Here is a 55,856-nt window from a genome sequence, read left to right on the forward strand (position 1 = left end):
TACTTCAAGGCCGTCGGCACCGATGGCGCGCTGCTGCACGGCTTCCTCGACCATTTCGGCCGCGACGTGGTCGGTCTGCCGTCGATGTCGGTGCAGCCGCGTGGCCGCGGCGGCCTGATCTACAACTGGCACATCGACGACGGCGACGACCTGACGGCCGACACCAAGCAGCTGCTGGCCGAGACCTCGATCCTCAAGCGCGGGCCGTTCTCGCTGCACTTCACCGCCGGCCCCGACGTGATCAGCTTCGGCGACGGCAAGGGCCAGGATCTGGACAACGACAAGACCGCCCAGGACCTGGTGCGCAAGCTCGGCAATGTCGGCCCCTATGCCTCACCGCTGAACCGCGACCGGCTGCCGGCCCACGAGCTGGGCTCGCACGGCGGCTGGGTGCACGACTACTGGGGCGCCAACGCCAGCGAGGCCAACGTGCCCGACCTGAGCTGGATGCTGCAGAGGAACTTCGACGCCATCGAGCGCATCACCGGCCGGCGCATCACCGAGTACAGCTCGCCCCAGGGCAACACGCCGACCTGGGCCGTGCGCTGGCTGGAGGCGCGCGGGGTCAAGGCGATGTACATGGTCAGCGATCTGGGGGCGGCGATGATCCGGCCCTGGCGCAACGGCCAGCGTCTGACCGACAAGGCCTGGTCCTCGCCGGTGACGCCGCTGGGCAAGTACGCGACCTTCGAGGAGTTCGAGGAGTTCGGCGTCAGCGACATGGCCTCGGGCCAGTGGCTGCTGGATCTGCAGAGCTTCGCGATCAACCACCGCACCAACCGGATGTTCTACACCCATCCGCCCGGCACGCTCGGCCATCTGCAGCCCTTCGAGGCGCTGCTCAACCGGGCCGATCGCATGCAGGCCTCGGGCCGCTTCCGCTGGTACACGATGTCGCATCTGGCGGACTTCTCGCAGCGCCGGGTCGAGACCGAGTGGTCGGCGCGCATGTTCTTCGGCCTGACCACCTTCACCGCCACCAACGCCCAGGGCCTGACCGAGCAGACCTGGCTGCTGCCCAAGAGCCGCTACACGATGCCGGTGGTCGTCAGTGGCGCCGGCAGCGTGCGCGCCGACGGCAAGGACTGGCTGGTCACCGCGGAAGGGGGCACGAGCCTGAAGTTCACCACGCTGCGCTACTGACGCCGCGTGTCGTTCCTGCCACCGCGCGCCCGGCGCGGCGGTGGCTCCGGGATCCGCCGCAGTGCCTCGCGGCGGATCCGGGCCCGATGTCGTCGTCCGAGCGTTGCCGCCCCGTGCGGGGCCGCAGCGGACGGACGACCCGAGGGGTCTCGGTCGCGCCCGGTGGATGGGTTGATCCACCGGTGTCGAGGCCGTGATGCAGTGTCTGAGGCACGGTTGTGTTCGCCCGGCCCCCAGCGGCCGGGCTTTTTTTTGCCCGTGCGGTGCGGGGTGCCGGCCGTCCGTCGGGGCGACGGACGGTGGCCATCTTCACCGTGCCGGCGGGCGGCCGGTCGCCGGAACAGCGGGCCTTCAGCCGCCCACGCGCAGGCGTTCGAGCACGCCCTCGTCGATCCCGCGCAGCGCGCGGCTGGTGGTGGCACCGACCAGCGCGAGCGCCGGCGGCTGGGCCAGCGCCTGCTGCGCGGCACGGCGCACCTGGGCCGGGGTGGCGGCCTGCAGCGCGTCCATCCATTCATGGCGGCCCCGCACGCGGCCCAGCGCGTACAGATCCTGCGCCGCCGCCTCCAGGCGCTGGAACGGCCGCTCCAGCGCCGCCAGCGCGCGCACCATCAGCTGGTGGCGGGCCCGCTGCAGATCGGCCGCGCGCACCTGGGCGCAGACGGCCTGCAGCTGGCGCACCAGCTCGTCGATCAGCTGGACCACCTGCTGCGGGCTGGTCGAGGCCTCGATCACCCAGGCGCCGTGGCCGTCGAGCACGTCGGCCGAGCAGGCGGCGTAGTAGCACAGGGCCTGGCGCTCGCGGATGGCGTCGATCAGCGGCGAGCTCATGCCTTCGCCCAGCACGGCCGCGGCCAGCTGGGTGGCCGCATGCGGCTGCTGCAGCGAGGGCCCGGGCCAGCCCAGCACCAGCTGCACCTGGCTGGAGCCGCCATGGCGGCGCGTGGCCATGCCGCCCAGCCACGCGGGTTCACCCAGCACGTTCGGCGTGCCCGCCGGCATGCGGCCGAAGGCGGCCTCGGCCGCGGCCAGCACGGCCTCCGGGTCGATGCCGCCGGCCACCGCGACGATGGTGTTGCAGCCGGTGTACTGGCGCTGCACCCAGTCCAGCAGGTCGTCGCGGCTGAAGCGGCGGATGTTGGCGCGGCTGCCGATCACCGGCCGCGCCACCGGATCGCGGCCGAAGCAGCAGCGGTCGAACAGGCGGAAGGCGGTGGCCACCGGGTCGTCCTCGACCTCGGTGTACTCGTGCAGGATCACCTGGCGCTCGCGCTCCAGCTCGTCCTCGGGGAAGGTGGGGTGGCGCACGATGTCGGCCAGCTGCTTGAGCAGCGTCACCGCGTCGCGCGCCAGGCCGCGCATGTGGAAGGCGGTGTGGTCGCGGTCGGTGTGGGCGTTGACCTCGGCGCCCAGGCGCTCGGCGTCGCGGTTGATGCGCTGGCAGTCGCGGCGCGTCGTGCCCTTGAAGGCCATGTGCTCGACGACATGGCTGATGCCGCTGTCGCGGTGGCCTTCGTGGCGGCTGCCGGAGCGCACGAACACGCTCAGGCAGACGCTGGGGCTGCCCGGCTCGCGGATGGTCAGCACCCGCACGCCGTTGGACAGCGTGTGGACGCGGGTGTCCTCGTCCGGGCAGATGGACGGGACGGGGGAAGCGGAGGCAGCGGTGCGGGGCATGGGCGGCGATGTTATGCGCTGCCTGCACCGCGTGCGGCGAGCGGGGGCCGCGGCCGGCGGCCGGTCGCGGCCTGTCGCGGCCTGTCGCGGCCGGCCTTGCCGCCCCGATTCAGCGGGCGGGGGCGGCCGGCGCGGGGATCGGCGCCGATGCGGTCGCGCCGTCCGTCGACGGGCCGCGGCGGGCCAGCCAGGCGTGGGCGACGGTCGCGCCGAGGTCGATCACCCCGGCCGCGTAGTAGGCCGACCAGTTGTAGCGGGTCACGGCATAGAAGTTCTGGGTGCCGGCCAGCCAGGTCGCCGGGGCCGCGGCTTGCCCCTCGATCTGGCCGTTGTGCAGCTGTACCAGGGCCAGCAGCGCGGCCGGTGTGCCGTCGTCCGGATGGGCCGCGGCCTCCGGGCCCAGGCCGGCACCCAGTGCCTGCCACTGGGCACGCGTGAAGCTGGGCTTGATGTCGGGGGCCAGCATCGTGGCCAGTGCGGTGCCGTCGGCCGGTGGCGTGGCGGCGTAGTGCGTGGCCAGGCCGGGCTGCCAGCCGTGGTCGCGCAGGTAGGCGGCGATGCTGCCGATGGCGTCAGCCGCGCTGCCGCGCAGGTCGATGTGGCCGTCGCCGTCGAAGTCGACCGCATGGCGCATCAGGCTGCCGGGCATGAACTGGCCCAGGCCGAGGGCGCCGGCATAGGAGCCGCGCACCGACAGCGGATCGAGCTGCTCGCGCGAGGTCCAGGCCAGGAACTGGCCGAGCTCGTCCTGGAAGAAGGCGCTGCGGTCGCTGCGCCCGCTGGGAAAGTCCAGGCTGAGGGTGGCCAGCGCGTCGAGCACGCGGAAGCTGCCCATCACGCGGCCGTAGTAGGTCTCCACGCCGATGATGCCGACGATGAGCGCGGCCGGCACGCCGTAGCGGGCCTCGGCGCGCGCCAGCACGTCGGCATGGCGGGCCCAGAAGTCGACGCCGGCGGCGATGCGCTGCGGCTCGACGAAGCGGGCGCGGTAGGCGGCCCAGTTCTTGGCGGCCGGCGTGGCCGCCGGCATGATCAGCCGCTGCACCGACGCATTGGGCGTGGCCGAGGCGATGGTGCGCGTGACCCAGGCCGCATCCAGTCCGTGCTGGGCTGCCAGACGCTGGGCCAGTGCCTGCACGGCCGGGGTCTCGCCATAGGTCGGCGGCGGAGGCAGGGCCGGGCCGGCGGCCTTGGCCGATCGGGTGGCCGGGGCAGGCTGCGTGGTGGCGGTGGTGGGTGCGGTGGTGGTGGCGCGGCGGGCGCTACCGGCGTCCTGGCCGCGCTTCGCACGCCGGGCGTCCTGGACGTTCTGGGCGTCCTTGGTGTCCTTCGCCGTCCGGGCCGCGGCTTCCTGGCCGGCGGCCTGGGCCGTCCCACCCGCGCCGAGGCCGCCCAGGCCGAGCCCGGCCAGCAGGACGAGGGGCGCGAGTGGCGTGAGGGGCGACAGTGCCCGGCGCCAGGGCCGTGCCCGGTGCGCGGGCAGGGGATCGGTCGACGATGCGGTGGCCACGGTGGCAGCAGGACGCAGGGCAGGCAGGCTCATGCCGCGGCATTATCGGCAGAGCCGCAGGGCCCGCCGCAGTGCGCGCCACTCGCCGGGCGTGAGCCGGTCACGCCCACCGGGTGCATAACGCAGTCGCTGCAGGGCATCGAGCCGTGCGGCGGCCTCGGCGGCCGCTGCGCCGTGGCGTTGGCGCAGGGCGTCCGCCCAGCGGGCCGGTGCGTCGCTGGCCGTGGCCTCGATGCCGCGGTCGCGCAGGGCCTGCACCAGGGCGTCGCGCTGCCGCTCCCAGGCGTTGCCCGCCCTGCGCGGCCGGCGCAGCAGCCACAGCGCGCCCAGCAGCGCCGGGACGCTGATCACCAGCGCCAGCGCCCGCCACAGGGTGGTGGTGTCCGGCGTGTCCAGGCCCAGCCGGCGCAAGGTGTCGAGCTGTTGCTGGCGGTTCCAGCCGTCCAGCCACAACACCCAGCGGGTGTCGAGCGTCGCCCACTGGCGCTGCAGCAGGCGCCAGAGCGCCGGATCCAGGTCCAGCAGGGCCTGGCCGAGCAGGCCGGGCGTGGCCGCCGCGACGCTGTCGCGTGCCACCCGCTCGGGCGCGACGGCGGCGGTCGGGTCCAGCCGCTGCCAGCCGCGGCCGGCCTGCCAGTACTCGACCCAGGCATGGGCATTGCGCTGGCGCACCACGCGCCAGCCGTCGGCATCCGGCGCATCGCTGCCCAGATAGCCGGTGACGATGCGCGCGGGCACGTCCATCGCGCGCAGCATCAGCGCGACGGCGGCCGCATAGTGCTCGCAAAAGCCGATGCGGCGGCCGAACCACAGCTCGTCGACCATCTGCGGTCCGTAACGGCCGGGTTGCGTGCTGTAGCGGTAGCCGCCGCTGCGCAGATGCGCGACCAGGGCCAGCGCCAGACGGTCGGCATCGGCGGATGCGCCCAGCCGTGTGCGCAGGGCGCGGGCCCAGGCCTGGGCCTGCGGATTGCTGCCGGCCGGCAGCGCGCGCAGGCGGGCGGCGCTGTCGGCATCGAGCGTCGGATCGAGCCGCCAGCGCGGCCAGGCCAGCAGCTCCAGGCGCAGCCGTTCCCGGTTGGGCTGTGCCCGGTGCCAGACCGCGTCGCGGCCCAGCCAGCCCTCGGCGTCGGTGGCCGGGCCGAAGGCCGCGCCGGGCAGCGGGGGGCTGAGCTCCAGCAGCGGCAGCGCGGCCAGCCGCTGGGGCTCGAACAGCGCCTCGTAGCGCAGCGGGCGGTCCTCCAGCAGCAGGCCGGCCTGGGTGGTGCCGGGCGCGCCGGCCGCCGGGCCGGCCGGCGCGCTGCCCGGATCGCCGACCGGTGGGCCCGCCGGCGCATCGGCCGCCACCCGCAGCGCGCTGGCCGGCCGCAGGCGCGCCGACCAGGCCACACGCCAGCGCTCGCCGTCGAAGCTGCTGAGCACCGGGCCCCGGAAATACAGCGTGCCGGGCGCCGGTTGCGGCCCTGGCGCGAAGCGCAGGCGCAGCGCGACGCCATCGTCCTCGGCCAGTGCGGCGACGTCGCCGGGGGCCAGTTCCTCCGACAGCCCGGTGCGGCCGACGCCGGCCTGCGGCGTGCCCCACAGCGGACCCAGCCGCGGGAAGACCAGGAAGACGAGTGCGGCCAGCGGCAGCGCCACGGTCAGGCTGCGCAGCACGGTGCGCAGCGCCTGGCGCAGCGGCGGGCGGCCCTGCGGCCGCTGCGCCAGCACCAGCAGCACCAGCAGCGCGGTGCAGCCGGCCAGCATGCCGAGCGCGCGCGCCAGCGACTGGCCGTAGAGCGCCTGCATCTGCACGATGAAGAAACCGAGGAAGAACAGCACCATCGCGTCACGCCGCGCGCGCAGCTCCAGCAGCTTGAGCGCCAGCAGCAGCACCAGCAGCGACAGCCCGGCCTCGCGGCCCAGCAGCGTGCCGTGCTGCAGGGCGATGCCGGCGGTGGCGGCCAGCGTCAGGCCGGCGGCGGCCCAGCGCGGCGGCAGCGGCCGGTCCCGCCAGGCCCGCAGGCCGCGCCAGGCCAGCAGCACGCCGAACAGCGCACCGACCCACGGCGGCAGCTCGGGCAGCAGCGGGGCGGCGATCAGGCCGGCCACGGCCAGCTGGACCAGGGTGTCGCGGGCTTCGCGGCTGATGGGGGGCAGGCGGCGGTGCGGCGTGGTGGGTTGGGTGGCAGTGGCCGCCGGTCCGGTCCGGCTGCGGGCGTCCGGAGCCGGGGCGCCGGGGTGCGGGCTCATTGCGGGGGCTCCGTCAGCCCGTGCAGGGCGAGTGCCCGCAGGGCGGCCGCCAGGGCTTCGCGGTCGCCGGCCTCGCCCGTGCCCGTGCCACCGACGGGCAGCGCGGGCCGTCCCGGCAGCTGCAGGCGCACCGGCCGGCCCTCACGCGCGGCCTGCAGCAGCCAGGCGCAGAGCCGGGACAGGGCGGCTTCGAGCGCCGGGTCCGTCGCGGGGCCTGTCGCGGCGTCGATCACGGGGCTGCTCGCGGGGCGGGTCGTTGGGCTGATCCCGGGGGGGATGGCAGGGCCGCTTGCACGGTGGGCGCCGCCGCCGTGTGCGGTCCCCGGCGAGGCCCCGGCCGCATCGGCCAGCGTCAGCACGTCGGCCGGCGGCTGCGGTGGCGCGCGGCGCGCACGCACCAGCAGGCGCTGGCTGCGCGCGTAGTGCTTCCACAGCACCTCGCGCGGGCGGTCGCCGGGCCGCCAGTCGCGGGGCAGGTCGGGCTCCTCCGTGTCGCGGGCCGCGGCGGGGCCGTGTGGACGGTCGTGGCGCGCGTGGTCGTCGCCCGGTGCCCGGCGCTGCGGCCAGGGCGGCGCCGGTTGCTCGGGCGCCGGATGGACGATGCGCCGGCGGGCCGGCCGCATCCAGCCCCAGCAGCGGAACAGGCCGTAGGGGTAGGTGGTCGAGATCTCGATGGTCGGCAGCAGGTGATGGCCGCGCGGCCCGCTGCGGTGGTGCAGCGTCAGCGTGCGCTGCTCGCCGGGCGCGAGCTCCAGATCCAGCCGCGGTGAGGACGGGGTGTCCGCCTCGACCACGACCGGCAGCGGCGCGGCCGGCGTGGGGCGCACGGTACGCCCGGGCGGGAGGGCACCTGCGCGGTCATGCCGGCCGGCCTCTTGCGCGCCGCCCTCGCGCCAGCCCAGGCGCAGGCCGCAGCGTTGCGGGCCGTCGTTGCACAGTCGCAGGTGCAGTGCGGCGGTGGCGCCGGCCGGGGCGTCGGGCACGGCCTGCACCTCCAGCCGCAGGCCGCGCAGCGCCGCATGCGTCTGCCAGATCGAGACGGCCGCCACGCTGCCCAGCAGGAAGACCAGCGCGTGTCCGAGCTGCAGCTGGAAGTTGATCGCGCCCACCAGCATGGCCAGCAGCGTCAGCGCATACAGCCCGCCGGCGCGGGTGGGCAGCACGTAGAGGTTGGCATGGTCCCAGGTCTGGGTGTCCTGGCGCCGGGCGCGGGCGTCGCTCCAGGCGTGCAGGCGGGTGCGCACATCGGCGCGAACACGGGCCCACGGCCGGCCGCGCCGGCCGTCTGCGGCCCGGGCGCGCTGCGCGCCGGTCGGTGGCGGTGTCGCCGCCGGGTCCTTCGTCACCATGTCCGGCCGTGGTGGATGGCTCAGGGCAGCGGCACCGCGGCCAGCAGCGCCTGCACCTGAGTCTGCGTGTCTCTGCCGCTGCCGACCGGCGCGTGCAGCCGGTGCACGCAGGCCGGTGGCAGCACGCGCTGCAGGTCCTCCGGCGCCACCCAGTCGCGGCCCGACAGCAGCGCGCGCGCCCGCGCCGCCCGCAGGATGGCCAGGCCGGCGCGCGGGCTCAGCCCCTGCTGGAACCAGCGCGGCTGGCGGCTGGCCGTCAGCAGCGCCTGCAGATAGTCCAGCAGCGCGTCCGACGCATGCACGGCCGCCACCGCCGCGCGCAGCGCGCGCAGGCCCTCGGCATCGAGCTGCGCCGGCAGCCGCGCCAGCAGCGCGCGCCGGTCCTCGCCGGCCAGCAGCGCGCGCTCGGCCGCCGGATCGGGGTAGCCGAGGTGGATGCACATCAGGAAGCGGTCGAGCTGGCTTTCGGGCAGCGGATGGGTGCCCAGCTGCTCGGCCGGGTTCTGCGTCGCGATGACGAAGAAGGGCTCGGGCAGCGGGTGGGTCACGCCGTCGATCGAGACCTGGCGCTCCTCCATCGCCTCCAGCAGCGCGCTCTGCGTCTTGGGGCCGGCGCGGTTGATCTCGTCGGCCAGCAGCACCGGGCTGAACACCGGACCCGGATGGAAGACGAAGCGCTCGCCGGCGCGCTCGAACACGCTGGTGCCCAGCAGGTCGGTCGGCAGCAGGTCGGCGGTGAACTGCACCCGCTGCAGCCGCAGGCCGAGCGACTGCGCCAGCGCCTGGGCCAGCGTGGTCTTGCCCACGCCCGGCAGGTCCTCGATCAGCAGATGGCCGCCGGCCAGCAGGCAGGTCAGCGCGTCCTCGATGCGGTCTCGCTTGCCCACGATGACCGTGCTAATCTGGTCCGCGAGGAGGGCCAGACGCCGCGCAAGATTGGGGACAGACATGCGGCGCACCATAACGGAAAACACCGATTGCCGAGGAAGACAAGCCCACCATGTCCACCGCGTTCTACACCCACGCCGACTGCCGCCTGCACGACATGGGCGCCGGCCATCCCGAATGTCCGCAGCGCCTGGATGCCATCCACGACCAGCTGCTGGCCTCCGGTCTCGACATCGCGCTCGAGCACCGCGACGCCCCGCTGGCCACGCTCGAACAGATCGGGCGCGCCCACACCACCCACTACGTGCTGCAGCTCAAGGACGTGCTGGAGCAGATCGAGTCCAGCGGCGAGTCGCGCCACCTGGATCCGGACACGCTGGCCTGCCCCGGCACCTGGCGCGCCGCGCTGCGCTCGGCCGGCGCGGCGGTGGCCGCGACCGAGGCCGTGCTGCGCGGCGAGGTCGACAACGCCTTCTGCGCGGTGCGCCCGCCCGGCCACCATGCCATGCGCGACGAGGCCGGGGGCTTCTGCTTCTTCAACAACGTCGCCGTGGCCGCCCGCCATGCGCTCGACGTGGCGGGCCTGCAGCGCGTGGCCATCATCGACTTCGACGTCCACCACGGCAACGGCACCGAGGACATCATCGCCGGCGATGAGCGCATCCTGATGTGCAGCTTCTTCCAGCACCCGCTCTACCCGAACTGCGGCGCGGTGCCCAAGGGCACGAACATGGTCAACGTGCCGATCCCGGCCTACACCCGCGGCATGGAGGTGCGCGAGGTCATCGACGCGATGTGGCTGCCGGCGCTCGAGGCCTTCCGCCCCGAGCTGATCTTCATCAGCGCCGGCTTCGACGCCCACCGCGAGGACGACATGGGCCAGATGGGCCTGGTCGAGGCCGACTACGAGTGGATCACCCGCCGCCTGCAGGACGTGGCCCGGCGCCATGCCCAGGGGCGCATCGTCTCCTGCCTGGAGGGCGGCTACGCGCTGAGCGCGCTGGCGCGCAGCGTGGTGGCCCACGTGCGGGTGCTGGCCGACGTCTGAGCCGTCACGGTCCGGGCCGCCCCGGGAACGTCGCCGGGCTGTGCTCCACTAGCGGGCATGAACGTTCTCGATCGTCTGTCGCGGCTCGTCACCGAGCTGCTGAGTGTCTCGTCGCTGACCGGTCTGGCCATCCTGGCGGTCTGTCTGCTGGTCTCCGGGCTGCTGGTGCATCGCCTGTCACGGCTGCGCGCGGCCGATGTCGCGGCCCAGACCGCGGCGGACGAGGCCTCCGGTGCCGCCCCGCGCGGTCCGGCCGGTGCCCCTCATGTCGAGAGCATCCTGCTGGGCGAGCGCGGTCTGGACGGCGTGCTGTTCCCGGCGGCGGCGCTCGGTCTGGCCGCGCTGGCCCGGGTGTTCATCGGGGATCTGGTGGCGCCGGCGGTCTTTCGCCTGGCCATTCCGCTGCTGCTCAGTCTGACCGTCATCCGCGGCACGGTGCGGGTGCTGCACGCGGCCTTTCCGGCCTCTCGTCTGGTGCGTTATCTGGAGCGCACCGTCAGCTGGCTGGTGTGGGCCGCGCTGGTGCTGTGGCTGACCGAGCTGCTGGCGCCGACGCTGGAGGCGCTGGAGTCGGTCAGCTGGAAGATCGGCGGCTCGCCGGTCAGCCTGCGCAGCCTGCTCGAGGGCGCGCTGACGGCCATCGTCGTGCTGCTGGCCATGTTGTGGCTGTCGGCCTCGATCGAGTCGCGGCTGCTGCGCGCCGAGGCGGTCAACCTGAGCGTGCGCAAGATGGCCGCCAACGCGGTGCGCGCGCTGCTGCTGGTCATCGGCGTGCTGGTGGCGATGTCGGCCGCCGGCATCCCGCTGGGCGCGCTCAGCGTGCTGGGCGGCGCGATCGGCGTGGGCCTCGGTTTCGGCCTGCAGAAGCTGGCGGCCAACTACGTCAGCGGCTTCGTCATCCTGGCCGAGCGCAGCCTGCGCATCGGCGACGTGGTCAAGGTCGACGGCTTCGAGGGCCGCATCTCCGACATCACCACCCGCTACACGGTGCTGCGCGCACCCAACGGCCGCGAGTCCATCGTGCCCAACGAGCTGCTGATCACCCAGCGGGTCGAGAACTGCTCGTTCGCCGACACCAAGGTGGCGCTGACCACGGTGGTCGAGATCGCCTACGGCAGCGACCTGGAGGCGCTGACGCCGGTGCTGCAGGCCGCGATCGCCGCCGTGCCCCGCGTGCTGCAGGACCCGGGGCCGGCCGTGCTGCTGTCGGGCTTCGGCGCCAACGGCCTGCAGCTGACCTGCGCCTACTGGATCGCCGATCTCGACCGCGGCGAGGGCGGTGTCAAGGACGGCGTCAACCGCGCGATCCTGCGCACCCTCGACCGGCAGGGCATCGAGATCCCGTATCCGCAGCAGGTGGTGCGGGCGGCGCCGGGCTCCGAGGCGGCGCTCAAGCACCTGCCTTGAACGCGCGACGCCCGCGTGCCGGAGGGCCGGCAGGCGGGCGTCGCGTGGCGATCGCCGGGGCACGGCCGTTGCCGGCCGGCCCCTGGAGGCACTGGATCAGGCCACCGTGACCGGGATCTTGCCGATCTTGGCCTGCCAGGTCTTCGGCCCTTCGATGTGGGCCGAGGTGCCGCCGGCGTCCACCGCCACCGTCACCGGCATGTCGACGACGTCGAACTCGTAGATCGCTTCCATGCCCAGGTCGGCGAAGGCCAGCACCTTGGCCGCCTTGATGGCCTTGGACACCAGGTAGGCGCTGCCGCCCACGGCCATCAGGTAGGCGCTCTGGTTGTCCTTGATCGCCTCGATGGCGACCGGGCCGCGCTCGCTCTTGCCCACCATCGCGATCAGGCCGGTCTTCTCCAGCATCATGCGGGTGAAGCCATCCATGCGCGTGGCGGTGGTGGGACCGGCCGGGCCGACCACCTCGTCGCGCACCGGATCGACCGGGCCGACGTAGTAGATGACGCGGTTGGTGAAGTCCACCGGCAGCGATTCACCCTTGGACAGCATGTCCTGGATGCGCTTGTGGGCGGCGTCGCGGCCGGTCAGCAGCTTGCCGTTGAGCAGCAGCGTGTCGCCCGGCTTCCAGCTGGCCACCTCGGCCTTGGTCAGCGTGTTCAGATCGACGCGCTTGCTCTTGTTGTAGTCGGGCGCCCACTTCACGTCCGGCCACAGGTCCAGGCTCGGCGGATCGAGGTAGACCGGGCCCGAGCCGTCCATCACGAAGTGCGCATGCCGCGTCGCCGCGCAGTTGGGGATCATCGCGATCGGCTTGCTGGCGGCGTGCGTCGGGAAGGTCTTGATCTTGACGTCCAGCACCGTGGTCAGGCCGCCCAGGCCCTGGGCGCCGATGCCCAGCGCATTGACCTTCTCGTGCAGTTCCAGGCGCAGTTCTTCGAGCTTGGACAGCGACGCGCCGCTGGCCGCCTTGGCCTGCAGCTCGTACATGTCGATGTCCTCCATCAGCGCCTGCTTGGCCAGCAGCACGGCCTTCTCGGCGGTGCCGCCGACGCCGATGCCCAGCATGCCCGGCGGGCACCAGCCGGCGCCCATGGTCGGCACGGTCTTGAGCACCCACTCGACGATGTCGTCGCTCGGGTTGAGCATGTAGACCTTGGACTTGTTCTCCGAGCCGCCGCCCTTGGCCGCGACGGTCACGTCCAGCGTGTTGCCGGGCACGATCTCCATCTGCACCACGGCCGGCGTGTTGTCCTTGGTGTTCTTGCGGGCGAAGATGGGATCGTCCAGCACGCTGGCGCGCAGCGTGTTGTCGGGGTTCAGATAGCCCTGGCGCACGCCCTCGTTGACGGCGTCCTCGATCGAGCCGGTGAAGCCGTCCCACTTCACGTCCATGCCGACCTTCAGGAACACGTTGACGATGCCGGTGTCCTGGCAGATCGGGCGCCGGCCCTCGGCGCACATCTTGGAATTGGTCAGGATCTGCGCGATGGCGTCCTTGGCCGCTTCCGATTCCTCGCGCTCGTAGGCGCGGGCCAGATGGGCGATGTAGTCGGCCGGGTGGTAGTAGCTGATGTACTGCAGCGCGGCGGCGATGCTGTCGATCAGGTCTTGCTGGCGGATCGTGGTGGTGCTCATGGCGGGCAAGGACGGGGAGGGGGAGAGGATCGGGTCAGGCCGCGGAGTGTCCCGCATCCGCTTGGCGCGGGACTGACGGCAGGGCTCGGTCGGCGGAGCTCAGTGCTTGGCCGGGCCGTGCGAATGCGACATCAGCCGGTCGGCCATCGCGATGGCCATGGCCGAGAACAGGAAGGCGACGTGGATCACCGTCTGCCAGATCAGCACCTTCTCGTCGTAGTTGCCGGCGTTGATGAAGGTCTTGAGCAGATGGATCGAGCTGATGCCGATGATGGCCGTGGCCAGCTTGACCTTGAGCACCGAGGCGTTGACGTGGTCCAGCCATTCCGGCTGGTCCGGATGGCCTTCGAGCCCCAGGCGCGAGACGAAGGTCTCGTAGCCGCCGACGATCACCATGATCAGCAGGTTGCTGATCATCACCACGTCGATCAGTGCCAGCACGACCAGCATGATGATGGTCTCGTTCAGGCCTGACGGCGCGACATCGCTCTTGTAGCCGATGCTCGAGACCAGCTTCTGCAGCGCGGCCTGGTTGCCGAAGGCCGCCTCGATCAGGTGGACCAGTTCGACCCAGAAGTGGAAGACATAGACCGCCTGCGCCAGGATCAGGCCCAGGTACAGCGGCAGTTGCAGCCAGCGGCTGGCGAAGATCAGCGCCGGCAGCGGGGGCAGCCGTTTCTGGACATCGGGACTCGGAGGGTGTGCCATGGTGTAGCGTCAGACTGCGGGAAAACCCCGGGTGCGACCCCGGGATCGGCGGCGGATTCTAGGTGGATGGGCCTTCACACGGCCCCCCTCGGACTTGGCCCGCTCCTTGCGCTCCGACCGAGTAAGCACATCGTAAGAGCCCCTGCCTAACGTGGAGGGGACCTGTTGACATCCACCCAGGAGACAAGCATGAGCGCTTCCGAATCGTCCACCGAACTCAAGATCTACACGCCGGACGCGGCGACGGTGGCGACCGCCCACGTGCAGGGCATGGCCGGCTACGAGGCCCTGGTCCAGGAGGCCGAGGCCGACTACGAGGGCTACTGGGCCCGCCACGCGCGCGAGCTGCTGAGCTGGAAGACCCCGTTCACCCAGGTGCTCGACGAGAGCGAGCGGCCGTTCTTCAAGTGGTTCGCCGACGGCACGCTGAACGCGTCCTACAACTGCCTGGACCGCAACATCGAGAAGGGCCTGGGCGACAAGACCGCGCTGATCTTCGAAGCCGACGGCGGTGAGGTCACCAAGGTCAGCTACAGCCAGCTGCTGGCCAAGACCTGCCAGATCGCCAACGGCCTGAAGAGCCTGGGCGTGACCAAGGGCGACCGGGTCATCATCTACATCAGCATGTCGGTCGACGGCGTGGCCGCGATGCAGGCCTGCGCCCGCATCGGCGCCACCCACTCGGTGGTCTTCGGCGGCTTCTCGGCGCAATCGCTGCGCGACCGCATCCAGGACACCGGCGCCAAGGTCGTCATCACCGCCGACCAGCAGGTGCGCGGTGGCAAGCACCTGCCGCTGAAGTCCATCGTCGACGAGGCCATCGCGCTCGGCGGCTGCGAGAGCGTGCACAACGTGCTGGTCGTCAAGCGCACCGGCGCCGACATCGCCATGGCCGCCGGGCGTGACCTGTGGATGGCCGACGTCGTCGACACCCAGGCGACCACCTGCGAGCCCGAGTGGGTCAGCGCCGAGCATCCGCTGTTCCTGCTGTACACCAGCGGCTCGACCGGCAAGCCCAAGGGCGTCCAGCACTCGACCGGCGGCTACCTGCTGCATGCCGCGCTGACCACCAAGCTGACTTTCGACCTGAAGGGCGACGACGTCTTCTGGTGCACGGCCGACATCGGCTGGGTGACCGGCCACACCTACATCACCTACGGCCCGCTGGCCCTCGGCGGCACCGAGATCGTGTTCGAGGGCGTGCCCACCTACCCGGACGCCGGCCGCTTCTGGAAGATGATCCAGGACCACAAGGTCTCGATCTTCTACACCGCGCCCACCGCCATCCGCAGCCTGATCAAGGCCGCCGAGGCCAATGACGCCGTCCACCCCAAGAGCTACGACCTGAGCTCGCTGCGCATCCTGGGTTCGGTGGGCGAGCCCATCAACCCGGCCGCCTGGGAGTGGTACCACAAGCACGTCGGCGGCAGCCGCTGCCCGATCGTCGACACCTTCTGGCAGACCGAGACCGGCGGCCACATGATCACCCCGCTGCCGGGCGCCACGCCGCTGGTGCCGGGCTCGTGCACGCTGCCCTTCCCGGGCATCCAGGCCGCCGTGGTGGATGAAACGGGCAAGGACGTGCCCTGGGGCCAGGGCGGCATCCTGGTGGTGAAGAAGCCGTGGCCGTCGATGATCCGCACGATCTGGGGCGACCCCGAGCGCTTCAAGAAGAGCTACTACCCGGACGATTTCCAGGGCAAGTACTACCTGGCCGGTGACGGCGCCATCCGCGACGCCAAGACCGGTTACTTCACCATCACCGGCCGCATCGACGACGTGCTGAACGTCTCCGGCCACCGCATGGGCACGATGGAGATCGAGTCGGCGCTGGTCAGCTGCACCGAGCTGGTGGCCGAGGCCGCCGTGGTCGGCCGCCCCGACGACACCACCGGCGAGGCGATCTGCGCCTTCGTCGTCCTGAAGCGTCCGCGTCCGGTCGGCGACGAGGCCCGTGCCATCGCCAAGCAGCTGCGCGACCATGTGGCCAAGGAGATCGGCCCGATCGCCAAGCCCAAGGACATCCGCTTCGGCGACAACCTGCCCAAGACCCGCAGCGGCAAGATCATGCGCCGCCTGCTGCGCAGCCTGGCCAAGGGCGAGGCCATCACCCAGGACACCAGCACGCTGGAGAACCCGGCCATCCTGGACCAGCTGGGCGACAACCACTGATGCACATCGGGTGCGGCGCCGGGCAGGCGGCCGCACCGTGTCGACCCGGGGCCCGTCGAGCGCATGGGCCCCGCACCGGTTGCAGGCCGCCTTCGGGCGGCCTTTTTTCTGTCTCGACGACAGGCCCGGTGACGGACGGGTCCGTTGCGGCGGGGGCAGGTCCGCCGGGTGTGTGCGTCAGCCGCCGGCTGTCGGATTGCCGGGGCCGTCCCGGGTGGGGCGCTCGGCGGTGGCGGCGCTCGGGCGGCTTTCCGGGTCCGTGCCGGCCTGTTGCTGCACCTGCAGCAGGGCCCATTGCAGTGCGCGGGCGTCACTGCTGGCACGGTGGCGCCGCACCTGCAGGGTATCGAAGGCGCTGCGGCGGTGGTCGGCCAGCGCCGGCAGCTGGTCCGCGTCGATCAGGCGATGGATCGATTCCAGGCGGAAGCGGGGGGCCAGGCCGGCGGCATCGAAGAGCTGGGCCAGCCAGGCGTAGTCGTGGGCCCAGGCGTCGCTGTAGGCGGTCCGGCCGGCCAGATCGGTGTTCAGCCGCTGTGCGATCTCGCGCGCCGGGCGACCCTGCGATTCGACCTGGACACGGGTGATGCCGTGCACCTGCTGGGCCGAGGCGTCCCAGCGTGTCCATTCCGGTTCAGGCCGGATCAGCGAGCACCAGCTGCAGCCGTCGTCGCGGACATAGCCGATCTCGATCGGATAGCCGCCAGCGCCGAATCCGGAGGCCTCGATGTCGAGGATCGTCACGGCTGCCGTGGCCGATCGGGCCGCCGGTGACGGGCCGTCAGTCAGCTCCGTTGCGGAAGGCGGGGGCAGGCGGCTCGGCGACATGGGTTGCACAGCATAACCCGTGTCATCGGCGTGTCATGCCGCGGATCTCGTCCTTGCGCTCGCCGATCGGGGGTCGGGGATGTCCTGGAATGACACGAGCCCGCCAGGGCGGGCTCGTGGGGGAGCGGACGCGGCGGCGGCAGGGCCGTCGCCGGGGACCGGGCCGATGCACCGGGCATCGGCGCCGCGGTCACTTCAGTGCCAGGATCCAGGTCACCAGCGCCTTGGCCTGCTCGGCATTGACCTGCGGGTTGGCCGGCATCGGAACCTGGCCGAACGAGCCTGCACCACCCTTCATGACCTTGTCGGTCAGCTTGGCCACGGCATCCTTCTGGCCGGCGTACTTGGCAGCGACTTCCTTGAAGCCCGGGCCGATCAGCTTCTTGTCGACCGCGTGGCAGGCCAAGCAGCTCTTTTCCTGGGCCATCTTGGTCATGTCTTCGGCGGCGAAGGCCGGAGCGGCGGCGGCGACGGCCAGGGCGGCAACGAGCACGTACTTGTTCATCTCGGATAACCTCAGTCGAGGAAGTGGCAGCGAAAATCAGCGGCCGGCCAGAAGGGCCTGCGCGCCCGGGAGTGACCGCCGCTGCGGTGTGCGGCCACATGGCAATCAACGGATGTTATCCCCCCACGTTGACGGCCACCAGCTACGGGAAACCGCGGGGATGACGACTCAGGGATGGAACATGGCTTTTTTCTGGATGGGGGTGGCGCTCATCGCGCTGAAGTGGCTGGGCTTTCCCGGCATCGGCACGATGGCCTGGGGCTGGGTGCTGGCCCCGTTCGGTCTGGCGGCGGCCTGGTGGGCCTTCGCGGATGCGACCGGGCTGACGCAACGCCAGATCATGGACCGCATGCAGCGCCAGGCGGCCGAACGCCGGCGCGCGCAGTACGAGCGCCTGGGCATGCGCATCGGCCGTGACATGCCGCTGCGCGGCCAGCGTGCCACCGACGCGCCCAAGCCCGGCGATCGGCGCGGATGAGGGCCGGAAGCCCGCGTTGACGGGATGAGGTGCCGGCCGCCCCTCCCGCCCCTCCCGCCCCTCCCGAACCTTCCGCGCCGGTCATCCGCCCGGGCGCGCCTCGGGTCGCGCGTGGCGGTCGCGGCCGGCCCGGCGTGCGGAGCGGCGACAATCCGGCCCCAGCGGCCCGCCCGGCCAGCACCCCGGGTGCACCGGTCGGCCGCCAGGCGGGCGCGCTGCGGCGGCGCCCTGGTCCCGAGTCCGGAGTCGTGTCGATGCTGGTGCATCCCCAGTTCAACCCGGTGGCGCTGGCCATCGGTCCCCTGCAGGTCCACTGGTACGGGCTGAGCTATCTGCTGGCCTTCACGCTGTTCATGCTGCTGGCGCGTGCGCGGGTGCGCCAGCCCATGTGGCGGGCCGCCGGCTGGAGCGCCCCTCAGGTCGAGGACCTGCTGTTCTGGGGCGTGCTCGGCGTGATCCTGGGAGGGCGCCTGGGCTATGTGCTGTTCTACAAGCCCGAACACTATCTGGCCCATCCGATGGAGATCCTGTCGGTCTGGCAGGGCGGCATGGCCTTCCACGGCGGCATGCTGGGCGTCATCGTCGCGCTGGCCTTGTATGCGCGTCGCCACGGCCGCGCCTGGCTGGAAGTCACCGACCTGATCGCGCCCTGCGTGCCCACCGGCCTGGCCAGCGGCCGCATCGGCAACTTCATCAACGGTGAGCTCTGGGGCCGGCCGGCCAGCGCGGATCTGCCCTGGGCGATGGTGTTCCCGCAGAGCGGCTCGCTGCTGCCGCGCCACCCTTCGCAGCTCTACCAGTTCGCGCTCGAAGGCCTGTTGCTGGCCGCGCTGCTGTGGCTCTATGCGCGCCGGCCGCGCGCCATCGGCCAGGTCTCGGGCGCCTTCCTGGGCGGCTATGGCCTGCTGCGCTTCATCGCCGAATACTTCCGTGAGCCCGATGCCTTCCTCGGCCTGCAGGCGCTCGGCCTGTCGCGCGGCCAGTGGCTGTGCGTGCCGATGATCGTCGGCGGCGTGCTGCTGTGGGCCTGGGCCACGCGGCGCGGCCGGCTGCCGGTCGCGCGGCCGGCCTGACCCGTCTTCCCCCGTCCTTTCCTGTCCCCACGCACCATGCGTCAAGTCTTCTTCGACACCGAGACCACCGGCCTGAGCCCCGAGCAGGGCGACCGCATCGTCGAGATCGGCTGCGTCGAGATGGTCAACCGTCGGCTGACCGGCCGCACCCTGCACCTCTACCTGAACCCCGAGCGCAAGGGCAGCGAGGAGGCGATCCGCATCCACGGCCTGACCGACGCCTTCCTGGCCGACAAGCCGGTGTTCGCCCAGGTCGCCGACGAGTTCCTGGCCTTCATCGAGGGCGCCGAGGTCATCGCCCACAACGCGGGCTTCGACGTCGGCTTCTTCAATGCCGAACTGCGCCGCCTGGGCAAGCCGCCGTTCCACACCTGCGTGGCCAAGGTCACCGACAGCCTGTTGATGGCGCGCGAGCAGTTCCCGGGCAAGGCGAACTCGCTGGATGCGCTGTGCCGCCGGCTGGAGGTCGACAACACCAAGCGCACCTTCCACGGCGCGCTGCTGGACTCGGAGCTGCTGGCCGAGGTCTACATCCGCCTGACGCGCGGCCAGGACTCGCTGGTCATGCATGCCGGCGAGGAGGGGGGCAGCGGCCCGGCCGACGCGGCCCTGGCCGCCGATGCGCTGGATCTGACGCAGTTCTCGCTGCCCGTCATCGAGCCGGCCGACGACGAGTGCACGGCCCACGCCCGCGTGCTCACCGAGCTCGACAAGAGCAGCGGCGGCAAGACCGTGTGGCGGCGTTGGGAGACGGCGGCCGAAGGGGCGCCGTCGGCCTGAGGTCGGCCTTGATCCTTTCCCGATAAAAAAGATCGGATTAAGGCTTGCGTTGAACTGCAGAGTGCACGCATAATCTGAGCTTCGCTGCAGCGGCGTAGCAATACGAAGCAAGTCAGCAGAGCAAGCGCCAGAAGCGCAGATCTGCCGAAGCAGCATCGGGAAGTCCCGGACAGGTTCCGGGCGGTTAGCTCAGCGGTAGAGCACTGCCTTCACACGGCAGGGGTCGCAGGTTCGAACCCTGCACCGCCCACCAAAACGCAAAAGCCTTGCAGGTCGTTGATCTGCAAGGCTTTTTGCTTTGTGTCACGGTCTTCCCGACCGCTCCCGGAACCCCCCGGATTTGCCCGTCCGGCTGGCCTGTTGGTGCGTTTGCGCCAATTTTGCGCCACTCGCTCCCGAGTCACCTGCTCAACGACTCGTAGGAGATATCCAGCTGCAAGTCGGCTGCAACACTTTCTCGATCGCACGCTGCTGGCGCAGTCACTCCGGCTGGCTCAGACACCGTTGAAGCTGATCGAGTACCGATCGGAGCCTTCCGCCTGTGACGGCCCAGTCCGGTGGGCCTCAGAGTCCTCGTCTCGGGTTGATTGAAAATCGCATCACTTGAAAAAATGTGATGCGTATATCAAACTCGCCCATTCATGAACCAGTCTGACCTCATCCTCGAACTGGCCCGACGCCAGCGCGTGGTGCGGGCGGCTGACGTGCGCGCGCACGGCTGGTCCCCGCAGTTGCTGATCCGGCTGAACCAGCTCGGCAAGCTGCAAAGGCTTGCCCGCGGCCTGTATGGCCTGCCCGACGCCGAAGTCACCGAACATCAGACCCTGATGGAGGTCTGCCAGCGTGTGCCCAGGGGTGTGCTGTGCCTGCTGAGTGCGCTGCAGTTCCATGAGATCGGCACGCAACTGCCGCACGAGGTGTGGGTCGCGCTGCCCGAAGGCAGCCAGACGCCGGCGCTGGGCTACCCCACGCTGCGCATCACACGCCTGCGCGGCGCCGCTTACAGCGACGGCATCCAGACCGTGACGGACCATGGGGCTCCGATCCGCGTGTACAGCCCCGCCAAGACGGTGACCGACTGCTTCAAGTTCCGCCACAAGATCGGCCTGGACGTGGCGCTGGAGGCCCTCAAGGACGCGTGGCGCAGCCGCAAGGTCACCATGGCCGAGCTGGGCCACTTCGCCAGGATCAACCGGGTCGAGCGGGTCATGCAGCCCTACCTGGAGGCTTGGGTCCAATGAGCGCAGCGCAGGATCGCCCGCTGCAGCCTCCCGCGGTAGCTGGGGAGGGTGCTGGCGCCAGGTCTTCTGGCAATCTCGCCGCGTCGATCCTGGCTCGGTTGCTGACCCTCGCCAAGCAGCGCGGCGACGACTACAACCTGCTGCTCAGCCGCTTCGGCATGGAGCGCCTGCTGGCGCGCGTGAGCGCTTCACCGCATGCCGACCGGTTCCTCCTCAAGGGTGCGCTGCTCTTTGCACTCTGGTACGACACCCCGCATCGACCGACCCGGGACGCCGACTTGCTGGGCTTCGGCCCCGATGATGAAGCGAGCTTGGTCGCCACCTTCCGCGATATCGCCGCCATGGACCTGGGCGATGCCATCGTGTTCGCCTCCGACTCCGTCAAGGCCGAGGCCATTCGCGAGGACAACACCTACGGTGGCACCCGTATCACCCTGGTGGGGCGCCTCGGCTCGGCACGCTGCGCCTTGCAGATCGATGTGGGTTTCGGTGACGCCGTGACACCGGGGCCACAGACGGTGGCCTACCCGACCTTGCTGGGCGACTTCCCCGCCCCCACGCTGCGCGTCTATCCGGTCTACACCGTGATCGCCGAGAAGTACCAGGCCATGGTGATGCTGGGGCAAGCGAACAGCCGCATGAAGGACTTCTTCGACCTTGCCGTGATTGCCCGACGGACGGAACTGGACGGTGCCACGCTGGCAGCAGCCATCGCCGCCACCTTTGCCCGGCGCCAGACCGCGCTGCCCGCTGAGCGCCCCTTGGCGCTGACCAGGGAGTTCAGCGACGACGCTGCGAAGCAGCGCCAGTGGCAAGCCTTCTTGAACAAGAGCCGCATCGAAGCCGGCAGCCTGGGTGACACCGTGGCGCTGCTGTATGACCTGCTATGGCCACCGACGCAGGTCGCCGCGGCGGGCGGTCAGGCAACGTCCACATGGCGTCCTGAAGGCCTGTGCTGGGTCTGAACGTTGGCGCACCTCACACCGTTTCCGAGCGCCAAGATTCGCGCCAAATTTACGCCACTCGCGCACGGGAGGCGCCGTTTTCGAGGCGGTGCGAGCGGGTGGCTCGATCACACTTGGAAATAGCCTAACATATTGATTTGATTGGAAATTCTGGATTTACCGGGCACGTCCGGGGAGCTCCGGGGCATGACCGAAAAGGCCAGGAACCCGCGCTCATACGGCAGGGGCCGCAGGTTCGAACCCTGCACTGGCCCACCAGAAGCTGAAGCCTCGCAAGTCCTTGACCTGCGAGGCTTTCTGCTTTTCCGACGCGCCGCGCGCCGGGTTGGCGCCACCGTCCGTGGCCCCGTCGGGCAGCCCGCCGTCGCGGGTGGTGCCTTCGTCACCCGCCCGCCCGCCCGCTCGCCCGCGGGCGTGCGGCTCAGCGCGGCAAGGCCCGCGGTCGTCCGTCGGCGTCGATGACCACCGGCTGCAGCGACCAGTCCTGCACGCCCTGCGCATCGACCGTCATCCACAGGATCGAGCCGGTGCGCTGCTCGGCCTTGTCGAAGCCGTCGAAGACGAAGTTGCCCAGGCTGTAGATCACCGGCTTGCCGTCGATGATCTCGCTGTCCTGGCGCACGTGCGGGTGGGTGCCGACGACGGCGTCGGCGCCGGCCTCGATCATGCGGCGGGCCAGTGCGCGCTGGCGGGCGTGGGCCACCGTCTCCTGCTCCTGCCCCCAGTGCAGGTAGGGGATGACGATGTCGGCCTGGCGGCGCGCGGCGCGGATGGCGGCGACGATGCGCTCCTCATCGGCCCAGGCCGCACCGGCGCTGCGCTCGGTGGCCTCGAACTGGCGCGGGAACATCTCGTTGTAGGCCAGCAGCGCGATGCGCAGGCCCTGGCGTTCGATGATGCGCGGCTGATGGGCCTCGCGCGCGGTGCGGCCGCCGCCGAACCAGGGCAGGCCGGCGCGCTCCAGCCGCCCCAGCATCTCGTCGAAGGCGGCCGCGCCGAAGTCGCCGGAATGGTTGTTGGCCAGCGAGACCACGTCCACATGGCGCTGCAGCACCGGCAGCGTGCGCGGGTGGGCGCGGAAGGCCCAGGGTTTGGGCACGCGCTGGCCGCCGGTGGCGATCACGCATTCGAGGTTGGCGATGCGCAGGTCGGCGCTGCGCAGCAGCTCGCCGACGTGGGCGAAGGGATCGCCGCCGCGGGCGATCACGCGGCCGGGGCCGTCGGCCAGCATCACGTCGCCCATCCAGGCCAGACGCAGCCGGGCCTGGCGTCCGGCGGCCGTGGGCTGAGGCCGCGCCGGGGCGCTCTCGCGCAGGGCCGGCCCGGTGGCGTCGACCTGGTGCCAGCCGGCGGGCTCGGCGCCGGAGCGCACCAGCGCGCAGCCCCAGGCCAGCTCGCGGCCCAGATAGGGGGAGTAGACGCGCTGCCAGCCGCTCAGGTTCGGCGCCCAGGCCTGGCCCTCGCCGAGGGCCGTGGGCAGGCCGTGCTGCCAGCGGCTGTGCACCAGCACCTGGGGCAGATCGCCCGATTCGGTGTCGATCACGCGCACGATGACCTCGTCGACCGTCTGTGGCGCATCGGCGCGCGCCAGGGCCACCGCCTGCAGCAGGAAGCGGCCGCCGAGTCCGGCCTCGGTCGCGGCCAGCGGATCGCGCGTCGGGCGGGCCCGCAGCGTGGTGTGGCGGTCGCCGGTGCGCAGGCCGCACTGCAGCTCGGTGGCCGGTGCGGGCTCGCCGGGTGCGGTGCCCGTCCGATCGGCCGCGCCGGGGTTCGTCGGGCGGGGCGCGGTGTCCGCATCGTGGGCCGTGGCCGCCGCGGCGATGCCGCAGCCCAGCAGGAAGGCCAGGAGCGTGGGACGCCCCTGCAGGCGGTGTCGGGGAGCGGTCATCGTGCGGGCCCTGCGGGAGGTGGTGCCGTGTGCGTCGTGTGCCGGCGCGGCCGGTGCGCACCCGCGGGCGCCAGAAACGACACGGCCGCCCGGGACGGTGTCCGGGGCGGCCGATGGGCATGCCGGGCCGTGCCGGTCATGGCGGGGTCGACGGCCGGACGCGGCCGGTGAGGCGGCGTCCGGTGTCGGACATCACTGCTCGACGAAGGCGCGCTCGACGACGAAGTCGCCCGGCGTCGTGGTGTTGCCTTCCTTGAAGCCGCGCACTTCCAGGATGTGCTTGAGGTCCTTCAGCAGGCCCGGGCTGCCGCAGATCATCACGCGGTCCTCGGCCGGGTTCAGCGCCGGCACGCCCAGATCGGTGAACAGCTTGCCGTTCTCGATCAGGTCGGTGGTGCGGCCCTGGTTGCGGAACGGCTCACGGGTGACCGTCGGGTAGTACTTCAGCTGCTGGCTGACCATCTCGCCGAGGAACTCGTGCGCGGGCAGTTCCTTGGTGATGTAGTCGTGGTAGGCCAGCTCGGCGACCTCGCGCACGCCGTGGATCAGGATGACCTCCTCGAACTTCTCGTAGGTCTCCGGGTCGCGGATGACCGACATGAAGGGCGCCAGGCCGGTGCCGCTGCTGATCATGTACAGGCGCTTGGCCGGCAGCAGGTAGTCGATCAGCAGCGTGCCGGTGGGCTTGCGGCCGACGACGATCTTGTCGCCCACCTGGATGTGCTGCAGGCGGCTGGTCAGGGGGCCGTCGGGCACCTTGATGCTCAGGAACTCGAGGTGTTCCTCGTAGTTCGCCGACACGATGCTGTAGGCGCGCAGCAGGTTCTTGCCGTTCACCTTCAGGCCGATCATCGTGAAGTGGCCGTTGGAGAAACGCAGCGACGTGTCGCGCGTCGTGGTGAAGGAGAACAGGCGGTCCGTCCAGTGGTGTACGGACAGGACGGTTTCTTCGTTGAAGGCGCTCATGGGGCTCGGCGGGACTGCGACCGGGGCTCGGGGCGGGGGCCGCTGTGACGGCAAGGCGTCGGGATTCGGGACAAACCCGCGATTGTGCCCGAGGACGGCACGGGACCGTCGTGCTCGGGCTTGGACCTGTGTCAAGGGCGCGCCCGTTCCAGGGCGTGTCCGTGACGCGGGCTTCAGGGTTTGCGGCGGCCGGTCCTGGCGGGCGGGCGACCGCCGGGGCCTCCTGCGCCACGGGCGCCGGTGCCCGCGCGCGGCGGCAGACCGGTGTGCTGGGTCAGGATCACGCCACGGCGCGGGGTGACGGCCGACGGGCCCCCGTCGTCGCCGCGCGGTGCGGCCTGGCCGGCCTTGCGCTTGGAGGCGATGCCGCGTGGGTCGTGGCTGGTCAGCGGCTGTTCCGGATCGGGCCGGCCGCTGCGCGGGCGGCCTTCGCCGGTGTACGGGCCGCGGGCGCCACGGTCGGCGCCGCGGCCGCTGCCGGCGGCATGGCCGCGCGGGCCGTCGCGGCCGCCGTAGGTCGGCGGCGTGCGGCGGGCGTCCGCCGGGCCGCGGGCGGCGCCCGACGGGGCATCGGCACCCTCGGTGCCGGCCGGCTGCCAGGTCGGGATCAGGTGGTGCTTGCCATTGCCGATCAGGTCGGCGCGGCCCATGCGCTGCAGCGCCTCGCGCAGCAGCGGCCAGTTCTTGGCGTCGTGCCAGCGCAGGAAGGCCTTGTGCAGGCGGCGGCGCTTCTCGCTGCGCACGACGTCGACGATCTCCTGGCCGCCGGCCTTGGCCGGATCCCGGCTCAGGCCCTTCAGCGGGTTGCGGCCGGTGTGGTACATCGCGGTGGCGGTGGCCATCGGGCTGGGCGTGAAGGTCTGCACCTGGTCGGCGCGAAAGCCGTTCTTCTTCAGCCACAGCGCGAGGTTCATCATGTCCTCGTCGGTGGTGCCCGGGTGCGCGGCGATGAAGTAGGGGATCAGGTACTGCTGCTTGCCCGCCTCGGCGCTGAAGCGCTCGAACATCTCCTTGAAGCGGTCGTAGGTGCCGATGCCCGGCTTCATCATCTTCGACAGCGGGCCGCCCTCGGTGTGCTCGGGCGCGATCTTCAGGTAGCCGCCGACGTGGTGGGTGACCAGCTCCTTGACGTACTCGGGGCTCTGCACGGCCAGGTCGTAGCGCAGGCCCGAGCCGATCAGGATGCGCTTGACGCCCGGCAGCGCGCGCGCCTTGCGGTAGAGCCGCACCAGCGGCGCATGGTCGGTGCGCAGGTTGGCGCAGATGCCGGGGTAGACGCACGAGGGCTTGCGGCAGGCGGCCTCGATCTCCGGGCTGCGGCAGCCCAGGCGGTACATGTTGGCCGTCGGCCCGCCCAGGTCGCTGACGGTGCCGGTGAAGCCCGGCACCTTGTCGCGCACCTCCTCGACCTCCTTGAGGATCGAGGCCTCGCTGCGGCTCTGGATGATGCGGCCCTCGTGCTCGGTGATCGAGCAGAAGGTGCAGCCGCCGAAGCAGCCGCGCATGATGTTCACGCTGAAGCGGATCATCTCCCAGGCCGGGATCTTGGTCTCGCCGTCGTGGCGGCCCTGCGCATCGGCGTAGACCGGATGCGGGCCACGGCCGTAGGGCAGGCCGAAGACGTGGTCCATCTCGACCATGCTCAGCGGGATCGGCGGCGGGTTGATCCAGACGTCGCGCTGCTGGCCGTGGACCTCGTGCGCCTGCACCAGCGCGCGGGCGTTGCCGGGGTTGGTCTCCAGGTGCAGCACGCGGCTGGCGTGGGCGTAGAGCACCGGGTCCGAGCGCACCGCCTCGAAGGCCGGCATGCGGATGACGGTGCGCTCGCGCGCGGGCAGCGCCAGCCTGCCGCTGGTGCGCGAGGGCGGCGGCACGAAGACCAGCGGGCGCACGTCGGCAGTGGTGCCCGAGGCGGGGCCGGCGGCGTTGATCGTGGCCGCGGCGGCGGCCCCGGCATCGGCGGCGGGCTCACCGGCCGGGCCCTGCGGCGCGCTGCCGCCGGCGTCCTCGCGGGCGCAGCTGGCGCCGCGCTCGGCCGCCTGCTCGCCCATCGTCTGGTACGGGTTGACGTGGCTGTCGACGCGGCCGGGCAGATCGACCTCGCTGGAGTCGAGCTCGAACCAGCCGGCGGCCGACGGGTCGTCGAGCCGGCGCAGGAAGGCCGTGCCGCGCACGTCGGTGATCTGGGCCACCGGCTCGCGGCGCGCCAGCCGGTGCACGACCTCGACCACCGCGCGCTCGGCGTTGCCGTAGAGGATCAGGTCGGCCTGGCTGTCGACGACGATGCTGCGGCGCACCTTGTCCTGCCAGTAGTCGTAGTGGGCGATGCGGCGCAGGCTGGCCTCGATCCCGCCGAGCAGGATGGGCACGTCGCCGAAGGCCTGGCGGATGCGCTGGCAGTAGACGATGCTGGCGCGGTCGGGCCGCTTGCCGGAGACGCCGCCGGGGGTGTAGGCGTCGTCGCTGCGCGGCTTGCGATCGGCCGTGTAGCGGTTGATCATCGAATCCATGTTGCCGGCGGCCACGCCGAAGCACAGGTTCGGCCGGCCGAGCGCCTCGAAGGCCTTGGCGTCCTGCCAGTCGGGCTGGGCGATGATGCCGACCCGGAAGCCCTGCGACTCCAGCACCCGGCCGATGACGGCCATGCCGAAGCTCGGGTGATCGACGTAGGCGTCGCCGCTGACGATGATGACGTCGCAGCTGTCCCAGCCCAGCTGGTCCATCTCGGCGCGCGACATCGGCAGGAAGGGGGCGACGCCGAAGCGCTTGGCCCAGAACGGGCGCCAGCTGGTCAGCGGCTTGGCCTCGGGCATGCCGGCAGGCGCGGCGCGGCGGGGCTCGGCGACCGGGCGGTCGGCGGTGGGGGAGAGGGTCGGGGGCAGGGCGGCAGCGGTCACGGCGATGGCTCGGGCGTCGGGTTCGCCCGCGTCAGGGCAACCCGCGATTGTCGCCGCTCGCGACCAACCTGCTGGCGTCAGGGTCGATGCCGGTCCGGCATCAGGCGCCGGAGATCACGCCGTGCAGGGCCAGCGCGATCGGCAGGCCCGGCATCGCCAGCAGCGTGCTGAGGGTGACCAGACCGGCCGCATACGCGCCGTTGCCCCCCATGCGCGCGGCCAGCACATAGGCGCTGCTGGCGGTGGGCAGCGCACCGAAGATCACCAGCACCAGCTGCTGCTGGGCGTCCAGCCGGCCCCAGGGGCCGAGCACGGCGGCCGCCAGCGTGCCCAAGGCCAGGGCCCACAGCGGCAGCAGCGCGTGACGGATGGCCAGCAGCGCGCCGGCCAGGCGCGGCGCCTCGCGCAGTGCCCCCATCTGCAGCCCGGCACCGACCGCCATCAGGCCCAGCGGCAGCGCGGCCGCGCCGATGCGGCTGAGCGTGGTGGTGGCCAGCTCGGGCAGGCGCAGGCCCGAGAGGTTGAAGGCCAGGCCGGCGACGGTCGAGACGATCAGCGGGTTGCGCGCCAGCTCGCGCAGCAGGCCCTGGCCGCCGGCGCGTGCGAGCGGCCAGACGGCGGCCACGTTGCACACCGGCACGCACAGCGCGATCAGCAGCGCCATCCAGGCCAGGCCGGCACTGCCGGCCAGACGCTCGCACAGCGCCAGCCCGACGAAGCTGTTGAAGCGGAACGCGCACTGCGCGCCCGAGGCGTGCAGCAGCCGGTCGACGCCCGGCCAGCGCCCGCAGGCCAGCGCCATCAGCACGCCGAGGCCGACGATCGACAGCCCGGCCAGGCCGAAGCCGGCGGCCGGTCCGGGGTCGATCGGGCTGCGCGCGATCGCCTGGAACAGCAGGGCCGGGAACAGCAGGTAATACACCAGTTGCTCGGCACCGTTCCAGACCTTGCGGTCGAGCGCCGTGTGACGGCACAGCAGGTAGCCGAGGGCGATCAGCGCGAAATCGGGCAGCAGCAGCAAGGGGTCGGCACGCACGGCGCGCAGTGTGCCAGCCTCAGGGTTGATCCTGAGCCGTCATGCGTGCCCACGGCCTGTGCGGGCCTGCTGGCCAGCCCCTGGCTTTGGGCACAATGGTCCGCGACCCGGCCCCGTCGACCGGCCACGCCCTGCGGTGGGGTGGTGCACCACGATGGGCGCCGTTCGATGCCCTCGTCGGAGACCCGCGCATGATCCGTCCGCTGATGACCCGTCCGTCCCCTCTCGCGCGCCGCCGCTGGCTGGCGCTGTCGTGCGCCCTGCTGGGTGTGGCCGCGCCGCTGGCCGTGCAGGCCCAGGCCTGGCCGGTCAAGCCGGTGAAGCTGCAGGTGCCGTTCGCGCCCGGTGGCACGACGGACATCATCGCCCGCGTGGTGGCCGAGAGGCTGGGCGGCCCGCTGGGCCAGACGGTGGTGGTCGAGAACAAGGCCGGCGGTGGCGGCTCGGTCGGCGCCACCGAGACGGCGCGGGCCACGCCCGACGGCTACAGCCTGGGCATGGCCACCGTCAGCACCACCGCGGCCAACCCGGCGATCAACCCGAAGATCACCTACGACCCGCTGACCGACTTCACGCCCATCATCAACATCGCGGCCACGCCCAACGTGATCGTCGTGCACCCGAGCTTCCCGGCGCGCGACTACAAGGGCTTCGTGGCCGAGCTGAAGAAGAACCCTGGTCGCTACAGTTATGCCTCGTCGGGCACCGGCGGCATCGGCCACCTGCAGATGGAGCTCTACAAGAGCCTGTCCGGCGTCTTCGTCACCCACATTCCGTATCGCGGCGCGGGCCCTGCGCTCAACGACACGGTGGCCGGCCAGGTGCCGATCATGTTCGACAACCTGCCCTCGGCGCTGCCCTTCATCAAGGACGGCCGGCTGGTGCCCATCGTCGTCGCGTCGGCCGAGCGGGTCGCGGTCCTGCCGCAGGTGCCGACCTTCAAGGAGGTCGGTCTGGCGCCGGTCAACCGCATGGCCTACTACGGCATCATCGGCCCCAAGGGCCTGCCGCGCGAGGTGGTCGACAAGGTGTCGTCGGCGGTGCGCACCGCGGTCGCCCTGCCGGAGGTGAAGAAGCGCATCGAGGACACCGGCTCGGTGCTGGTGCTCAACAGCCCGGAGGCCTTCGCCGCGCAGATCAAGGCCGAGTACGCCGTCTACAAGGACGTCGTGGCGCGCAGGAAACTGTCGCTCGACTGACGGATCAGGAGCCTCCCGCCGATGCCGCGCCGCCCGCTGCTGCCCCTGGATGCGCCCGTGCTCAGTGCCGCGGACGGCGCGGGCCCCGGCCTGGCGCCGCGCAGCCGCTCGCTGATCGACCGTTTCGTCGATGCCCTGTGGATCGAGGATGGCCTGGCCAAGCTCACGCTGCAGGCCTACCGGCGGGATCTGACGCTGCTGGCGCACTGGCTGTCGGACCACGGCGGCCACACGCTGGACGAGGCCCGCGAGAGCGAGCTGCTGGCCTACATCGCCGCCCGCCATGCCGACAGCCGGGCCAGCAGCGCCAACCGGCGTCTGGCGGTGTTCAAGCGCTTCTACCGCTGGGCGCTGCGCGAGCATCTGGTGGCCGAGGATCCGACGCTGCGGCTGGAGAACGCGCGCATGCCGATGCGCGTGCCGCGCACGCTGTCCGAGGCCCAGGTCGAGGCGCTGCTGGCCGCGCCCGCCGTCGATGAGCCGCTGGGCCTGCGTGACCGCGCGATGCTGGAGCTGCTGTACGCCAGCGGCCTGCGGGTCAGCGAGCTGGTCGAGCTCGCCAGCGTGCGCCTGAGCCTGGACGAGGGCGTGGTGCGCGTGATCGGCAAGGGCGCCAAGGAGCGGCTGGTGCCCTTCGGCGGTGAGGCGTCGCAGTGGTTGCAGCGTTATCTGGCCGATGCCCGCAGCGTGATCCTCAAGGGCCGGCACAGCGATGCGCTGTTCGTCACCGCCCGCGGCAGCGCGATGACGCGGCAGATGTTCTGGACGCTGATCAAGCGCCATGCGCAGAAGGCCGGCATCCACGCGCCGCTGTCACCGCACACGCTGCGCCATGCCTTCGCCACCCATCTGCTGAACCACGGCGCGGACCTGCGGGCCGTCCAGCTGCTGCTGGGCCATGCCGACATCTCGACGACGACGATCTACACCCACGTCGCCCGCGAGCGCCTGCGGCAGTTGCACGAACGCCACCATCCGCGGGCCTGAGACCGCGGCTGGCCGGAAGCGGCCTGTCCGGCGCAGGGTGGATCAGGTCCTGATGCGCCCTCGGCCCTATACTGATCCATGAGCCGGAGGCCGGCGGCCACGGGGCGGTGTGGGTGGGCGCGGGTGGGTGGCTCTGCAGCCGGAGTCGCGATGCCCGACACCTTGATGTCCGGATCCCTGCCGCGGATCCTCGTCGTCGATGACGATGCCGTGATGTTGCGCACCTTGGCCGGCGTGCTGGCCGGTCACTACGACGTGGCGCTGGCGCGCAGCGCCGAACAGGCCTTGCCGCTGATCGCGGGCCATCCGCCCGATCTGCTGCTGCTGGATCTGCAGATGCCCGGCCTCGGTGGCGTCGGCCTGTGCCGCCTGCTGAAGTCCGATCCGGTGCTGCACGACCTGCCGGTGGTCTTCCTCACCGCCCATGCCGACGAGGCCACCGAGCTCGCGGGCCTGCAGGCCGGTGCGGCCGATTTCATCGCCAAGCCGCCGAGTGCGCCCGTGATGCTGGCGCGGCTGGGCAATCTGGTGCGCCTGCGCCGCCTGTCCGAGCGGCTGCAGGCCGAGGCCCGTTTCGACGGCCTGACGGGCCTGCGCAACCGCGCCCAGTTCGACCGTCTGCTGCGCACGGAATGGCTGCGCGCGCAGCGCGAGGGCCGGCCGCTGTCGCTGCTGCTGGCCGACATCGACCACTTCAAGGCCTACAACGACCATTGCGGCCATCCGGCCGGCGACCACGCCTTGCGTGAGGTCGCGCAGGTGCTGCGGCGTGCCGGCCGCCGGCCTGCCGATCAGGCCTGTCGTTATGGGGGTGAGGAATTCGCGCTGCTGCTGCCGCTGACCGATGCCGCCGGCGCGCGGCATGTCGGCCACGCGCTGCTGCAGGCGCTGCGCCAGCGTGCGCTGGCGCATCCAGCCTCGTCGGTCGGGCCGTGGATGACCCTGAGCATCGGCCTGGCCACCGTGCAGCCGCTGGGCCTGCCGGCCTTGCCGGCGGGCAGCGCGCCGGAGCTGCCGGTGGGCGCTGATCCTGCTGCCGTGGCCGCCGATCCCGCGGCCTCCGGCGGCCTCCTGCCCGATGCGGTCGAGCGCGGCGCGCTGGCGCTCGTCGAGGCCGCCGACCGGGCCTTGTACGCGGCCAAGCAGGCCGGCCGTGCGCAGGTCTGGCGGGTCGGGCTGGACGGGCAGCCCGAGCGGATCGAGGCCCTGCCGCCGTCTGCCGCACCGTCCGCCGCGCCGGCCCCCGCCGCGTCTGCAAACCCTGCGCCGCCGGCACCGAGCGACCGGGCCGGTGTGGCCGATGCCGCGGCGTGAAACACGCCTGGGCGCGGTCTCCGGGGCCGTGCTGGTGTCGGGTCTGCTGGTCAGTGGCGTGCTCGCGTGGCAGCAGCAACGCGACAACGAGGCCCGCATCGCCGCCGCCACCGCCGAGCGGGCCGCCCGCGTGGCCGCGCGCGTGCAGGCCCAGATCGAGCGCACGGTGCTCGGTCTGCGCGGCGCCCGGGGCTTTCTGCTCGGACGCGGGCTGACGCAGGTGCGGCCGGAGGACTTCGCGGCCTACATGCGCGGCCGTGACCTGTCCGGCGAGTTCCCTGGCGTGCTCGGCTTCGGCTACATCGCGCGGGTGCCCGCCGGCGGCGAGCGTGCGCTGGAGCAGCACATGCGCACCCATGGCGCGCCAGCGTTCACGATCACCGACTACCGGCCGCTGGAGGCCGGTCGGACGGAAGGCCCGCGGGAGCGCCATGTCGTGCTCTGGGCCGAGCCGGCGGCCGATGCCGGACGCGCGGTCGGCTGGGATCTGGCCACCGATGTGCTGCGTCAGGCCACGCTGCGGCGGGCGACCGATGTCCGGCGCGCGGTGCTGAGCCCGCCGCTGGAGCTGCGTCAGGCGCAACTGGAAGCCCCGCGCACGCTGCTGGTGCTGCTGCCGGTCGATGCGGCGGGCCTGGGCCACGGTCCGCCGCGGACGACCACCGAGGGGCCTGACATCGTCGGTTGGGTGTTCGCGCCGTTGCGCCTGCCCCAGCTCTTGACGGCGGTCGAGCTCGATGCCCAGCGCGTGCATCTGCAGCTCGAGGACGTGACCGACGCCGTTGTGCCGCAGGCGCCGCAGAGCGACGGCCTGTCCACCCAGCCCGTGGCCTTCCGCCTGCCGCCACCGCCGTCGGACACCCGGCTCGATGCCCGGCTGCAGGCCCGGCTGGAGCGCGAGGTGCTCGGCCGCCGCTGGCGGTTCACGCTGCATCCGCGTGCGGCGCTGGTGCAGTCGCTGAACCTGGTCGCGCCCTGGCAGGTCGGTGCCGCGGGCGCCGCGCTGTCGCTGCTGCTGGCCCTGCTGGCAGGGCTGCGCGCGGACCTGCGCCGGCGTGAGCAGCAGCTGCTGGACCAGCGCACGCGCCAGGCCCGTGAGGCCCGGGCCGATCTGCGGGCCGTGCTCGATGCGATCCCGTCGATGATCGGATCCTGGGATGCCCGCCTGCGCAACCGGTTCGCCAACCAGGCCTATGCCCGCTACTTCGACCGTACGCCCGAACAGATCGCCAGCATGACCTTGCCCGAGCTGCTGGGGCCGCGGCTGGCCGCGCTGAACCGGCCGTACATCGATGCCGTGCTGGCCGGCCAGGAGCAGCGCTTCGAGCGGGACATTCCGGTGCCCGGTGAGGTGGGGGTGGTGCGCCACACGCTGGCCCACTATCTGCCGCAGCGCGAGGGCGGCCAGGTGGTCGGCTTCTACGTGCTGGTGCATGACATCTCCGAGGTCAAGCGTGCGGCCCAGCGCCTGAGCGACATCCTGGAGGCGACCCAGGCCGGCACCTGGGAATGGAATCTGCAGACCGGGGCGGCCGTCTGCAACGAGCGCTGGGCCAGCCTGGCCGGGCGCTGTCTGGCCGACTTTCCGCTGCTGACCGTCGGGGTCGTGCGGGCCCTCGTGCATCCGGACGATCTGCCGCGCATGGACGCTCAACTGGCCCGTCATCTGGGCGGTATCCAGCCGAACTACGAATGCGATCTGCGGGTGCGTGAGGCCTCCGGCGGCTGGCGCTGGATGCACGACCGCGGCCGGGTCACCGCGCGCACGCCGGATGGCCAGCCGCTGTGGCTCAGCGGGACCCGTCGCGACATCACCGACCGCAAGCGCCAGGAAGAGGAGCTGCGGCGCAGCGAGGCCATGCTGGCGCGCACCGGGGCCATGGCCCAGGTCGGTGGCTGGGACATCGATCTGGACAGCGGGCTGATCATCTGGAGCGACGAGACCTGCCGCATCCACGGCCGCCCGCCCGGACACCGGCCGTCGATGGCCGAGGCCGTGGCCTACTACCCGGGCGAGGCCCGTCGCACCATCACCGAGGCGGTCGAGCGTGGCATCCGCGACGGCCGGGGCTGGGATCTGGTGCTGCCGCTCGATCGGGTCGACGGGCGCCGCATCTGGGTGCGGGCGATGGGCGAGCCGCTGCGGACCTCCGAGGCGCCGGATGCCCCGGTGCGTCGCCTGGTCGGCGCGTTCCAGGACGTGACGGCCAGCCAGGACACGGCCCGTGCGCTCGCGCAGGCCCGTGACGAGGCCGAGCGTTCGCGGGCCGTGCTGCATGCGGCCATCGACACCGTCGACGAGGCCTTCGTGCTGTTCGACCCCGCCGGCCGGCTGTTGCTGTGCAACGACCGCTATCGCGTCCTGCACGCGGACATCGCCGACCTGCTGCAGCCCGGCGTGCAGCGCGAGACGCTGTGGCGTGCGGCCGCCGAACGCGGCCTGCATCCGCAGGCCGTCGGCCGCATCGACGACTGGCTCGCGCACCGCCCGCTGCCGCGGCCGCAGGCGCCGGTGGTCGAGACGCTGGCCCTGTCCGATGGCCGGGTGCTGCGGGTGGTCGAGCGCCAGCTGCCCGATGGCCACAGCGGTGGCTTCAGCTTCGACATCACCGAGCTGACCCGGGCCCGCGAGGCCGCCGAAGCCGCGTCACGGGCCAAGAGTGCCTTCCTGGCCAACACCAGCCACGAGATCCGCACCCCGCTCAATGCCATCCTGGGCCTGGCCTGGCTGCTGGAAGGCGACGCCTTGCCGGCGGCCGCGCTCGAGCGGGCGCACAGCATCGGCCAGGCCGGCCGAGCCCTGCTGGCGCTGCTCGATGACGTGCTGGATCTCTCGCGCATCGAGTCCGGGCGCCTGGAGCTGGAGTCGCGCGCCTTCGATCTGCACCAGTTGCTGCGCGAGCTGATCACCCTGTTCGGTGGCGCGCAGCCGCGTGACGGGCTGCAGCTGCGCCTGGGCCCGCTGGACGCCGTGCCGCGCCGGGTGGTTGGCGATCCGCTGCGCTTGCGCCAGGTGCTGGCCAACCTGCTGGGCAACGCGCTGAAGTTCACCGCCGAGGGGGAGGTGGCACTGTCGGTGCAGTGCGAGCCGGTGCCGTGCGAGCTGGCGGCGGTGGAGGTGGAGGTGGAGGTGGAGGAGGCGGAGGCGGAGGGCCGCGCGGCGGCCGTCGCGCGCCTGGACTTCCGGGTGCGTGACACCGGCCCCGGCATCGATCCGGCGCTGCAGAGTCGCCTGTTCCAGCCCTTCGAGCAAGGGGACGTCAGCACCACCCGGCGCCATGGTGGCAGCGGGCTCGGTCTGGCCATCTGCGCGCAGCTGGTGGAGCTGATGGGCGGCGAGCTGCGGGTGGACAGCGTGCCGGGGCAGGGCGCGTGTTTCGGCTTCGCGCTGCGCTTGCCGGTCGATGCCGGGCCGGCGCTGTCGGCCGATGAGGCGGCGGGGCCGTCGGATGGGCCGGGGACGGCGGGGGGGCTGGTGGCGGGGCTGGTGGCGGAGGGGCCGGTGATCCAGGAGGCCCGGTCGCTGCCGGTGCGTCCGCCCGGTACCCGGCTGGCGGGCCTGCGGGTGCTGGTGACCGACGACCATGCGCTGAACCTGCGTGTGGCGGGCGAGGTGCTGCTGCGCGAGGGCGCGCAGGTGCTGACCGCCCGCAGTGGCGCGCAGACGCTGGCCCTGCTGGAGAGCGATCCGCTGCCGGTCGACGCGCTGCTGCTGGACCTGCAGATGCCGGATCTGGACGGCCCGGACGTCGCCCGCGCGCTGCGCCAGCGCCCGGCCTGCGCGACGCTGCCCATCATCGCCCTCAGCGCCGGCGTGCTGCCGGCCCAGCGCGAGGCCGCCCACGCGGCCGGCATGGACGCCTTCCTGCCCAAGCCGCTGGAGCCGGAACGCCTGATCCGTGAGCTGCTGCGCCGCACGCGCCGGTCCGGCGTGGCCGTCGCGGAGACCGGACACGAGGCCGATGCCGGGGGCGCAGCCGGAACCGACACCGACACCGACACGATCCGCCGCCTGCTGTGCGGTCTGCAGGGGCTGGATCCCCAGCAGGCGGCGGCGCCGCTGCGGGCGGACCCGGGGTTGCATCTGGAGATGGTGCGCCGTCTGGCCGACGACAGTCACGGCCTGTGCGACATGTCCGTGGCCGCGCTGCCGGCCCGGCTCCATGCCTTGCGTGGTGGCGCGGCCACGGTCGGGGCGTTCGGGCTGGCCGAGGCCGCTGCGGCGCTGGAACAGCGCCTGCGGTCGGCGGCAGCGGACCGGGCGGCGGCGCAGCGCGATCCGTCGGCTGCGGCCGGATCGGTCACCGGGGATGCGACCGGGGAGGCCACCCGGGAGGCCACCCGGGAGGCCGCCCGGGTGGCCTCCCAGGAAGCCATCGGCGAGGCCGCCGGGGCGATCTCCGATGCATCCCCCCGGGACACCCCCCGCGAGGCCACGGCGCCGTCCACCGGGCGGCCCGCCCCGCCAGCCTCCCCGCCGACCTCCCCGCCGGTGCCCGATCCCGCCACGCAGTCGGCCCTGCTGGCGCTGGACCACTGGCTGGCCGGCTGGCTCGCCGCCACGGCCCCTGCCGCGCAGGCCCGCTCCCGGGCGCGGGACGACGGTCTGCACCGGGCGATGCAGGCCGCGCGGGCCGAGGGCCGCGTGGCGGACCCCGCCCAGCTGCAGACGCTGATCGCGGCCTGCCGGGCGCACAACGCCCAGGCCGTGACGCTGTGTGCGGCGATGGCCGGCCCGCTGGGCCTGCATCTGGGCGAGGCGGGCATGCGGCGCCTGCAGCAGGCGCTCGACGATGTCGACTTTCCCCTGGCGGTGGCGGTGCTGGAGGCCGGGGGGGATCCGTCGGCGGCGGTGTCTGCACCGGCGTCCCCGTCCGCCGCCTGAATGCGACGCGACCCTGGCGCCCAGGAAGCGAGGCCCCGGGCCTAGTCCGGCCCGGCGGCCGCTGGCCGATCGTCATGCCGTGCGGTCTTGGATTCGACCCAGGCCACCAGGGGGCGGTCCTCGGCGTGGACGGTCAGCACGGCCCGCACGGCCGCCGCGCGGGAGGCATCGCCCACGTCGCGGGCCTGCAGCCAGTCCTGCCAGCGGTCGAGGCGCACGGCGGCGGCCGCCGCGGCGGCGGGGTCGGTGCTCGCGGGCAGCGGATGCCAGACCGGCAGCCAGGCCCCGCGCCCGCGCAGCTGCACCCGGCCCAGCGGCAGGCAGATGCGGTCCGGATCCAGGCCGTGGCGCGTCGCGTCGCCGATCAGCAGGCCGATGCGGTGCTCGCCGGCCAGGCCCTGCAGGCGGGCCGCACGGTTGACCGTGTCGCCCAGCACCGTGTAGGCCAGCCGATGGCGGCTGCCCATGTCGCCGACGATCACCGGCCCGCTGTCCACGCCGATGCTCAGGTCCAGCCGGGGCCAGCCGCGGGCCGCCAGCTCCTCCTGCAGCGCCGGCAGCGCCGCGCGCATCGCCAGCGCCGCATCGACGGCGTGCCGCGCGTGGCGGGGGTCGTCCAGCGGGGCGCCCCAGAAGGCCATCACCGCATCACCGATGTACTTGTCCAGCGTGCCGCCGTGCTGCCGGATGATGTCGGTCAGGCGCGAGAACAGCAGATGCATCATCGCGCCCAGCTCGCCCGGGGGCATGCGCTCGGCCAGACCGGTGAAGCCGCGCACGTCGGCGAACAGCACGCTGAGCTCGACCTGGCGGCTGCTCATCGTGTGGCGCTCCGGGTGCAGGCTCATGCGCTGCACGTGCTCGGGCGGCACGTACTGGCCGAACAAGGCCTGCAGCCGCTGGCGCGCGTGCTGCAGCGCCCGCAGCGACAGCGTCAGCCACAGCAGCAGCAGCAGCCCGGGCAGCAGCAACGCATCGACCACGGGCAGGACCCGATGCAGCTGCGCCCAGGCCCAGGCATGGACACCGACCCCGAGGCCGCAGACCGCCAGCGCCAGCGCACAGGAGCCGACGATGCCGACCCGCGGCAGCCACACCAGCAGCACCAGCCCGCCCAGCAGCAGCAGGCCGGCCTGTGCCAGGGGCGCCCAGGCCGGGGTGCTCAGGGTGCGGCCGTCCAGCAGCGCGGACAGCAGATGGGCGTGGATCAGCGTGCCGGGCAGGGCCGGCGCGATCACGGTCAGCCGTTGATCCAGCAGGCCGGGCGCCGTCACGCCCACCAGCACCAGGCGGCCGTGCAGGCTGCCTGCCGGCAAGCGGCCCTCCAGCACGTCGGCGGCGGAGATGCGGGTGAAGGCGGCGTCGGCGGCGCGGTAGGGGATCCAGACCCGCGCCTGGGGATCGACCGGCCATCGCCCGGTGGCCGCCGGGCGGCCCTGCAGGGCGAGGGCGGCGGGCTGCTGCTCGGCGTCCAGCGTCAGGGTCAGGCCGGGACGCTCCGGCCGTGCCGCGTCCGGGGGCGTGGTTGCCGTGGCTGCCGTGGTGCTCGTCGATGCCGGGGCGGCCGGGTCGTCGAGCGGGCGGTCGAGGGCCTCCAGCATGGCCAGCGCCAGCGTCGGATGGACCTGGCGGCCACTGCGCCACAGCAGCGCCATGCGGCGCAGCATGCCGTCCTCGTCGAGCTCGCCGTTGAGCACACCCACGCCGCGGCCGGCGGACTGCGCCAGGCGCGGCGCGAGGCCGCCGTGACCCGGCCAGTCCGGCAGGGCCGCGTGCAGGCCGGCCGACGAGCCGCCCGGCACGTGCAGCCGCACGCCCGGCGGCAGCTGGCCGATGCGCTCCGCGCCCGGTCCTGCGCTCAGATGGACCCCGGCGACCACCGGCCCGTCGCGCAGCGCGGCCGCCAGCCGCACATCGCCCTCGAAGGCCTGGCGCAGGGGCTCCAGCCGCTTCAGCTCATCGGGCGCCAGCGACCGCGGGCCGTGGGTGAGGGCCTGCCACAGCGGGGCCAACGGCGCGTGCTCGGCCTCGGCCAGCACCACGTCGAGCCCGATCAGGGCCGCCTGCTGCGGGCCGCCCAGGTGCTCGATCAGCTCGGCCAGGCGGGTGCGTGGCCACGGCCATCGACCCTGGCTGGCCAGCGCCCGCTCGTCGATCTCGACCAGCACGATGCGCGGGTCGGGCTCGCGTGGCGCGTGCGCCAGCAGATGCCGGTCCTGCCAGGCATGCTCCAGCCGGTCCAGCAGCGGCGAGTGCCAGCGCTGCAGCGCGTGGGCCATCAGCAGCAGCAGCAGGGCGCCGCCGATCAGCCGCAGCATCCAGGCCGGACTCAGCGGCCTGCGCCGCCGGGGCGGATCGGCCTCCTGCAGGTCGGGCGGGCCGGAGGTGGGCGCGTCAGCCGGGCCCATGGGCCGGTTCAGCGCAACTTGATCTCGACGCGGCGGTTGCGCGGCTCCGCCACCCCGTCGGCGGTGGGATACGCCAGCGCCCGCTTGCCGCGGCCGAGGGTCGTGATCAGGCGGGCATCGACGCCCGCCTCGATCAGGATGCCGCGCACGCGCTCGGCGCGCTGCAGCGACAGCCGGTCGTTGTCCTCGACCGTGCCCACCGCATCGGTGTGGCCGGTGACGATGATCTCGGGCGCCGGCAAGGTGGCCAGCCAGGCCCGCATGCCCTGCAGCTCGATCAGCGACTCCGGCGTCAGATCGGTGCCCGCGCCGCTGAACTGCACCGTGAACTCCCGCGGCCGGGCCGGCAGCACCGGTTCCAGGTCCGGATAGTCGCGGAGCACGCTCTGCGCCGAGGTGGCCTGCGGGTGCAGGCCGCGCAGGTGCTGGTTCTCGACCGTCGCGTAGGCGCGGTCCAGCCGCACCCGGTCTTCCGGCGCGTCGATGCGCGAGACCTCGACGACGCCGACGCGGCCTTGCCCGTCGGGCAACAGCACCACGCGGTCCTGTACGGCACAGGCGCTGGCCAGGATGCTGGCCAGGATCAGGATGACGCCACGCGTCAGACGGGGCAGGACGGTCGGGTTCATGGCGTGAGCACGCGGGAGTCGATGATGAAGTCCGTGCCGCGCACGCCGAGCACGACGCTGCGGGTCTGGATCTGCACGGCCTCGGGCCGTCGCTTGGCCACCAGGCCGCTGACCACCCGCAGCGTGCCGTGCCACAGCCGCAGCAGGATGCTGCCCTCGTGCGTGGTGGCATCGAACACCACCTGGTCGAGCACCAGCAGGCTGTTCGGTCCGGCGGCCAGCAGCGTGTCGTCGGTCAGGGTGATGCCGATCAGGCCGTCGTCGTGCGTGCGCAGCACGTCGCCGGGATACAGGACCAGCCCGGGCGCGAGGCCGCTTAGGGTCTGTCCGTCACGGACGAGGCTGACGCCGCCCTTGAGCGACTTCAGGATGCCGGCCGGACGCAGGGCCGGGGCTTCGGCCGACGCCGCCACCGTGGCGGACGCGGCGGCGTCGGCCGGTGGGGCCGCACGGGCCGGCAGGACAGCGCACAGGGCGACGCACACGGCGACGGCCCGCAGCGCAGGATTCCAGGAGCGGACGGCAGATCTCATGACCGGACGCGACCGTGGCGGAACGGCCGCAAGCGAGGTTGGGGGGCGGAGCACGGTGAGGTGGCGGCGGGCGCGGCGCTGGACGCCGGGGGATCTCCGGCCGGGCGCGGCAGGCGCCAGAGCCCCTCGGTCGGGGGTTGCGTCCTGCGGCCCGCATGTTATCGCCGTGACGCTGATGATGGCCGTCAGCGTGCATCGGTGGCGACGCCGCAGCCGTCGAGCACCGGCCCGTGGCCGCTTTCAGCCACCGTCGACCGGGCAGGGCGCCGCCGGCTTGATCTCCTCCAGACAGATCATCGAGCGCACGTCCTGCACGCCCTCGGTCTGCATCAGCTGGTCGGTCAGGAAGGTCGACAGCGCCTTCAGGTCGCTGGCGACGACCTTCAGCAGGTAGTCGTTGTCGCCCGACACCGCATGGCATTCGAGCACCTGGGCGAAGCTGCGCAGCACCGCCTCCAGCTCCCGCACCCGGGCGAAGGCGTGGGCGGCGATGTTCAGGCTGACATAGGCCCGCACGCCGTAGCCCAGCCGCTCGGGCGGCACCAGCGCGCGGTAGCCGGTGATCACGCCGCGTTCCTCCAGCGCGCGCACCCGCCGCAGGCACTGCGGCGCCGACAGGTGCACGCGCGCGGCCAGCTCCACGTTGCTGAGGCGGCCCTCGGCCTGCAGGGCCTGCAGGATCTTGCGATCGATGGCGTCAAGTGTGCTGGTCACGATGATTTTCGGGGATGTGATGCAGGATTGTTGCGCTGATCGCGCCAGGATCGCATCAAGTGGACATCCGATTTCGTGCCGGCAGGCCTAGCATCGGACCCAGGCCCGGCCCCCACGAGGCGAGCCCTTGTGCCCGAGTCCGCCGACCGCGGCATCCCGCGGCGGGTCCCCACCGGAGAGTCCTCATGAATGTCCGTCCCGACACCGCGCCGTCCTCCTCCGTGCGTCCGCTGCCGGTCCCGTCCGACCGGCCCGCACCGTCCGGCCTGCCGGCGGTCGCGCCGATGACCGATCCCGTCGCCCAGGAGCGGCGTTGGGGGGCACGCAACTACCACCCGCTGCCCGCGGTGATGAGCCGCGGCGAGGGCTGCTGGCTCTGGGATACCGCCGGCCGGCGCTACCTCGACATGATGTCGGCCTACTCGGCGGTGAGCTTCGGCCATGGCCATCCGGTGCTGGTGGCCGCACTGACCCGGCAGGCCCAGACCCTGGCCGTGACGTCGCGCGCGGTCCACACCGATGGCCTGGGGCCCTTCCTGGAGCGGCTGTGCACGCTCACCGGCATGGACCGCGCACTGCCGATGAACAGCGGCGCCGAGGCCGTCGAGACCGCGTTGAAGGCCGCCCGCAAGTGGGGCTACCGGGTCAAGGGCATCGCCGAGGGGCGCGCGCGCATCCTGGTGGCCGCCGGCAACTTCGCCGGCCGCACGACCACCATCATCAGTTTCTCCTCGGAGGCCCAGTACCGCGACGGCTTCGGCCCCTACACGCCGGGCTTCGATGCCGTGCCCTATGGCGACGCCGCCGCGCTGGAGGCCGCGATCACGCCCGAGACCTGCGCCTTCGTCGTCGAGCCGGTGCAGGGCGAGGCCGGCATCATCGTGCCGCCGCGCGGCTATCTGGCGGCCGTGCGCGAGATCTGCACCCGCCGCGGCGTGCTGCTGATCTGCGACGAGGTGCAGACCGGGCTCGGCCGCACCGGCGCCCGCCTGGCCTGCGACCACGAAGGCGTCAAGCCCGACGGGCTGACGCTGGGCAAGGCGCTCGGCGGCGGCCTGCTGCCGGTCAGCGCCTTCCTGGCCAGCGAGCGCCTGATGGCCCAGTTCGAGCCGGGCGACCATGGCAGCACCTTCGGCGGCAACCCGCTGGCCGCGGCGGTGGGGCTGGCCGCGCTGGATCTGCTGGAGCACGAGCAACTGGCCGCCCGTGCGGCCGTCAGCGGCGCGCACCTGATGGCCCGCCTGCGCGCGCTGGCGGCGCGGCAGCCGGCGATCACGTCCGTGCGCGGTCTGGGCCTGCTGGTGGGCGTCGAGCTCGATGCGGCGCGGGTGGACGCACGCACCGCCTGCGAAGCCCTGCTCGACGAGGGCGTGCTGAGCAAGGACACCCATCGCACCGTGCTGCGTTTCGCGCCGCCGCTGACCATCACGATCGAGCAGATCGACCAGGCGGTCGAGGCGCTGGAGCGCGCGCTGCTGCGGGTCGTGCGGCACTGACGATCCGGCCCCGGTCGGGGTGTGCGGGCCTGCGGACCGTCGTCCGGCGCAGGGCTCTTCAGGGCGGGGTCGGGTCCGTCGCGCTGGGCATGGCATGCCGATTGCTGTAGCGTCGGACCTCCGGCCACGCGCCCCTTGCGGGCGCCGTGGCGCTCCGGCGGCGCCGTCGCCGCCCACCCCGCCAGGATGCCCTGCCCATGAAGACCGTCCCGCTGCTGAAGTCCGCTGCCCTTGCCGTCGCCGCCACGCTGGCCTTCGTGTCCGCCGCCCAGGCCCGCACCGTCGAGGCGATCAAGAAGGACGGCAAGATCGTCATCGCCACCGAGGGCCAGTTCGCCCCGTTCAACTTCTACCAGGGCAAGCAGCTGACCGGCTTCGAGGTCGAGGTGGCCGAGGCCATCGCCGCCAGGATGGGCCTCAAGGTCGAATGGAAGGCGATGGGCTTCGACGCCCTGCTGGCCGGCCTGAAGGGCGACCGCTGGGACATGGTCATCGCCTCGCACGGCATCACCGAGGAGCGGGCCAAGGCGGTGACCTTCGCCGATCCGCACTACTGCACCGGCGGTGTCGTCGTCAGCAAGGGCGGGGCGCTGAAGTCGGCGGCCGACCTGAAGGACAAGGTGGTCTCGGTGCAGACCGGCACGACCTACCTGGAAAACGTCAAGAAGGTGGCCGGCGTCAAGCAGGTCAAGAACTTCCCGCAGGACACCGATGCCCGCGCCGCACTGGCCAGCGGCCGCGTCGACGCCTGGGTCAGCGACAAGTTCGTCGCGCTGGAGGCCCTCGGCAAGAACCCGGGCGATGGCCTGAAGATCGGCGACTTCCTGTTCGTCGAGCGCATCGCCTCGGCCGTGGCCAAGGGCAACACCGGTCTGGCCGGCGAGATCAACAAGGCGCTGGCCGCCATCCAGGCCGACGGCAGCTACGCCAGGATCAGCGAGAAGTACTTCAAGCAGGACATCCGCTGCGCGAAGTGAGCCACCGGTGATGTGCAGTGCTGAGAGCGGCCGCGCGGCGGCCGTGTGGGTGGCGGCGTGGGCGGTCGTCCGTCCGTGTGCCGGGGGTGACGGGCGGATTTCCGTCCGCCGCGTGACATCCACCGAGCGGAGCCGGCCATGCAGGCGCTGATGGCGGTCTGGCCGGCGGGCTGGAACCGCCAGCAGCGCAGCAGCGCCACGATGGCGCTGGCGGTGGTGCTGATGCTGGCCGTGCTGTGGTGGTTGCCCGTGCCGCTGGCCTGGGCGCCGGCACCGATCGGCGAGCATGCCGAGCTGTTCGCCGAAGGCACGCGGGTGACGGTCGAGCTGACGGTGGTGGCCGGCCTGGTCGGCATCGTGCTGGGGCTGCTGGCCGCGCTCGGCAAGCTCTCGCGTTTCGGCCTGCTGCGCGCGCTGTGCGGGTTCTACATCTGGGTGATGCGCGGCACGCCGCTGCTGGTGCAGGTGCTGTTCGTCTACTTCGCGCTGCCTGAACTGGTGCCCGGGCTGAGCCTGTCGGAGTTCTCGGCCGCGGTGGTGGCGCTGGCGCTCAACGTCGGGGCCTACAACGCCGAGGCGATCCGCGCCGGCCTGCTGGCGGTGCCGCGCGGGCAGCTGGAGGCGGCCACCGCCCTCGGCCTGTCGAAGTGGCACACCTTCATCGACGTCAGCTTTCCGCAGGCCTTCAAGATCGCGCTGCCGCCGCTGGTCAACAACATCGTCGCGCTGCTCAAGGACTCGTCGCTGGCCTTCACCATCGGCGTGGTCGAGCTCACCAATGCCGGCTCGCAGGTCAAGAGCACCTCGTTCCAGGCGGTGCCGGTGTTCATCACCACCGCCATCCTCTATCTGCTGCTGACGACCGTGATGACGCTGTTCTCCGACGCCGTCGAGCGCCGCTACGACATCGAGGGCAAGCTGAAGTGAACCGCGACCGTCCCGCCGCAGCGGCTGCGGCCGCACCGCTGATCCGTGTCGAGGGCGTGCACAAGCGCTTCGGCGCCCACCACGTGCTCAAGGGCGTCAGCGTCGATGTCCAGGCCGGCCAGGTGGCCGTCATCCTGGGCGCCTCCGGCTCGGGCAAGAGCACGCTGCTGCGCATGCTCAACCGGCTGGAGACGCACGACGAGGGCCGCATCACCGTCGACGGCATCGAGGTCGGCGACGAACCGCGGGCGCTCGAACGTCTGCGGGCCGAGGTCGGCATGGTGTTCCAGCAGTTCAACCTGTTTCCGCACCTGACGGTGCTGGAGAACGTGATGCTGGCGCCGCGCCGCGTGCGCCGGCTCGACCGGCCGGCGGCCGAGACGCGTGCCAAGGAGCTGCTGGAGCGCGTCGGCCTGTCCGCCCATCTTCACAAGCATCCGTTCCAGCTCTCGGGCGGCCAGCAGCAGCGCGTGGCCATCGCGCGCAGCCTGGCCATGCAGCCCAAGGTCATGTTGTTCGACGAGCCGACCTCGGCCCTCGATCCCGAGATGGTCAAGGAGGTGCTCGACGTGATGAAGGGCCTGGCGCGCAGCGGCATGACCATGCTGGTGGTGACTCACGAGATGGGCTTCGCCCGCGAGGTCGCCGACCGGGTGCTGTTCATCGACCAGGGCCGGCTGGCGGCCGATGCCCCGCCGGCCGATTTCTTCGGTGCACCGGCCAATGAGCGGATCCGCCTCTTCCTCGGCCTGATGGCTCACTGACTGCGCCACGCCGCCCGGACGCTGCCGGCCGGCGGCGTGATGGCTTGCGCACTGACCCACCCTGAACATGGGGGGTGGCCGCGGACGCGGGCTGCGGCGCTGACATCGATTCAAGGTAACGTCCGCGCATTGCCTCGGGGCGTACCGGCAGGGAGACCGGACAGGCGCGCCCCGCGAACCGCCGCAGTAGAAAGCTCGTCATGAACGATCACCAGCCTTCCCCTTCCGTCGCCGACACCGCCGAGGGCGTCGATGCCCGCAGGGCCGCGCTGTTGGCCCGCCGTCGCGTGCTGCTCAAGGGCCTCGGTCGCAGCGCTGCCGTGGCCGCTGCCGGCGTGTCGGTCAGCAGTTTCGCCGTGCCGTCGGGCACGCTGCTGGTGACCAGCCCGAACAACACCATGTGCAGCCAGTCGGGCCAGCAGTCGCTGGTCCATTCGGGCGCGCCGGGTTCGCGCACCACCTGCCAGGGCCATCGCCCGGCCTACTACATCGACGGCAGCGGCAACCCGGCCAACTGGCCGGCCAGCTACAACGCCAGCCTGACCGTCGGCGCGCTGCTGGGGGCCTCGGGCAACTCGACCACCGACGCCAAGCTGGTCACCACCGTGCTGGCCACCGAAGGCACCACTGATCTGGCCTACTGGATCGCCGCCGCCTTCAACAGCATCGTCGACACCGGCGTCTTCCCGTACACGCTGGCCCAGGTGCAGACCCAGTACGCGCAGTACCGCGCTGGCCAGACCGGTCTGATCGGCCTGTACCGCACCTTCCTGTCCTCGCTGGGCTGAGCCCGATGACGGCCGCTGCGGCCGCCGGATCGCTGGACACCGCCACACCGGCCTGGGGCCTGGCGCCACGGGTGTCCCTGCAGTGGCGTCAGCTCGACGAGGTCGACTGGGTCGTCTTCGAGCCCGGGGCCGGTCAGATGCATGCGCTCGATCCTCTGGCCGCGGCCGTGCTGACGCTGGTCGAGGCCGGCTCCGGCGACGAGCCTCAGCTGCTGGCCGAGCTGCAGAGCCACTGGCCGGGCCAGGACCGGGTCCCCGATGCCGCCGCGCTGCAGCCGCTGCTGGACCAGACGCTGCAGGCGCTGGCCGCCGCCGGTCTGATCGCACCTGGTCCGGGCCCCGTCGCTGCGCCGCTGGCCGCTGTCGTGGCCACCGGTGCCGTACCGGCCGCCGGGCCTGACCCCTCTGCCGTGGCACTGCCGCCCGGATCTCCATGACCGTTCCCGATCCGCGGCCTGCTGGCGCACCGGTGGCCGGCAGCGTCGCCACGCTCGGCCTCGACGGCGTGCGTGGCCGGCTGCAGGGCCAGGGCCTGCGCCTGCGCACCGGCCCCTTCGTCTTCCATCTGCGCTCGCCACATCCGGGCGTTGCGGCCGGCGTGGCCCGGCTCTACGCCGACAACCCGCTGGCCGACACGGCCGACTACGCCGACTTCGACGTCACCATCGATCACGGCCGCGGCTGGCGCCGCTGGATCAGGCCGCAGGCGCGCTTCCTGCAGGATGGCGCGCCGGTCTACGAGCCGCTGCCGTCCACCCATGCACTGCCGATGCTGGAGTGGGCGATGAACGCCAGCATCTCGACCCGTGCGCACCACTACCTGGTGCTGCATGCGGCCGTGATCGAGCGCGAGGGCCTGTGCGCGATCCTGCCGGCCCCTCCGGGCTCGGGCAAAAGCACGCTGTGTGCAGGGCTCATCCACGCCGGCTGGCGCCTGCTGTCCGACGAGCTGACGCTGCTGTCGCTCGACGGTGAGCTGACGGTCACACCGCTGTGTCGCCCGGTGAGCCTGAAGAACGCGTCGATCGACATCATCAAGGCCTGGGCGCCGCAGGCGGTGTTCAGCGCCACCGCCCAGGGCACGGCCAAGGGCGATGTCGCCCACATGAAGGCGCCGCGCGAGGCGCTGGCCCGCGTGGCGGAGCCGGCGCGCCCGCGCTGGGTGGTGTTCCCGCGCTGGCAGGCCGGTGCGGCCCCCGAGCTCAGCGTGCGACCCCGTGGTACCAGCATGCTGGAGCTGGCGCGCAATGCCTTCAACTACATGATGCTGGGCGAGACCGGCTACCAGCGTCTGGCCGATCTGGTGAGCCAGTGCGATTGCGTGGATTTCCGCTACGCCCGGCTGGACGATGCGGTCGACACCTTTGACGCGATGCTGCGGCGGGCCCGTGGCTGATGCCGCCGTGCCGGCCGGTGCACCGATCCCGGGCAGAATGCGGCGCCGATGAGTCTGGACCTTACCGTCGGCGTGGCCGACCGCCGCGGCGATCTGCTCAGCGGGCTGTGGCAGCCCGCGGCCCGTTTCCCGCACGCGCTGGATGCCGATGGCTGGCATGCGCTGCTCGCCCAGGCGCGGGCGGCCCAGCTGCTGCCCCGGCTGGCGCAGCGGCTGGGCGAGCTGGCACGCCAGGAGGCCGGCGAGGGCCTACCGCCAGCCGCCGTGGCCGCGGCGCCCACCCGGGCGGCGGTCGATGCTCCGGGCGCCGCTGCGCGGGTGGCGGGTCAGGCCGTCGCCGATCTGCAGGCCGTGCCGCCGGGCCCGCGTGCCTACCTGCTGAGCGCCAGCTTCCTGGTGCGCCGCCAGGAGCAGGGCGTGATGTGGGAGCTGGTGCAGCTGCAGCAGGCACTGGCCGGCCTGGGCACGCGGCTGGTGCTGCTCAAGGGGGCGGCCTACCTGGCCGCCGGTCTGGCGGCGGCACGCGACCGCACCTTCGGCGACATCGACATCCTGCTGGCGGCCGAAGGTCTGACCGAGGCCGAGACCGCGCTGGCAGCCGCCGGCTGGATCGCCGCCGAGCGCGATCCGTACAACCAGCGCTACTACCGCCAGTGGATGCACGAGCTGCCGCCGCTGGAGCACATCCAGCGCGGCACCGCGCTCGACGTGCACCACACCATCACGCCGCCGACCTCGGCCTGGCGGGTCGACGGCCGCCGGCTGCTGGAGGCCGCGGTGCCCTTGCCGCCACTGGCCCCGGGCCTGCCGCCGCTGTACATGCTGCAGCCGGTGGACATGGTGCTGCACAGCGCGACCCATCTGTTCGGCGAGGGCGAGTTCGACCACGGTCTGCGCGACCTGCTGGACCTGCGCGCCCTGATCGGCCATTTCGAGACCGTCGACAGCGGCTTCTGGCCGCAGCTGCTGCAGCGTGCGCGCGCGCTCGGCCTGGGCGTGCCGCTGTGGCATGCGCTGGATCAGCTGCAGCGGCTGTTCGGGCGCGAGGTCCCGGCCGCACAGCGTGCGGCGGTGCACGCGCTGCGCCCGCCGGCCTGGCGCCGGCTGCCCTTGCGCGCGCTGCTGGCCGTCGGCCTGCGGCCGCACCATCCGAGCGCACGCGGCCAGGGCGAGGGCCTGGCCCGCTGGCTGCTGTACGTGCGCTCGCACGCGCTGCGCATGCCGCTGCGGCTGCTGCTGCCGCACCTGCTGCGCAAGGCCTGGATGCAGCGCTTCGGCGAGACGGCGGCCGAGACCGGACAGCCCGCGGCGGACGCGCACGAGACCGCGCGGGACCGCCAGGTCTGACTCGGACGGGCGAGCGGGCAGGCGGGCGCTGCGCCGGTCCCGCTGCCGGCGTCGTGCCGTGACCGCTGGCGTGGTCCGCGGCCCGCGGCGCCTCAGCCCAGCGCGTCGAGCTCCTGCGCGCTGAAGCCGGCGCGCCGACGCGCCTCCAGGTTGAACGGCGGCTTGGCCCGCGGGGCGCGGTAGCGTTCGACCAGTTGCGGATAGAGCGTCACCGGGTCCAGTCCGGCGCGCTCGCAGGCCCAGCGGTACCAGTGGTTGCCGATGGCCACATGGCCGACCTCGTCGCGCAGGATGATGTCGAGAATGGCGACGGCGGCCAGATCGCCGGCCTGGCGCAGCCGGGCCTGCATCGGCGGCGTGGCGTCCAGGCCGCGCGCCTCCAGCGTGCGCGGCACCAGCGCCATGCGGGCGATGAAGTCCTCGCGCGTGGCCTCGGTCATGCGCCACAGGCCGTCGTGGGCCTCGTGGTCGCCGTAGTCGCAGCCGAGCGTGCGCAGATGGGCGCGCAGCAGGCGGAAGTGGGTCGCCTCCTCGGCGGCCACCTGCAGCCAGTCGCGGTAGTAGTCGGCCGGCAGATCGGGGAAACGCCAGACGGCGTCGAGGGCCAGGTTGATCGCGTTGAACTCGATGTGGCAGACCGCGTGCAGCAGCGCGGCGCGGCCGGCCGCACTGAACGGTGAACGCCGCGGCACCTCGGCCGGTTCGACCAGGCGCGGGCGCTCGGGGCGGCCGGGCAGGCGCTGCGGCGGTGCCGGTTCGGTCAGGCGCTCGGCCGGATCGATGGCCAGCGCGCCGGCCGTCAGGCGCGCGTGCAGATCGAGCGCGGCATCGGCCTTGGCCTCGGGGTCGGCCAGACACAGGGCTTGCAGGGCGAGGGGGCGCAGGCTCATCCGTAGAATCGGGTCTTTTCTCGACGTCGGGGCCGGCGTCGGTCGGCCCGTCGCCGGGGTCGGACGCCGGTGGTCACCGGGCAGGGCGCCGATTGTCGGTCAGCCCCGCCGCCCGGGCGGCGGTCGTGCGGCGCCGTACGGGGCGGCGACCGCCGGCCTCGTGCCGTCGACCGGCGCCCCTCCCTGTGCCTCCTGCGCCTCCTGCGCTTCCTGCACCCGGTGCGCCCGGTACCCCCCCTGCGGACATTCCCATGGACGAACTCCACAAATTCCTGTTCGAAGGCCTGCCGGTGCGCGGCATGCTGGTGCGGCTGGACGACAGCTGGCGCGCGCTGCTGCAGCGCCGCCGCACGCCCGACGACGGCGGCTACACGCTGGCCACGCCGGTGCGCCGCCTGCTCGGCGAGATGGCCGCGGCCGGTGTGCTGCTGCAGGCCAACCTGAAGTTCAACGGCGCCATCGTGCTGCAGGTGCATGGCGACGGCCCGGTCAAGCTGGCCGTGGTCGAGACCCAGAGCGACCTGTCGTTCCGCGCCACCGCCACCGTGCAGGGCACGGTGGTCGAGGCGCCGGAGGCCGATCTGGCCCAGCTGGTCAATCTGCAGGGCCAGGGCCGCTGCGCGATCACGCTGGACCCGCGCGACCGCCAGCCCGGCCAGCAGCCCTACCAGGGCATCGTGCCGCTGCACGGCGACCGGCGCGAGAAGCTGCACCGCCTGTCCGAGGTGATCGAGCACTACATGCTGCAGAGCGAGCAGCTCGACACGCGCCTGATCCTGGCCGCCGACGACGAGCGCGCGGCCGGTCTGCTGATCCAGCGGCTGCCGCTGGCCGGCGCGGCCAACCTGGCCGGCAGCGCCGCCGTGGCACGCGACGAGGACCAGATCGGGCTGAACGAGGACTACAACCGCATCGCGACGCTGGCCGGCTCGGTCACGCCGCAGGAGCTGCTGCAGCTGCCGGTCGAGCAGCTGCTGCATCGGCTGTTCTGGGAGGAGACGGTGCGGGTCTACGAGCCGCAGGCGCCGCGCTTCGCCTGCCGCTGCTCGCGCGAGCGCGTGGCCGGCATGCTGCGCGGCCTGGGGCCCGACGACGTCGCGTCGCTGCTGGCCGAGCAGGGGGCGGCCGAGGTCGGCTGCGAGTTCTGCGGGGCGCTCTACCGCTTCGACCCAGTCGATGCGGCGGGCCTGTTCACGGCGCCGGGTGATGCGCCGCCGGCCAGCTCGGCCGTGCAGTGAGCGGCGTCCGGTGACGCCCTGCCGGGGCCCTGGGCCCCGTCAGGCGCTCAGGCCCTGAAGCCGCCGCCGCGCGGCGACGGCCGGGCCAGGCCCTGGGCGTCGTAGAGCCGCGTCAGCGGCGTGTCGTCGGGCAGCAGCAGATCGATCGCGCGGTCGAGCGCCGCGGTCGCGCGGGCCAGCATCTCGCGCTGTTGGGCGACCTGGGCGCCGGCACGGGCCAGCCGCAGGCGCAATTCGGTGGGCACGCCGCCGTGGCGTGCGGCCGTGCGCATCTGTCGCACGGCGGTCTCGAGGGCCTGCAGCAGCTCGTCGGCCTGCTGGCTGACGGCGGGCGCGTCGCGTTCGCGCAGCGCTTCGTGCAAGGCGCGCAGACCGGCCTCGACGGCGCCGACCGACGCGTCGAGCTCGACCAGACGCGCGACGGCCTCATGCTCGGCCCGATGGCTCAGCACGGTGGGGCTCCGACGACCTGGGCGACGGCGGGCGGGACGCCGGCCGTCAGCCCTGACGGCCGCCGACGTTGCTCAGCAGCTCCTGCGCGTTGCTGATGAGCTTGTCGGCGATCGCGTCGGCATTGATCTGGAACTTGCCGTCGCGGATCGCGTTCGAGATGCGCTCGACCTTCTCCGCGTCGAACACGCCCTCGGTGCCGCCGGCGCTGAGCTGGCTGACCGTCTCCGACAGCTGGACCTGCGCACTGGCCTCGTTCGAGGCCGTGGTGCCGGCAGCCGCCGCCGTCGAGGCGGACTTGCGTTCGCCTGCGGCCGGTTGGATGGCCTTGTTCTCGAGTTGACCGATCTTCATGATGGACTCCAGCAGTGGGGGTGACCCGCCTGACCCTGATACATGGACGGGGTATCGGCCCCGTATCCGCGGACTTTAGGGCCTCGTCCGTCGATTGTCGAAAGCGCTCGTGACAGCGTCCGACCAGCCGCCACAGTGTGGCATGCCCGTCGCTGGACGATCCGCCCGGTCCCGCTCAGGTTCCGTCGGATCGGCCACACGGATGCGGTCCGCTTGCTCACAGTGCCAGCTCCACCAGCTGCGCGGCACGCGCCGTGCCCCGCACGATGCGGCCGTTGTCCAGCTTGACCTGGACCGGTTGATCTTCCACGCCCGGTCCGAGCGCCCGGGCCTGGGCGCTGATCTCATAACCTCCACCGTGTGCGCGTACGCGCACGGTCTCGCCGGCCTCGAACCAGCGGCGTGCGCGCAGTGCGCTGCGGTGCAGCGGCGTGCCGGCGGCCAGCGCCTGGCCGAGCACACGGCCTTCCAATGCGGTGGCATCGACCAGCGCGGCGTCCTGCGGTCGTGCGGCCCAGTCGACTTCGGCCACCCGCAGGTGGGCGGCCTGCAGCACCGTGCCGGCCGGCAGGTCGGCGGTGGCCGCCAGGCCCGGGCCCCACAGCCGCACCGTCACGGGCAGATGGACGTTCCAGCGCACCGGGCCATCGACGCAGCGCAGGCCGATGCGCAGGGGGGCACCGGTCAGGCGCAGCTCGCGCGGCAGCCAGGGTTCGACGCGCCGGCAGGGCGCCAGCCGCAGCCGCGGGTCGATGCGGCCGGGTTCGACCTCGACCCGCAGTGCGGGCCGCGGGCCCTCGGCGGCCACGGGCAGTGCGGTCAGGCGCTCGCGCATCGCGTGCAGCGCATCGACGAAGACGGGCGCCATCGCCAGCGGAGCGGCCACGCCGTCGGTCGTGGCCGGGGCCGTGGGCCGGGCGGTGTCGGCATCGACCGCGGCCTGGGCGGGCCAGGACAGCAGCGCCGCACTGGCCGCGGCCAGCACCGCGGTGCCGAGCAGCAGCCGCAGGCCGTCGCGGGAGGCGGCGGACGCCATGGGGGTGGAGCGTGGGTTCACGGGCGACATCATGCGGGCGCGCCGTGCGGGCCCGTGGCCGGAACAGGCCGCCCATCGCGGTGCTGATCCGGCTCATGGCCGGGCGGGCGCTGTCGAGAATCGGCCGCATCCTGCCCCTGATGCCGGTCGTCTGCGGCCACCGGCCGGACCGCACCGCCCGGTGCCGGGTCGGTGCCCGTGGGGGACCCGATGCCACGGCGACGGGATCCTCGCCGCCCGTCGCTCCTGACCGCCGTCCTGAAGGCCTTGCCATGAACCGTCTGACCCAGGCGCTCGAGTTCCAGTCCCAGGCCCTGCTGCTGCGGGCCGACCGGCAGGGGCTGCTGGCCTCGAACATCGCCAACGCCGACACGCCCGGCTACGAGGCGCGCGAGATGGACTTCGCCCGTGCGCTGCGCGAGGCCACCGGCACCGCCAGTGAACCCCCGTCGCCGCCGCTGGCCGTCACCGATGCCGCCCATGTCGCGCAGCCGGTGTTCAGCGACGAGACCACCAGCACGCTGATCTGGGCCCGTCACAGCCAGGATGCGGTCGACCGCAACACCGTCGACCTCGACCGCGAGCGCGCCAGCATGGCCGAGAACACGGTCAAGTACGAGGCCGCGCTGCGCTTCATCAACGGCAGCCTGCGCACCCTCGGCGATGCGATGAAGAGCCACAACCAGGGCTGAGGTCCGGATCCGTGATCCGCCCGGGCCGTTCCGCCACCGCCGTCCGCCGCCCCGCCTGAAACGCACTCCCGAGGAGCCCCGTCATGAGCATGCTGAAGATCTTCGACGTCTCGGGCAGCGCGGTCAGCGCCCAGACCCAGCGCCTGAACGTCGTGGCCAGCAACCTGGCCAACGTCGACACCGTGGCCGGCCCCGACGGCTCGGTCTACCGCAACCGCCAGGTGGTCTTCGAGACCACCTACATGGACGAGCTGACCTCGGCCGGTGTGCGCGTGTCGAACGTGCGCGAGGACGACACCCCCGGCCGGCGCGTGTTCGATCCCAAGCACCCGGCCGCCGATCAGCAGGGTTATGTGACCTATGCCAACGTCAATGCGGTCGAGGAGGTGGTCAACATGATCTCGGCCTCGCGCTCCTACCAGAACAACATCGAGGTCATGAACACGGCCAAGAGCCTGGCCTTGAAGACCTTGCAGATGGGCCAGGGCTGAGGCCGTCGTCGGCCGCCCTGCACACGCCTGCGCCGTGAGCCATCGATCGCGTCGCCCGCCCGGCGCCGCACGCCTGCCTTCCCCCCGTCCGTGAGCCCGTGATGAGCACCACCTCCGCCACCAGCAGCACCAGCAGCAATCCCTACGCCTATCTCAACGGCAGCAGCACCAGCGCCAGCAGCACCAGCAGTTCGAGCAGCAGCACCTCGGCCACCAGCGCGCAGGAGCAGAACGAGCGCTTCCTGACGCTGCTGACGGCCCAGCTGCAGAACCAGGATCCGATGAACCCGATGGACAACGCCCAGATGACCTCGCAGATGGCGCAGATCAGCACCGTCAGCAGCCTGGAGACGGTCAACCAGTCGCTGCAGTCGCTGGGCTCGCAGTTCGTGCAGATGCAGGCGCTGCAGGGGGCGTCGATGGTCGGCCGCGAGGTGATGCTCGAGGGCGACCGCATGAGCGTCGACGACGCGGCAGGCACCGGCAGCGGCGCCTATGAGCTGGCCTCGGCGGCCAGCAAGGTCGAGCTGCAGGTGCTCAACGCGTCGGGCCGGGTGGTCGACACCGTCAACCTGGGCGCGCAGTCGGCCGGGCGCCAGAGCTTCGAATGGGACGGTGGCGACCTGGCGCCCACGGATGCGGCCGGCTACCGCTTCAACATCGTGGCCACCTCCAGCAGCGGATCCACCGTGACGGCCACCGAGCTGATGTACGACCAGGTCACCTCGGTCAACACCAGTGGCAGCGCGCTGGCGCTGCAGACCACCCACAGCGGCTCGGTCGGCTACAGCGCGATCAAGGGCCTGCACTGAATCCGCGCGGCACCGGCCGCGCCAAGGGGGCTGCGGCAGCGTCGGGGGGCGCGGCCGAACAGCCCGGGGCAGGGCCCTCAGTTCACCATTTGGGTGAAGCTCACGGGCACTAGAGTGCCTGCCACACCACACCAGTCTCACAGGAGTCACGCACATGGGTTTCCAGCAGGGTGTCAGCGGTCTGAACGCGTCGGCCAAGAACCTGTCGGTGATCGGCAACAACGTCGCCAATGCCAGCACGGTCGGTGCCAAGGCCTCGCGTGCCGAGTTCGCCGACGTGTATGCACGTTCGTCCGGCGCCGACGGGACCAACATCGGTCTGGGCACGCAGGTCGCCACGGTGGCCCAGCAGTTCCGCCAGGGCAACGTCAGCATGACGGACAACCCGCTCGATGTCGCGATCAACGGCAACGGCTTCTTCCAGATGCAGGACTCCAACGGCACCACGCTGTACTCGCGCAACGGCCAGTTCCAGGTCGATCGCAGCGGCTACGTGGTCAACGCCAGTGGCGAGAAGCTGCTGGGCCGCGCGGTCAACGCCGAAGGCAGCCTGCTGGCCGGCCCGGCCACGCCGGTGCAGGTGCCCACCGCCGGCATCGCGCCCAGCCAGACCACCGAGGTCTCGCTGGAGATCAACCTCGATGCGCGCGACGAGGCCACCTACAGCGAGACCGCCGACGTCTCGATCGACTTCACCGACGACAAGACCTACAACGACGCGACCTCGCAGACCCTCTACGACTCCAAGGGGCAGGCCGTCTCGGTCACCTACTACTTCCAGAAGACCGACAGCAACGTCTGGAACATGTACGCCACCATCGACGGCTCGCCGGTGGAGGTCGACGGTGACAACCCGGTGCCGCAGGCCGTGCTGCGCTTTCCGGACGACGGCACCTCGCCGACCATCTACAACCTCGATGGCTCGGAGACGACGCTGCCGCTGAAGATCACCTTCCCGGCGCCGACCGACGAGACGGTGTCCGACGCCTGGAACGAGATCACCGATGTCGAGTTCGACCTCGGCAACATGACCCAGTTCGGCTCGGTCTTCGGTCCGACCGACGTCTCGCAGGACGGCTTCCCGCCGGGGCGGCTGACGTCGG

General features: G+C 72.4%; 47 protein-coding genes and 1 tRNA gene (2 of these 48 running past the window's edge). 27 read left to right on the plus strand and 21 right to left on the minus strand.

The window, feature by feature from the left end:
* A protein-coding gene (locus AACH11_RS05765) for a polysaccharide deacetylase family protein (protein WP_341373239.1) crosses the window boundary here: on the plus strand, positions 1–1,143 show its 3' portion. Its footprint begins 1,140 nt before the window's first position; only the last 1,143 of its 2,283 coding nucleotides appear in the window; its start codon lies off the left edge, out of view; its stop codon occupies positions 1,141–1,143.
* A gap of 351 nt (positions 1,144–1,494) precedes the next feature.
* On the opposite strand, the gene AACH11_RS05770 is transcribed toward AACH11_RS05765, so the two are convergent.
* The 5 genes from AACH11_RS05770 to AACH11_RS05790 all read right to left on the minus strand — a co-directional run bounded on the left by AACH11_RS05770 (position 1,495) and on the right by AACH11_RS05790 (position 8,873).
* On the minus strand, positions 1,495–2,820 hold the full coding sequence (locus AACH11_RS05770) for a M16 family metallopeptidase (RefSeq protein WP_341373240.1): 1,326 nt from the start codon (positions 2,818–2,820) through the stop codon (positions 1,495–1,497).
* Positions 2,821–2,929: 109 nt separating this feature from the next.
* The gene (gene mltB / locus AACH11_RS05775; protein WP_341373241.1) at positions 2,930–4,363 is read right to left on the minus strand and encodes a lytic murein transglycosylase B; all 1,434 of its coding nucleotides are present in this window, start codon (positions 4,361–4,363) and stop codon (positions 2,930–2,932) included.
* Between the two features lie 9 nt (positions 4,364–4,372).
* A complete protein-coding gene (locus tag AACH11_RS05780) occupies positions 4,373–6,562 on the minus strand; it encodes a transglutaminaseTgpA domain-containing protein (protein ID WP_341373242.1) in 2,190 nt (729 codons plus the stop codon).
* Entirely contained in the window at positions 6,559–7,806 is a 1,248-nt protein-coding gene (locus tag AACH11_RS05785; protein ID WP_341373243.1) for a DUF58 domain-containing protein, read from the minus strand. The genes AACH11_RS05780 and AACH11_RS05785 overlap by 4 nt, the downstream gene beginning before the upstream one ends.
* A 125-nt stretch (positions 7,807–7,931) precedes the next feature.
* Entirely contained in the window at positions 7,932–8,873 is a 942-nt protein-coding gene (locus tag AACH11_RS05790) for an AAA family ATPase (protein ID WP_341373244.1), read from the minus strand.
* Between the two features lie 38 nt (positions 8,874–8,911).
* Between AACH11_RS05790 and AACH11_RS05795 the strand changes: the two genes are divergently transcribed.
* Both AACH11_RS05795 and AACH11_RS05800 read left to right on the plus strand, forming a co-directional pair.
* The gene (locus AACH11_RS05795; RefSeq protein WP_341373245.1) at positions 8,912–9,847 is read left to right on the plus strand and encodes a histone deacetylase family protein; all 936 of its coding nucleotides are present in this window, start codon (positions 8,912–8,914) and stop codon (positions 9,845–9,847) included.
* Positions 9,848–9,904: 57 nt separating this feature from the next.
* Complete coding sequence (locus AACH11_RS05800; RefSeq protein ID WP_341373246.1) at positions 9,905–11,254, plus strand: mechanosensitive ion channel family protein; 1,350 nt, start codon at positions 9,905–9,907, stop codon at positions 11,252–11,254.
* Between the two features lie 96 nt (positions 11,255–11,350).
* On the opposite strand, the gene AACH11_RS05805 is transcribed toward AACH11_RS05800, so the two are convergent.
* Positions 11,351–12,892 carry a fumarate hydratase gene (locus AACH11_RS05805; protein WP_341373247.1) on the minus strand — a complete coding sequence of 514 codons (1,542 nt, stop codon included), beginning with the start codon at positions 12,890–12,892 and terminating at the stop codon, positions 11,351–11,353.
* A 99-nt stretch (positions 12,893–12,991) separates the two neighbouring features.
* Positions 12,992–13,600 carry a YqhA family protein gene (locus AACH11_RS05810; protein ID WP_341373248.1) on the minus strand — a complete coding sequence of 203 codons (609 nt, stop codon included), beginning with the start codon at positions 13,598–13,600 and terminating at the stop codon, positions 12,992–12,994.
* A 189-nt stretch (positions 13,601–13,789) separates the two neighbouring features.
* Here AACH11_RS05810 and acs point away from each other — a divergent pair, with 189 nt between their 5' ends.
* Positions 13,790–15,772, plus strand: a complete 1,983-nt coding sequence (gene acs, locus AACH11_RS05815) for an acetate--CoA ligase (RefSeq protein WP_341373249.1) — start codon at positions 13,790–13,792, stop codon at positions 15,770–15,772.
* 177 nt (positions 15,773–15,949) lie between these two features.
* Here the strand turns inward: acs and AACH11_RS05820 are convergent, their stop codons facing one another.
* Positions 15,950–16,513, minus strand: a complete 564-nt coding sequence (locus AACH11_RS05820; protein ID WP_341373250.1) for a 3'-5' exonuclease — start codon at positions 16,511–16,513, stop codon at positions 15,950–15,952.
* 274 nt (positions 16,514–16,787) lie between these two features.
* Positions 16,788–17,102, minus strand: coding sequence for a c-type cytochrome (locus tag AACH11_RS05825; RefSeq protein ID WP_341373251.1), 315 nt, complete (start codon positions 17,100–17,102; stop codon positions 16,788–16,790).
* 181 nt (positions 17,103–17,283) lie between these two features.
* Here AACH11_RS05825 and AACH11_RS05830 point away from each other — a divergent pair, with 181 nt between their 5' ends.
* From AACH11_RS05830 to AACH11_RS05855, 6 genes are all read left to right on the plus strand, one after another.
* The gene (locus tag AACH11_RS05830) at positions 17,284–17,580 is read left to right on the plus strand and encodes a TIGR04438 family Trp-rich protein (RefSeq protein WP_341373252.1); all 297 of its coding nucleotides are present in this window, start codon (positions 17,284–17,286) and stop codon (positions 17,578–17,580) included.
* A 254-nt stretch (positions 17,581–17,834) separates the two neighbouring features.
* Positions 17,835–18,653 carry a prolipoprotein diacylglyceryl transferase gene (gene lgt, locus AACH11_RS05835; RefSeq protein ID WP_341373253.1) on the plus strand — a complete coding sequence of 273 codons (819 nt, stop codon included), beginning with the start codon at positions 17,835–17,837 and terminating at the stop codon, positions 18,651–18,653.
* Between the two features lie 36 nt (positions 18,654–18,689).
* Complete coding sequence (gene dnaQ, locus AACH11_RS05840) at positions 18,690–19,433, plus strand: DNA polymerase III subunit epsilon (RefSeq protein WP_341373254.1); 744 nt, start codon at positions 18,690–18,692, stop codon at positions 19,431–19,433.
* 178 nt (positions 19,434–19,611) lie between these two features.
* Positions 19,612–19,686, plus strand: a tRNA-Val gene (locus AACH11_RS05845).
* Between the two features lie 388 nt (positions 19,687–20,074).
* Positions 20,075–20,674 (plus strand): type IV toxin-antitoxin system AbiEi family antitoxin domain-containing protein, encoded by a 600-nt coding sequence (locus AACH11_RS05850; RefSeq protein WP_341373255.1) that lies wholly within the window; start codon positions 20,075–20,077, stop codon positions 20,672–20,674.
* On the plus strand, positions 20,671–21,639 hold the full coding sequence (locus AACH11_RS05855) for a nucleotidyl transferase AbiEii/AbiGii toxin family protein (RefSeq protein WP_341373256.1): 969 nt from the start codon (positions 20,671–20,673) through the stop codon (positions 21,637–21,639). Before AACH11_RS05850 ends, AACH11_RS05855 begins: the two co-directional genes overlap by 4 nt.
* 421 nt (positions 21,640–22,060) lie before the next feature.
* Here the strand turns inward: AACH11_RS05855 and AACH11_RS05860 are convergent, their stop codons facing one another.
* The 4 genes from AACH11_RS05860 to AACH11_RS05875 form a co-directional block, all read right to left on the minus strand.
* A complete protein-coding gene (locus AACH11_RS05860; RefSeq protein ID WP_341373257.1) occupies positions 22,061–23,527 on the minus strand; it encodes a CapA family protein in 1,467 nt (488 codons plus the stop codon).
* Positions 23,528–23,719: 192 nt separating this feature from the next.
* On the minus strand, positions 23,720–24,493 hold the full coding sequence (locus AACH11_RS05865; RefSeq protein ID WP_341373258.1) for a ferredoxin--NADP reductase: 774 nt from the start codon (positions 24,491–24,493) through the stop codon (positions 23,720–23,722).
* Positions 24,494–24,666: 173 nt separating this feature from the next.
* Positions 24,667–27,306 carry a YgiQ family radical SAM protein gene (locus AACH11_RS05870; RefSeq protein WP_341373299.1) on the minus strand — a complete coding sequence of 880 codons (2,640 nt, stop codon included), beginning with the start codon at positions 27,304–27,306 and terminating at the stop codon, positions 24,667–24,669.
* 184 nt (positions 27,307–27,490) lie between these two features.
* Complete coding sequence (locus AACH11_RS05875; RefSeq protein WP_341373259.1) at positions 27,491–28,426, minus strand: AEC family transporter; 936 nt, start codon at positions 28,424–28,426, stop codon at positions 27,491–27,493.
* Between the two features lie 191 nt (positions 28,427–28,617).
* Here AACH11_RS05875 and AACH11_RS05880 point away from each other — a divergent pair, with 191 nt between their 5' ends.
* The 4 genes from AACH11_RS05880 (at position 28,618) to AACH11_RS05895 (ending at position 36,811) form a co-directional block, all read left to right on the plus strand.
* Positions 28,618–29,625 carry a tripartite tricarboxylate transporter substrate binding protein BugE gene (locus AACH11_RS05880; protein ID WP_341373260.1) on the plus strand — a complete coding sequence of 336 codons (1,008 nt, stop codon included), beginning with the start codon at positions 28,618–28,620 and terminating at the stop codon, positions 29,623–29,625.
* A gap of 21 nt (positions 29,626–29,646) precedes the next feature.
* Positions 29,647–30,612: a site-specific tyrosine recombinase XerD gene (gene xerD / locus AACH11_RS05885; protein ID WP_341373261.1), complete on the plus strand. Its 966-nt coding sequence runs from the start codon at positions 29,647–29,649 to the stop codon at positions 30,610–30,612.
* Between the two features lie 150 nt (positions 30,613–30,762).
* A complete protein-coding gene (locus tag AACH11_RS05890; RefSeq protein ID WP_341373262.1) occupies positions 30,763–31,926 on the plus strand; it encodes a GGDEF domain-containing protein in 1,164 nt (387 codons plus the stop codon).
* Positions 31,913–36,811 (plus strand): CHASE domain-containing protein, encoded by a 4,899-nt coding sequence (locus AACH11_RS05895; RefSeq protein ID WP_341373263.1) that lies wholly within the window; start codon positions 31,913–31,915, stop codon positions 36,809–36,811. Before AACH11_RS05890 ends, AACH11_RS05895 begins: the two co-directional genes overlap by 14 nt.
* A 41-nt stretch (positions 36,812–36,852) precedes the next feature.
* On the opposite strand, the gene AACH11_RS05900 is transcribed toward AACH11_RS05895, so the two are convergent.
* From AACH11_RS05900 to AACH11_RS05915, 4 genes are all read right to left on the minus strand, one after another.
* Positions 36,853–39,219 carry a CHASE2 domain-containing protein gene (locus AACH11_RS05900; protein ID WP_341373264.1) on the minus strand — a complete coding sequence of 789 codons (2,367 nt, stop codon included), beginning with the start codon at positions 39,217–39,219 and terminating at the stop codon, positions 36,853–36,855.
* Positions 39,220–39,227: 8 nt separating this feature from the next.
* A complete protein-coding gene (locus tag AACH11_RS05905) occupies positions 39,228–39,848 on the minus strand; it encodes an OmpA family protein (protein ID WP_341373265.1) in 621 nt (206 codons plus the stop codon).
* Complete coding sequence (locus AACH11_RS05910; RefSeq protein ID WP_341373266.1) at positions 39,845–40,381, minus strand: FecR family protein; 537 nt, start codon at positions 40,379–40,381, stop codon at positions 39,845–39,847. The genes AACH11_RS05905 and AACH11_RS05910 overlap by 4 nt, the downstream gene beginning before the upstream one ends.
* A gap of 240 nt (positions 40,382–40,621) precedes the next feature.
* Positions 40,622–41,095 (minus strand): Lrp/AsnC family transcriptional regulator, encoded by a 474-nt coding sequence (locus AACH11_RS05915; RefSeq protein ID WP_341373267.1) that lies wholly within the window; start codon positions 41,093–41,095, stop codon positions 40,622–40,624.
* A 284-nt stretch (positions 41,096–41,379) separates the two neighbouring features.
* On the opposite strand from AACH11_RS05915, the gene rocD reads away from it, so the two are divergent.
* From rocD to AACH11_RS05955, 8 genes are all read left to right on the plus strand, one after another.
* Positions 41,380–42,591: an ornithine--oxo-acid transaminase gene (rocD, locus tag AACH11_RS05920; RefSeq protein WP_341373300.1), complete on the plus strand. Its 1,212-nt coding sequence runs from the start codon at positions 41,380–41,382 to the stop codon at positions 42,589–42,591.
* A 197-nt stretch (positions 42,592–42,788) separates the two neighbouring features.
* Positions 42,789–43,568: an ABC transporter substrate-binding protein gene (locus tag AACH11_RS05925; RefSeq protein WP_341373268.1), complete on the plus strand. Its 780-nt coding sequence runs from the start codon at positions 42,789–42,791 to the stop codon at positions 43,566–43,568.
* 138 nt (positions 43,569–43,706) lie between these two features.
* The gene (locus tag AACH11_RS05930; RefSeq protein ID WP_341373269.1) at positions 43,707–44,495 is read left to right on the plus strand and encodes an amino acid ABC transporter permease; all 789 of its coding nucleotides are present in this window, start codon (positions 43,707–43,709) and stop codon (positions 44,493–44,495) included.
* On the plus strand, positions 44,492–45,259 hold the full coding sequence (locus AACH11_RS05935; RefSeq protein ID WP_341373270.1) for an amino acid ABC transporter ATP-binding protein: 768 nt from the start codon (positions 44,492–44,494) through the stop codon (positions 45,257–45,259). Before AACH11_RS05930 ends, AACH11_RS05935 begins: the two co-directional genes overlap by 4 nt.
* Positions 45,260–45,459: 200 nt before the next feature.
* Positions 45,460–46,047 carry a hypothetical protein gene (locus AACH11_RS05940; RefSeq protein WP_341373271.1) on the plus strand — a complete coding sequence of 196 codons (588 nt, stop codon included), beginning with the start codon at positions 45,460–45,462 and terminating at the stop codon, positions 46,045–46,047.
* 5 nt (positions 46,048–46,052) lie between these two features.
* Complete coding sequence (locus AACH11_RS05945) at positions 46,053–46,484, plus strand: HPr-rel-A system PqqD family peptide chaperone (RefSeq protein ID WP_341373272.1); 432 nt, start codon at positions 46,053–46,055, stop codon at positions 46,482–46,484.
* The gene (locus AACH11_RS05950) at positions 46,481–47,443 is read left to right on the plus strand and encodes an HprK-related kinase A (RefSeq protein WP_341373273.1); all 963 of its coding nucleotides are present in this window, start codon (positions 46,481–46,483) and stop codon (positions 47,441–47,443) included. The genes AACH11_RS05945 and AACH11_RS05950 overlap by 4 nt, the downstream gene beginning before the upstream one ends.
* A gap of 48 nt (positions 47,444–47,491) precedes the next feature.
* Positions 47,492–48,790 carry a nucleotidyltransferase family protein gene (locus tag AACH11_RS05955; protein WP_341373274.1) on the plus strand — a complete coding sequence of 433 codons (1,299 nt, stop codon included), beginning with the start codon at positions 47,492–47,494 and terminating at the stop codon, positions 48,788–48,790.
* Positions 48,791–48,882: 92 nt separating this feature from the next.
* On the opposite strand, the gene AACH11_RS05960 is transcribed toward AACH11_RS05955, so the two are convergent.
* The gene (locus AACH11_RS05960; protein ID WP_341373275.1) at positions 48,883–49,680 is read right to left on the minus strand and encodes a ferritin-like domain-containing protein; all 798 of its coding nucleotides are present in this window, start codon (positions 49,678–49,680) and stop codon (positions 48,883–48,885) included.
* A gap of 251 nt (positions 49,681–49,931) precedes the next feature.
* Between AACH11_RS05960 and hslO the strand changes: the two genes are divergently transcribed.
* The gene (gene hslO / locus AACH11_RS05965; RefSeq protein WP_341373276.1) at positions 49,932–50,918 is read left to right on the plus strand and encodes an Hsp33 family molecular chaperone HslO; all 987 of its coding nucleotides are present in this window, start codon (positions 49,932–49,934) and stop codon (positions 50,916–50,918) included.
* A 47-nt stretch (positions 50,919–50,965) separates the two neighbouring features.
* Here the strand turns inward: hslO and AACH11_RS05970 are convergent, their stop codons facing one another.
* The 3 genes from AACH11_RS05970 to flgA form a co-directional block, all read right to left on the minus strand.
* Complete coding sequence (locus tag AACH11_RS05970) at positions 50,966–51,370, minus strand: hypothetical protein (RefSeq protein ID WP_341373277.1); 405 nt, start codon at positions 51,368–51,370, stop codon at positions 50,966–50,968.
* A gap of 46 nt (positions 51,371–51,416) precedes the next feature.
* On the minus strand, positions 51,417–51,722 hold the full coding sequence (gene flgM / locus AACH11_RS05975) for a flagellar biosynthesis anti-sigma factor FlgM (protein WP_341373278.1): 306 nt from the start codon (positions 51,720–51,722) through the stop codon (positions 51,417–51,419).
* Positions 51,723–51,939: 217 nt separating this feature from the next.
* The gene (gene flgA, locus AACH11_RS05980; RefSeq protein ID WP_341373279.1) at positions 51,940–52,758 is read right to left on the minus strand and encodes a flagellar basal body P-ring formation chaperone FlgA; all 819 of its coding nucleotides are present in this window, start codon (positions 52,756–52,758) and stop codon (positions 51,940–51,942) included.
* 272 nt (positions 52,759–53,030) lie between these two features.
* Between flgA and flgB the strand changes: the two genes are divergently transcribed.
* The 4 genes from flgB to flgE all read left to right on the plus strand — a co-directional run.
* On the plus strand, positions 53,031–53,450 hold the full coding sequence (flgB, locus tag AACH11_RS05985; protein WP_341373280.1) for a flagellar basal body rod protein FlgB: 420 nt from the start codon (positions 53,031–53,033) through the stop codon (positions 53,448–53,450).
* A gap of 83 nt (positions 53,451–53,533) precedes the next feature.
* A complete protein-coding gene (gene flgC / locus AACH11_RS05990) occupies positions 53,534–53,941 on the plus strand; it encodes a flagellar basal body rod protein FlgC (RefSeq protein ID WP_341373281.1) in 408 nt (135 codons plus the stop codon).
* Positions 53,942–54,042: 101 nt separating this feature from the next.
* Entirely contained in the window at positions 54,043–54,753 is a 711-nt protein-coding gene (locus tag AACH11_RS05995; protein WP_341373282.1) for a flagellar hook assembly protein FlgD, read from the plus strand.
* A gap of 154 nt (positions 54,754–54,907) precedes the next feature.
* A protein-coding gene (gene flgE, locus AACH11_RS06000) for a flagellar hook protein FlgE (protein ID WP_341373283.1) crosses the window boundary here: on the plus strand, positions 54,908–55,856 show its 5' portion. It continues 338 nt past the right edge of the window; the window shows 949 of its 1,287 coding nt (coding positions 1–949); it begins with the start codon at positions 54,908–54,910; its stop codon lies beyond the right edge, outside the window.

The organism is Pseudaquabacterium rugosum (assembly GCF_038066575.1).
Classification (GTDB): Bacteria; Pseudomonadota; Gammaproteobacteria; order Burkholderiales; family Burkholderiaceae_C; genus Pseudaquabacterium; species Pseudaquabacterium rugosum.

What these genes read in the sequence shown, in the direction of transcription:
- dnaQ (WP_341373254.1), top strand. Translation starts at nt 18,690, where the DNA reads ATGCGTCAAGTCTTCTTCGACACCGAGACCACCGGCCTGAGCCCCGAG.
- AACH11_RS05945 (WP_341373272.1), top strand. Translation starts at nt 46,053, where the DNA reads ATGACGGCCGCTGCGGCCGCCGGATCGCTGGACACCGCCACACCGGCC.
- AACH11_RS05770 (WP_341373240.1), bottom strand. Translation starts at nt 2,820, where the DNA reads ATGCCCCGCACCGCTGCCTCCGCTTCCCCCGTCCCGTCCATCTGCCCG.
- AACH11_RS05910 (WP_341373266.1), bottom strand. Translation starts at nt 40,381, where the DNA reads ATGAGATCTGCCGTCCGCTCCTGGAATCCTGCGCTGCGGGCCGTCGCC.
- AACH11_RS05865 (WP_341373258.1), bottom strand. Translation starts at nt 24,493, where the DNA reads ATGAGCGCCTTCAACGAAGAAACCGTCCTGTCCGTACACCACTGGACG.
- mltB (WP_341373241.1), bottom strand. Translation starts at nt 4,363, where the DNA reads ATGAGCCTGCCTGCCCTGCGTCCTGCTGCCACCGTGGCCACCGCATCG.
- AACH11_RS05825 (WP_341373251.1), bottom strand. Translation starts at nt 17,102, where the DNA reads ATGAACAAGTACGTGCTCGTTGCCGCCCTGGCCGTCGCCGCCGCCGCT.
- AACH11_RS05955 (WP_341373274.1), top strand. Translation starts at nt 47,492, where the DNA reads ATGAGTCTGGACCTTACCGTCGGCGTGGCCGACCGCCGCGGCGATCTG.
- acs (WP_341373249.1), top strand. Translation starts at nt 13,790, where the DNA reads ATGAGCGCTTCCGAATCGTCCACCGAACTCAAGATCTACACGCCGGAC.
- lgt (WP_341373253.1), top strand. Translation starts at nt 17,835, where the DNA reads ATGCTGGTGCATCCCCAGTTCAACCCGGTGGCGCTGGCCATCGGTCCC.
- flgB (WP_341373280.1), top strand. Translation starts at nt 53,031, where the DNA reads ATGAACCGTCTGACCCAGGCGCTCGAGTTCCAGTCCCAGGCCCTGCTG.
- AACH11_RS05895 (WP_341373263.1), top strand. Translation starts at nt 31,913, where the DNA reads ATGCCGCGGCGTGAAACACGCCTGGGCGCGGTCTCCGGGGCCGTGCTG.
- AACH11_RS05905 (WP_341373265.1), bottom strand. Translation starts at nt 39,848, where the DNA reads ATGAACCCGACCGTCCTGCCCCGTCTGACGCGTGGCGTCATCCTGATC.
- AACH11_RS05940 (WP_341373271.1), top strand. Translation starts at nt 45,460, where the DNA reads ATGAACGATCACCAGCCTTCCCCTTCCGTCGCCGACACCGCCGAGGGC.
- flgA (WP_341373279.1), bottom strand. Translation starts at nt 52,758, where the DNA reads ATGGCGTCCGCCGCCTCCCGCGACGGCCTGCGGCTGCTGCTCGGCACC.
- AACH11_RS05950 (WP_341373273.1), top strand. Translation starts at nt 46,481, where the DNA reads ATGACCGTTCCCGATCCGCGGCCTGCTGGCGCACCGGTGGCCGGCAGC.
- AACH11_RS05860 (WP_341373257.1), bottom strand. Translation starts at nt 23,527, where the DNA reads ATGACCGCTCCCCGACACCGCCTGCAGGGGCGTCCCACGCTCCTGGCC.
- xerD (WP_341373261.1), top strand. Translation starts at nt 29,647, where the DNA reads ATGCCGCGCCGCCCGCTGCTGCCCCTGGATGCGCCCGTGCTCAGTGCC.
- AACH11_RS05900 (WP_341373264.1), bottom strand. Translation starts at nt 39,219, where the DNA reads ATGGGCCCGGCTGACGCGCCCACCTCCGGCCCGCCCGACCTGCAGGAG.
- flgM (WP_341373278.1), bottom strand. Translation starts at nt 51,722, where the DNA reads ATGAAGATCGGTCAACTCGAGAACAAGGCCATCCAACCGGCCGCAGGC.
- AACH11_RS05790 (WP_341373244.1), bottom strand. Translation starts at nt 8,873, where the DNA reads ATGGTGCGCCGCATGTCTGTCCCCAATCTTGCGCGGCGTCTGGCCCTC.
- rocD (WP_341373300.1), top strand. Translation starts at nt 41,380, where the DNA reads ATGACCGATCCCGTCGCCCAGGAGCGGCGTTGGGGGGCACGCAACTAC.
- hslO (WP_341373276.1), top strand. Translation starts at nt 49,932, where the DNA reads ATGGACGAACTCCACAAATTCCTGTTCGAAGGCCTGCCGGTGCGCGGC.
- AACH11_RS05780 (WP_341373242.1), bottom strand. Translation starts at nt 6,562, where the DNA reads ATGAGCCCGCACCCCGGCGCCCCGGCTCCGGACGCCCGCAGCCGGACC.
- AACH11_RS05880 (WP_341373260.1), top strand. Translation starts at nt 28,618, where the DNA reads ATGATCCGTCCGCTGATGACCCGTCCGTCCCCTCTCGCGCGCCGCCGC.
- AACH11_RS05830 (WP_341373252.1), top strand. Translation starts at nt 17,284, where the DNA reads ATGGCTTTTTTCTGGATGGGGGTGGCGCTCATCGCGCTGAAGTGGCTG.
- AACH11_RS05930 (WP_341373269.1), top strand. Translation starts at nt 43,707, where the DNA reads ATGCAGGCGCTGATGGCGGTCTGGCCGGCGGGCTGGAACCGCCAGCAG.
- AACH11_RS05995 (WP_341373282.1), top strand. Translation starts at nt 54,043, where the DNA reads ATGAGCACCACCTCCGCCACCAGCAGCACCAGCAGCAATCCCTACGCC.
- AACH11_RS05925 (WP_341373268.1), top strand. Translation starts at nt 42,789, where the DNA reads ATGAAGACCGTCCCGCTGCTGAAGTCCGCTGCCCTTGCCGTCGCCGCC.
- AACH11_RS05795 (WP_341373245.1), top strand. Translation starts at nt 8,912, where the DNA reads ATGTCCACCGCGTTCTACACCCACGCCGACTGCCGCCTGCACGACATG.
- AACH11_RS05800 (WP_341373246.1), top strand. Translation starts at nt 9,905, where the DNA reads ATGAACGTTCTCGATCGTCTGTCGCGGCTCGTCACCGAGCTGCTGAGT.
- AACH11_RS05870 (WP_341373299.1), bottom strand. Translation starts at nt 27,306, where the DNA reads ATGCCCGAGGCCAAGCCGCTGACCAGCTGGCGCCCGTTCTGGGCCAAG.
- AACH11_RS05960 (WP_341373275.1), bottom strand. Translation starts at nt 49,680, where the DNA reads ATGAGCCTGCGCCCCCTCGCCCTGCAAGCCCTGTGTCTGGCCGACCCC.
- AACH11_RS05890 (WP_341373262.1), top strand. Translation starts at nt 30,763, where the DNA reads ATGCCCGACACCTTGATGTCCGGATCCCTGCCGCGGATCCTCGTCGTC.
- AACH11_RS05855 (WP_341373256.1), top strand. Translation starts at nt 20,671, where the DNA reads ATGAGCGCAGCGCAGGATCGCCCGCTGCAGCCTCCCGCGGTAGCTGGG.
- AACH11_RS05850 (WP_341373255.1), top strand. Translation starts at nt 20,075, where the DNA reads ATGAACCAGTCTGACCTCATCCTCGAACTGGCCCGACGCCAGCGCGTG.
- AACH11_RS05805 (WP_341373247.1), bottom strand. Translation starts at nt 12,892, where the DNA reads ATGAGCACCACCACGATCCGCCAGCAAGACCTGATCGACAGCATCGCC.
- flgC (WP_341373281.1), top strand. Translation starts at nt 53,534, where the DNA reads ATGAGCATGCTGAAGATCTTCGACGTCTCGGGCAGCGCGGTCAGCGCC.
- AACH11_RS05810 (WP_341373248.1), bottom strand. Translation starts at nt 13,600, where the DNA reads ATGGCACACCCTCCGAGTCCCGATGTCCAGAAACGGCTGCCCCCGCTG.